Annotated in this window: 44 protein-coding genes, 1 tRNA gene and 4 pseudogenes (1 of these 49 running past the window's edge); 10 read left to right on the top strand and 39 right to left on the bottom strand. The window is 59.6% G+C overall.

The window, feature by feature from the left end; translation table 11 throughout:
* Nucleotides 1-152 precede the first annotated feature (152 nt).
* The 3 genes from ACSFE6_RS13095 to gabD all read right to left on the bottom strand — a co-directional run bounded on the left by ACSFE6_RS13095 (nucleotide 153) and on the right by gabD (nucleotide 4,397).
* Entirely contained in the window at nucleotides 153-1,367 is a 1,215-nt protein-coding gene (locus tag ACSFE6_RS13095; RefSeq protein WP_435428000.1) for an HDOD domain-containing protein, read from the bottom strand.
* Nucleotides 1,368-1,493: 126 nt separating this feature from the next.
* Entirely contained in the window at nucleotides 1,494-2,771 is a 1,278-nt protein-coding gene (gene gabT / locus ACSFE6_RS13100) for a 4-aminobutyrate--2-oxoglutarate transaminase (protein WP_435428001.1), read from the bottom strand.
* A 183-nt stretch (nucleotides 2,772-2,954) separates the two neighbouring features.
* A complete protein-coding gene (gene gabD / locus ACSFE6_RS13105; protein WP_433738105.1) occupies nucleotides 2,955-4,397 on the bottom strand; it encodes an NADP-dependent succinate-semialdehyde dehydrogenase in 1,443 nt (480 codons plus the stop codon).
* 349 nt (nucleotides 4,398-4,746) lie between these two features.
* Here gabD and ACSFE6_RS13110 point away from each other — a divergent pair.
* Nucleotides 4,747-4,823: transfer RNA gene (locus tag ACSFE6_RS13110), tRNA-Arg, on the top strand.
* Nucleotides 4,796-5,098: a hypothetical protein gene (locus tag ACSFE6_RS13115; protein ID WP_435428002.1), complete on the top strand. Its 303-nt coding sequence runs from the start codon at nucleotides 4,796-4,798 to the stop codon at nucleotides 5,096-5,098. Before ACSFE6_RS13110 ends, ACSFE6_RS13115 begins: the two co-directional genes overlap by 28 nt.
* Nucleotides 5,099-5,278: 180 nt before the next feature.
* On the opposite strand, the gene ACSFE6_RS13120 is transcribed toward ACSFE6_RS13115, so the two are convergent.
* The 5 genes from ACSFE6_RS13120 to ACSFE6_RS13140 all read right to left on the bottom strand — a co-directional run bounded on the left by ACSFE6_RS13120 (nucleotide 5,279) and on the right by ACSFE6_RS13140 (nucleotide 18,181).
* The gene (locus ACSFE6_RS13120) at nucleotides 5,279-8,851 is read right to left on the bottom strand and encodes an Ig-like domain-containing protein (protein ID WP_435428003.1); all 3,573 of its coding nucleotides are present in this window, start codon (nucleotides 8,849-8,851) and stop codon (nucleotides 5,279-5,281) included.
* 135 nt (nucleotides 8,852-8,986) lie between these two features.
* Nucleotides 8,987-10,156 (bottom strand): HlyD family efflux transporter periplasmic adaptor subunit, encoded by a 1,170-nt coding sequence (locus ACSFE6_RS13125; RefSeq protein ID WP_435428004.1) that lies wholly within the window; start codon nucleotides 10,154-10,156, stop codon nucleotides 8,987-8,989.
* Nucleotides 10,153-12,408: an ATP-binding cassette domain-containing protein gene (locus ACSFE6_RS13130; RefSeq protein ID WP_435428005.1), complete on the bottom strand. Its 2,256-nt coding sequence runs from the start codon at nucleotides 12,406-12,408 to the stop codon at nucleotides 10,153-10,155. Before ACSFE6_RS13130 ends, ACSFE6_RS13125 begins: the two co-directional genes overlap by 4 nt.
* Nucleotides 12,401-13,753 carry a TolC family protein gene (locus tag ACSFE6_RS13135; protein ID WP_435428006.1) on the bottom strand — a complete coding sequence of 451 codons (1,353 nt, stop codon included), beginning with the start codon at nucleotides 13,751-13,753 and terminating at the stop codon, nucleotides 12,401-12,403. Before ACSFE6_RS13135 ends, ACSFE6_RS13130 begins: the two co-directional genes overlap by 8 nt.
* Nucleotides 13,754-13,981: 228 nt before the next feature.
* A complete protein-coding gene (locus tag ACSFE6_RS13140) occupies nucleotides 13,982-18,181 on the bottom strand; it encodes an autotransporter outer membrane beta-barrel domain-containing protein (protein WP_435428041.1) in 4,200 nt (1,399 codons plus the stop codon).
* A gap of 132 nt (nucleotides 18,182-18,313) precedes the next feature.
* On the opposite strand from ACSFE6_RS13140, the gene ACSFE6_RS13145 reads away from it, so the two are divergent.
* Nucleotides 18,314-18,763: a hypothetical protein gene (locus ACSFE6_RS13145; RefSeq protein ID WP_435428044.1), complete on the top strand. Its 450-nt coding sequence runs from the start codon at nucleotides 18,314-18,316 to the stop codon at nucleotides 18,761-18,763.
* A gap of 132 nt (nucleotides 18,764-18,895) precedes the next feature.
* Here ACSFE6_RS13145 and ACSFE6_RS13150 read toward each other — a convergent pair.
* The 11 genes and pseudogenes from ACSFE6_RS13150 to ACSFE6_RS13200 all read right to left on the bottom strand — a co-directional run.
* Nucleotides 18,896-19,027, bottom strand: a pseudogene (locus ACSFE6_RS13150) (ESPR-type extended signal peptide-containing protein); the annotation flags it as partial.
* 864 nt (nucleotides 19,028-19,891) lie between these two features.
* Nucleotides 19,892-20,095: a hypothetical protein gene (locus ACSFE6_RS13155; RefSeq protein WP_435428007.1), complete on the bottom strand. Its 204-nt coding sequence runs from the start codon at nucleotides 20,093-20,095 to the stop codon at nucleotides 19,892-19,894.
* Between the two features lie 296 nt (nucleotides 20,096-20,391).
* Nucleotides 20,392-20,898, bottom strand: a pseudogene (locus ACSFE6_RS13160) (methyl-accepting chemotaxis protein); the annotation flags it as partial.
* Between the two features lie 585 nt (nucleotides 20,899-21,483).
* A pseudogene (locus ACSFE6_RS13165) lies at nucleotides 21,484-22,011 on the bottom strand (MCP four helix bundle domain-containing protein); the annotation flags it as partial.
* A 695-nt stretch (nucleotides 22,012-22,706) separates the two neighbouring features.
* Nucleotides 22,707-23,471 (bottom strand): methyl-accepting chemotaxis protein, encoded by a 765-nt coding sequence (locus ACSFE6_RS13170; protein WP_435428042.1) that lies wholly within the window; start codon nucleotides 23,469-23,471, stop codon nucleotides 22,707-22,709.
* A gap of 93 nt (nucleotides 23,472-23,564) precedes the next feature.
* Nucleotides 23,565-24,596: pseudogene (locus tag ACSFE6_RS13175) on the bottom strand (HAMP domain-containing protein); the annotation flags it as partial.
* 300 nt (nucleotides 24,597-24,896) lie between these two features.
* Nucleotides 24,897-25,157 (bottom strand): hypothetical protein, encoded by a 261-nt coding sequence (locus ACSFE6_RS13180; protein ID WP_435428008.1) that lies wholly within the window; start codon nucleotides 25,155-25,157, stop codon nucleotides 24,897-24,899.
* A 20-nt stretch (nucleotides 25,158-25,177) separates the two neighbouring features.
* Nucleotides 25,178-25,801: a hypothetical protein gene (locus ACSFE6_RS13185; RefSeq protein WP_435428009.1), complete on the bottom strand. Its 624-nt coding sequence runs from the start codon at nucleotides 25,799-25,801 to the stop codon at nucleotides 25,178-25,180.
* Nucleotides 25,798-26,379, bottom strand: coding sequence for an RNA polymerase sigma factor (locus ACSFE6_RS13190; RefSeq protein WP_435428043.1), 582 nt, complete (start codon nucleotides 26,377-26,379; stop codon nucleotides 25,798-25,800). Before ACSFE6_RS13190 ends, ACSFE6_RS13185 begins: the two co-directional genes overlap by 4 nt.
* A 29-nt stretch (nucleotides 26,380-26,408) precedes the next feature.
* Complete coding sequence (locus ACSFE6_RS13195; RefSeq protein WP_435428010.1) at nucleotides 26,409-28,118, bottom strand: vWA domain-containing protein; 1,710 nt, start codon at nucleotides 28,116-28,118, stop codon at nucleotides 26,409-26,411.
* An 88-nt stretch (nucleotides 28,119-28,206) separates the two neighbouring features.
* On the bottom strand, nucleotides 28,207-28,770 hold the full coding sequence (locus ACSFE6_RS13200) for a YbhB/YbcL family Raf kinase inhibitor-like protein (RefSeq protein WP_435428011.1): 564 nt from the start codon (nucleotides 28,768-28,770) through the stop codon (nucleotides 28,207-28,209).
* A gap of 139 nt (nucleotides 28,771-28,909) precedes the next feature.
* On the opposite strand from ACSFE6_RS13200, the gene ACSFE6_RS13205 reads away from it, so the two are divergent.
* Entirely contained in the window at nucleotides 28,910-30,433 is a 1,524-nt protein-coding gene (locus ACSFE6_RS13205) for an FAD-dependent oxidoreductase (protein WP_435428012.1), read from the top strand.
* A 121-nt stretch (nucleotides 30,434-30,554) separates the two neighbouring features.
* Here ACSFE6_RS13205 and ACSFE6_RS13210 read toward each other — a convergent pair whose 3' ends face one another.
* From ACSFE6_RS13210 to ACSFE6_RS13250, 9 genes are all read right to left on the bottom strand, one after another.
* Complete coding sequence (locus tag ACSFE6_RS13210; RefSeq protein WP_435428013.1) at nucleotides 30,555-32,060, bottom strand: YdgA family protein; 1,506 nt, start codon at nucleotides 32,058-32,060, stop codon at nucleotides 30,555-30,557.
* A gap of 224 nt (nucleotides 32,061-32,284) precedes the next feature.
* Nucleotides 32,285-32,920 (bottom strand): NADH:ubiquinone oxidoreductase subunit N, encoded by a 636-nt coding sequence (locus ACSFE6_RS13215; protein WP_435428014.1) that lies wholly within the window; start codon nucleotides 32,918-32,920, stop codon nucleotides 32,285-32,287.
* Nucleotides 32,921-33,012: 92 nt separating this feature from the next.
* On the bottom strand, nucleotides 33,013-34,461 hold the full coding sequence (locus tag ACSFE6_RS13220; RefSeq protein ID WP_435428015.1) for an efflux transporter outer membrane subunit: 1,449 nt from the start codon (nucleotides 34,459-34,461) through the stop codon (nucleotides 33,013-33,015).
* Complete coding sequence (locus ACSFE6_RS13225; RefSeq protein WP_435428016.1) at nucleotides 34,458-35,345, bottom strand: efflux RND transporter periplasmic adaptor subunit; 888 nt, start codon at nucleotides 35,343-35,345, stop codon at nucleotides 34,458-34,460. Before ACSFE6_RS13225 ends, ACSFE6_RS13220 begins: the two co-directional genes overlap by 4 nt.
* Nucleotides 35,342-35,551, bottom strand: coding sequence for a DUF1656 domain-containing protein (locus ACSFE6_RS13230; RefSeq protein WP_435428017.1), 210 nt, complete (start codon nucleotides 35,549-35,551; stop codon nucleotides 35,342-35,344). The genes ACSFE6_RS13225 and ACSFE6_RS13230 overlap by 4 nt, the downstream gene beginning before the upstream one ends.
* Entirely contained in the window at nucleotides 35,548-37,620 is a 2,073-nt protein-coding gene (locus ACSFE6_RS13235) for an FUSC family protein (protein ID WP_435428018.1), read from the bottom strand. Before ACSFE6_RS13235 ends, ACSFE6_RS13230 begins: the two co-directional genes overlap by 4 nt.
* Nucleotides 37,617-38,045 carry a MarR family winged helix-turn-helix transcriptional regulator gene (locus ACSFE6_RS13240; protein WP_435428019.1) on the bottom strand — a complete coding sequence of 143 codons (429 nt, stop codon included), beginning with the start codon at nucleotides 38,043-38,045 and terminating at the stop codon, nucleotides 37,617-37,619. Before ACSFE6_RS13240 ends, ACSFE6_RS13235 begins: the two co-directional genes overlap by 4 nt.
* 251 nt (nucleotides 38,046-38,296) lie before the next feature.
* Nucleotides 38,297-38,542: a DUF2789 domain-containing protein gene (locus ACSFE6_RS13245; protein WP_435428020.1), complete on the bottom strand. Its 246-nt coding sequence runs from the start codon at nucleotides 38,540-38,542 to the stop codon at nucleotides 38,297-38,299.
* 131 nt (nucleotides 38,543-38,673) lie between these two features.
* Nucleotides 38,674-39,135: an aminoacyl-tRNA deacylase gene (locus ACSFE6_RS13250; RefSeq protein ID WP_435428021.1), complete on the bottom strand. Its 462-nt coding sequence runs from the start codon at nucleotides 39,133-39,135 to the stop codon at nucleotides 38,674-38,676.
* Between the two features lie 197 nt (nucleotides 39,136-39,332).
* On the opposite strand from ACSFE6_RS13250, the gene ACSFE6_RS13255 reads away from it, so the two are divergent.
* Complete coding sequence (locus ACSFE6_RS13255; protein WP_435428022.1) at nucleotides 39,333-39,866, top strand: NfeD family protein; 534 nt, start codon at nucleotides 39,333-39,335, stop codon at nucleotides 39,864-39,866.
* A 2-nt stretch (nucleotides 39,867-39,868) separates the two neighbouring features.
* Entirely contained in the window at nucleotides 39,869-40,627 is a 759-nt protein-coding gene (locus ACSFE6_RS13260) for a slipin family protein (RefSeq protein WP_096513998.1), read from the top strand.
* Between the two features lie 108 nt (nucleotides 40,628-40,735).
* Here ACSFE6_RS13260 and ACSFE6_RS13265 read toward each other — a convergent pair whose 3' ends face one another.
* The 5 genes from ACSFE6_RS13265 to ACSFE6_RS13285 all read right to left on the bottom strand — a co-directional run bounded on the left by ACSFE6_RS13265 (nucleotide 40,736) and on the right by ACSFE6_RS13285 (nucleotide 47,664).
* Nucleotides 40,736-42,229, bottom strand: coding sequence for a glycosyltransferase family 39 protein (locus tag ACSFE6_RS13265; RefSeq protein ID WP_435428023.1), 1,494 nt, complete (start codon nucleotides 42,227-42,229; stop codon nucleotides 40,736-40,738).
* A 94-nt stretch (nucleotides 42,230-42,323) separates the two neighbouring features.
* Nucleotides 42,324-43,901, bottom strand: coding sequence for an efflux transporter outer membrane subunit (locus ACSFE6_RS13270; protein WP_435428024.1), 1,578 nt, complete (start codon nucleotides 43,899-43,901; stop codon nucleotides 42,324-42,326).
* The gene (locus ACSFE6_RS13275) at nucleotides 43,898-44,965 is read right to left on the bottom strand and encodes an HlyD family secretion protein (RefSeq protein ID WP_435428025.1); all 1,068 of its coding nucleotides are present in this window, start codon (nucleotides 44,963-44,965) and stop codon (nucleotides 43,898-43,900) included. The genes ACSFE6_RS13270 and ACSFE6_RS13275 overlap by 4 nt, the downstream gene beginning before the upstream one ends.
* Before the next feature lie 26 nt (nucleotides 44,966-44,991).
* Nucleotides 44,992-46,524, bottom strand: a complete 1,533-nt coding sequence (locus tag ACSFE6_RS13280; protein WP_435428026.1) for an MFS transporter — start codon at nucleotides 46,522-46,524, stop codon at nucleotides 44,992-44,994.
* 222 nt (nucleotides 46,525-46,746) lie between these two features.
* Nucleotides 46,747-47,664: a LysR family transcriptional regulator gene (locus tag ACSFE6_RS13285; RefSeq protein WP_435428027.1), complete on the bottom strand. Its 918-nt coding sequence runs from the start codon at nucleotides 47,662-47,664 to the stop codon at nucleotides 46,747-46,749.
* 300 nt (nucleotides 47,665-47,964) lie between these two features.
* Here ACSFE6_RS13285 and ACSFE6_RS13290 point away from each other — a divergent pair, with 300 nt between their 5' ends.
* The gene (locus ACSFE6_RS13290) at nucleotides 47,965-48,696 is read left to right on the top strand and encodes an RHS repeat-associated core domain-containing protein (protein ID WP_435428028.1); all 732 of its coding nucleotides are present in this window, start codon (nucleotides 47,965-47,967) and stop codon (nucleotides 48,694-48,696) included.
* A gap of 34 nt (nucleotides 48,697-48,730) precedes the next feature.
* Here ACSFE6_RS13290 and ACSFE6_RS13295 read toward each other — a convergent pair whose 3' ends face one another.
* Genes ACSFE6_RS13295 through ACSFE6_RS13310 form a run of 4 tightly spaced genes read right to left on the bottom strand, consistent with a single transcriptional unit; the run spans nucleotide 48,731 to nucleotide 52,425 of the window.
* Complete coding sequence (locus ACSFE6_RS13295; protein ID WP_435428029.1) at nucleotides 48,731-49,597, bottom strand: ABC transporter permease; 867 nt, start codon at nucleotides 49,595-49,597, stop codon at nucleotides 48,731-48,733.
* Between the two features lie 21 nt (nucleotides 49,598-49,618).
* Nucleotides 49,619-50,479, bottom strand: a complete 861-nt coding sequence (locus tag ACSFE6_RS13300; protein ID WP_435428030.1) for an ABC transporter ATP-binding protein — start codon at nucleotides 50,477-50,479, stop codon at nucleotides 49,619-49,621.
* A 5-nt stretch (nucleotides 50,480-50,484) separates the two neighbouring features.
* On the bottom strand, nucleotides 50,485-51,510 hold the full coding sequence (locus tag ACSFE6_RS13305) for an ABC transporter substrate-binding protein (protein WP_435428031.1): 1,026 nt from the start codon (nucleotides 51,508-51,510) through the stop codon (nucleotides 50,485-50,487).
* A gap of 18 nt (nucleotides 51,511-51,528) precedes the next feature.
* Entirely contained in the window at nucleotides 51,529-52,425 is an 897-nt protein-coding gene (locus ACSFE6_RS13310) for a TauD/TfdA dioxygenase family protein (RefSeq protein ID WP_435428032.1), read from the bottom strand.
* A gap of 230 nt (nucleotides 52,426-52,655) precedes the next feature.
* On the opposite strand from ACSFE6_RS13310, the gene ACSFE6_RS13315 reads away from it, so the two are divergent.
* On the top strand, nucleotides 52,656-53,021 hold the full coding sequence (locus ACSFE6_RS13315) for a tryptophan synthase subunit beta (protein WP_435428033.1): 366 nt from the start codon (nucleotides 52,656-52,658) through the stop codon (nucleotides 53,019-53,021).
* Nucleotides 53,022-53,112: 91 nt separating this feature from the next.
* Here the strand turns inward: ACSFE6_RS13315 and lapD are convergent, their stop codons facing one another.
* Together lapD and lapG are read right to left on the bottom strand one after the other, a co-directional pair.
* Nucleotides 53,113-55,059 (bottom strand): cyclic di-GMP receptor LapD, encoded by a 1,947-nt coding sequence (gene lapD, locus ACSFE6_RS13320; RefSeq protein ID WP_435428034.1) that lies wholly within the window; start codon nucleotides 55,057-55,059, stop codon nucleotides 53,113-53,115.
* 14 nt (nucleotides 55,060-55,073) lie between these two features.
* Nucleotides 55,074-55,778 (bottom strand): cysteine protease LapG, encoded by a 705-nt coding sequence (gene lapG, locus ACSFE6_RS13325; protein WP_435428035.1) that lies wholly within the window; start codon nucleotides 55,776-55,778, stop codon nucleotides 55,074-55,076.
* Between the two features lie 197 nt (nucleotides 55,779-55,975).
* Between lapG and ACSFE6_RS13330 the strand changes: the two genes are divergently transcribed.
* Nucleotides 55,976-56,686: a GntR family transcriptional regulator gene (locus tag ACSFE6_RS13330; protein WP_435428036.1), complete on the top strand. Its 711-nt coding sequence runs from the start codon at nucleotides 55,976-55,978 to the stop codon at nucleotides 56,684-56,686.
* Between the two features lie 641 nt (nucleotides 56,687-57,327).
* On the top strand, nucleotides 57,328-57,671 hold the start of the coding sequence (locus ACSFE6_RS13335) for a DUF3050 domain-containing protein (RefSeq protein WP_435428037.1). Its footprint extends 433 nt past the window's final position; only the first 344 of its 777 coding nucleotides appear in the window; it begins with the start codon at nucleotides 57,328-57,330; its stop codon lies off the right edge, out of view.

Genomic DNA, 57,671 nt, shown 5'->3' on the forward strand with positions numbered 1-57,671 from the left:
CCCCCCCCCCCCCCCCCCCCCCCCCCCCCCCCCCCCCCCCCCCCCCCCCCCCCCCCCCCCCCCCCCCCCCCCCCCCCCCCCCCCCCCCCCCCCCCCCCCCCCCCCCCCCCCCCCCCCCCCCCCCCCCGCTCCCACAGGGATAGGTGTGAGACTTACTGTTTGCGCATCCGCATCAACTCCGGCAACCCGATCTTGAGCAGTCGCGCCGTCCGGCTTTTGGCCAACTCCTCGATGCCCTCATGCTCGGTCAGGCGCGCCAGTTGCGCCGCCATGTTCATCACCAGCGCTTCGCGGGAGTAAACGCCGCCGCCGAGCTGATAGGCCGCCGCAATCAGCTGCCGCAGTTCCAGGGGCAGGCGCCAGCGAGTGCGCAACGCCGACCCGTAAGCCGCGCCGAACTCAACCAGTGCCTCACCCACTTCCTCTTGATCGTCCAGCTCGCCACCGGCCTGCTTCCACTCCTGCAAACAACGCAGCAAGGCCAGGTCACCGAGGCGGTGCAGCATGCCGGCGCAATAACAGCGCGCCTGATCCAGGTCCAGCAAGCGCGCCAGCGTCCGCGCATATTCAGCGGTGTGCAGCGACAGGTCCCAATAGCGCTCGGCGTAGTCCGCCAAGTAAGGGTCGCTCAGCTTTGCACTGCGCTTGAGGGCCAGGCCCAGGATCAGGTTCATGCTTTGCCCGGTGCCCAGTCGATGCAAGGCTTGGGACAGGGTTTGCACAGCGGCGCCATGGTGCTGGGCTGCGCTGTTGGCGGCGGCGATCAGCACGGCGGTAACCTGCGGATCGGTGCGGATTTCGTCTTCCAGCCTCGTCAGATCGAGGCCGCCGGGGTTGAGGCTGCGCTTGACCGCCAATTGCACGTCGGTCATCAGCGGTGCACCTTCCGCCAACTCACGACGTCGCTCCAGGTACACCGACAGCGTCATGCCCGGTGCCAGCGAAGGCACCTCACAGGTGACCTGTTCACCGCCATTGAGCAGTAAATCCTGCAAGCGGTGGGTCAGGCTTTCCATGTTCAGGGGTTTGGTCAGGTACGCGGCAGGCGCTAGCGGCAGGGCTTCACGCACGCTGGCGCTGTCATTGCGACTGCTCATCAGAATGAAAGGCAGCGGCGGATTGCGTTTGCGCTGGCGCACGCTGCGCAGCACATTCAGGCCATCGACACCGGGCAACTCCCAGTCGGCAATCACCAGATCGTAAGGATGGGCGGCAAGCCATTCCAGCGCCTGTTGGCCGTCGGCGCACAAGTCCAGTCGCGCATCGCAGCGTACGTTCAACAGCACTTCCTTGAGCAGATCACGGGACCAGGGGTCGGCCTCGGCAATCAGCACTCTGGGAATGGCGGGTAAATTAACCATTGTCATACAGCTCTCCCTGGCAATGCCTGAACCTTAGCGAATGCTGGCCATTCGATACAGCCGATTGCGTTTCACAGGGCAAAAAAAACCCGCCGAAGCGGGTTTTTTTGTCGATCAGGTCACACTGGGTGATCAGATCTCGGCGAAGCACTCTTCGATGATCGCCAGACCTTTGTCCAGTTGCTCGTCCGGCGAGGTCAGCGGAACCAGGACACGCAGAACGTTGCCGTAGGTGCCGCAGGACAACAGGATCAGACCTTTTTCGCGAGCCTTGGCCACCACCGCTGCAACAGCAGTCGGGTTTGGCTTGTGGCTGTCGCCGTTTTCGAACAGCTCGACCGCGATCATCGCGCCCAGGGCACGGACTTCGCCGATTACCGGGTACTTGGCCTGGATAGCCTTCAGACCAGTCACCAAGCGCTCGCCGACAGCCTTGCAGCGGTCCAGCAGGTGCTCTTCTTCGAACACTTCCATCACGGCCAGGGCCGCGGCGCAAGCGATCGGGCTACCGGCGTAAGTACCACCCAAGCCGCCCGGTGCGATGGCGTCCATGTATTCGGCCTTGCCGCACACACCGGCCAGCGGGAAGCCGCCAGCGATGGATTTGGCGAAGGTAGTCAGGTCGGCAGCAACACCCATCTGCTCCATGGCGAAGAAGGTGCCGGTACGGCCAGCGCCGGTTTGTACTTCGTCAGCGATCAGCAGGATGCCGTGCTGGTCGCACAGGGCACGCAGACGCTTCATGAATTCTTTCGGCGCGACGTAGAAACCACCTTCGCCCTGAACCGGCTCGATGATGATCGCAGCGATGTCTTTCGGCTCGGCGTCGTTCTTGAAGATGCGCTCGATGCTGGCGATCGAATCGTCGATGCTCACGCCGTGCAGTTCGTTCGGGTACAGCGCGCGGAAGATGCCGCCTGGCATCAGGCCCATGCCAGCGGAGTAAGGCACGACCTTACCGGTCAGGCCCAGGGTCATCATGGTGCGACCGTGGTAAGCGCCGGTGAACGCGATCACGCCGGCACGGCCAGTGGCGGCACGGGCGATCTTGATGGAGTTTTCCACGGCTTCGGAACCGGTGGTCACCAGCAGGGTTTTCTTGGCGAAATCACCTGGAACGCGAGCGTTGATTTTTTCGCACACTTCTACGTACGGCTCGTAGGCCAGTACCTGGAAGCAGGTGTGGGTCAGCTTGTTCAGCTGCTCGGTCACGGCGGCGATGACTTTTGGGTGCACGTGGCCGGTGTTCAGCACGGCGATACCGCCGGCGAAATCGATGAACTCACGACCTTCAACGTCGGTCACGGTAGCGTTCTTCGCGGAATCGGCGAAGATCGGGTGGATCTGGCCAACACCACGTGGAACAGCAGCGGTACGGCGGGCCATCAAATCAGCGTTAGTCTTGCTCATTACATTCCTCATTCGCCGCTCATCGGTCGGCGTGGTTCAAGGATTAAGCGGCGGGGAACAACAGCGGCAGCATGCGATGATCGACTGCCACAGCGTTCCCGGCCACCGAGAAAATTTCGTTTGAAACACGCAAAGGGTCAGCGCTCTCGTGCCCTTTGCGTTTGTAACAATGCCTTGCCGGGCTTAGATGCCCAGGCAGAGGTATTTGATTTCCAGGTAATCTTCGATGCCGTACTTGGAGCCTTCACGGCCCAGGCCCGAAGCCTTGATGCCGCCGAACGGCGCGACTTCGTTGGAGATCAGACCGGTGTTGACGCCGACCATGCCGTATTCCAGGGCTTCAGCCACACGGAACACACGGCCCAGGTCGCGAGCGTAGAAGTACGAGGCCAGGCCGAACTCGGTGTCGTTGGACATCGCGATCACGTCGGCTTCGTCTTTGAAGCGGAACAGTGGCGCCAATGGACCGAAGGTTTCTTCCTTGGCCACGGCAGCGTTGTTCGGCACGTTGGTCAGGATGGTCGGCTCGAAGAAGTTGCCTTCCATCGGCTTGCCACCGGCCAGTACGGTTGCGCCTTTGCTCAGGGCGTCGGCAATGTGCTCTTGCACCTTGGCCACGGCTTTTTCGTCAATCAGCGGGCCGGTGGTGGTGCCGGCTTCCAGACCGTTACCGATCTTCAGCTTGGCCACAGCGGCTTTCAGTTTTTCGGCGAACGCGTCGTAAACACCGTCCTGAATGTACAGACGGTTGGCGCAGACGCAGGTCTGGCCGTTGTTGCGGTATTTGGAAATGATCGCGCCTTCGACGGCCTTATCCAGGTCCGCGTCGTCGAACACGATGAATGGTGCGTTGCCGCCCAGTTCCAGGGACACTTTCTTGATGTCCTTGGCGCATTCCGACATCAGTTGACGACCGATTTCGGTCGAACCGGTGAAGGACAGCTTGCGCACGATCGGGTTGCTGGTCAGCTCGGTACCGATGTCGCCGGCGCTGCCGGAAACCACGCTGAACACACCGGCAGGGATGCCGGCACGCTGAGCCAGTTCGGCCAGGGCGAAAGCAGAGTATGGGGTTTGCGAAGCAGGCTTGAGCACCATGGTGCAACCGGCGGCCAGGGCCGGGCCGGCTTTACGGGTGATCATCGCGGCCGGGAAGTTCCACGGGGTGATCGCTGCGGTCACGCCGATTGGCTGCTTGATCACGATCAGGCGCTTGTCTGGCTGGTGGCCCGGAATCACGTCACCGTAGATGCGCTTGGCTTCTTCGGCGAACCACTCGATGAAGGAAGCGGCGTAAACGATTTCGCCTTTGGCTTCGGCCAATGGCTTGCCTTGTTCCAGGGTCATCAGGCGAGCCAGGTCGTCCTGGTTCTCGATCATCAGTTCGAACCAGCGACGCAGTTTGCCTGCACGCTCTTTGGCGGTCAGTGCACGCCAGGCCGGCAGCGCTTTGTCAGCAGCTTCGATGGCACGGCGGGTTTCGGCAGCGCCCATTTTCGGCACGGTGCCCAGAATTTCGCCCGTTGCCGGGTTGTTGACCTTGATGGTCTGACCATTGTCCGCATCGACCCACTCGCCATTAATGAAGGCTTGCTGGCGGAACAATTGGGTGTCTTTAAGCTGCATGTCGGCTTTCCTTAACAGCACCGCGCGGGGCGGAGCAATTTTGTGATTGTCGAAAGGCGCCTTCAAAGGCTGCCGTCAGGGAAATCATTCACCGGGCTGAAGCACATAAATAGCGCACGTAATGGACTCGTGCGGTTCAGCACCCAGACAAGAGCGTTTGAAATCTCAAACGAATCCTAGGATCAAAGGGGGTAAAGGACAATAGGGCGTTCGAAAAAAAGAACGAAAACGTCCCATTTGCCTGTTTTTTCTGATCAACGTAACAAACGCAGGTTACGCTTGTGAAAACAGCAAGCGATTCAGCAGCATGGACGCCTGCCATGCATATGAGTATCATGGCGCCCGCATTGCACCAGTAGCTCAGCTGGATAGAGTACTGCCCTCCGAAGGCAGGGGTCGTGGGTTCGAATCCCGCCTGGTGCGCCATCTTCTACCCCTTGTATTACAAGGGGTTGGCTTCACTGCCAGAAGCCTGTCCTAGTCCTGAAAGTCGTTTTTGCCACAAATTTGCCACTCTTGAACGTGGCGGGAATGGTCGAAATGGCAACAATCAGGAATCGCGGCGAGTATCAGTGGGAAGCGCAAATCCGCCGCAAGGGCTATCCAGCCCAAAGAAAACCTTCGAAACCAAAGCCGATGCCCAAGCCTGGGCGTGCATGATCGAAATTGAAATCGACCGAGGCATTATTCTCTCGCGCTGATTTGAATAGATTCACCCTGCCAATTGAGAATTGACCCAGGGCGCGGACGGTCCTCCACTTTCTGTTTCGTCTATACCAGGGGCTGAACAAAGCCGCGGACGGAGACGGCCTCAAGCCATCATTGACTGACGACCACGGCAAGATGCATAGGGATCAGATCCATGGCAGGTTAGTGCTCATCTAAAGCACCTGAATTCCCGGGTTCCAGGTCGGCGTGGCGGTCAATATATCCAGCGAGCCGTCCAGGAAGGATAACCGTTCGATGGCTAGCAGATGATCTGTTCCCTCATTGACGGAGGAGATGCGTTTATCCGAAATGGTCCAATCCCCGGTTCCGTTCTGAGTCAAGGTATAGTCAGAGCAAAGGCCTGAGTAACGGGCAATATCCATACCGAGTCCACCGTCTAGCGTGTCGTTACCCCCTCTGCCTTCGAGAAGATCATTTCCGCCACCGCCCATGAGAATATTCGCCACCTCATTGCCCAGGATCATGTCGTTGCCGCCACCCCCGATCGCATTTTCGATTACGCAGTTGTAGGCAATGGCGATGTTATTGGTCATTTGGTTAGTTGAGGAATAGGTACCGCTAAGCAGCGAGATTTTCGAGGCGCTGTTCCATCCGCTCAAATCCAGTGTGTCATTACCCGCCGAATCAAACAGCGTCAGAACTGGAAAGGCGTTCTTGGTGATATCCGAGCGGTCTGTGGTAAAGAAATAAAGCTGCGCCGCCTGACCCGTGATCGTGCTATTGAATCCGTAGGTTGTGTTATCCGTCCGGGTTGTTGTCGAAACGCCGTAGATACTCTGAATCGCCTGGATATCATCGAGCATCGGTGTTTGGGCCGCGGCTGTATAACCGAAAGGCGAAATGTCTTCTCTGAACCAATCCGCCTGCATAGTGTTCGCGTCCCAAGCGGGTGAACTCACACCCACAAAGTCTTGATGCGGACGGTAATAGGACATGACGGAATAAGCCGTCACGTTCTGATAGTAGTCCACGGGGCCAGATCCCACGCCTGCATGTGCCAAGCCCAGCGTGTGGCCAATTTCATGCTCAACCGCCATGAAGCGGTATGCCGTCATGTTCTGTGGCAGAAACTTGTCGTTGTTGAACCAAACAGAGCCGATGGCCGGATAGGATCCGGTGGCGGTATTCGTATAGGTTGTACTTGACCCGAACTCAATATCCGAATAACCGGATGCCTCTGTTCCTGTACGTGTTATTTCCACAAAGGTCTGGGGAATAAGATCATCCCAGGTCATCAAGGCGAGGCGCATGGTCGCCTGCTGTTCTGGCGTGATCGCCTGAAAGCCGGCCATGTAGGTTGCGTTCTTGTTATCCATTCCGTCAGCTGTCGTCGGGAACGAATAGGTGATGATTCCCGGCGCCCCACCCCGCCAGCGATACCCTGTATCAAGGGTTGCCTTTACTTCGCTATCGCTTTGAAGAACCGAGTCGGTGACCAACGTAAATTGCAGGTGCTGCACCGCAGAAGTTTGACCGGCGCCATCTGTCTGGCGTACGTAAACGGTGTGAAGCCCCTGGCCGATGATGCCAGAAATCGTGTCACCGCTGCCGGTCTGCCAAGCGGAGATACCATCGATGCTGTACTCCCAGGTTGCCCCAGTGGCGAGTCCGCTGACCACAATTGTGCTATTGGCGGTCAGCAAATCATCCGCATGGCCGGTATCGTTCTGCAGAGCCAACGTAACCGGGGCAATCGGAGCGGTGATGGTCAAAGATGAAGCTGGACTGGAAACGCTAGTATTTCCTGCTGCATCCACCAACGATGCAGTGAAGCTATGGGTTCCCGAGGATAGTATGGGCGTCGAAACCTCGACCTGTCCGGCAGCCACCTCAGCGGACGTCAATACGTGGCGCAAAAATTCGGCGGTACCATCCCTCACCAACAGGATATCGCCAGCGACGGCATTGGTACCCAGCAAGTTGTAGCGCAGCAGCGGTGTTGTATCGTCCGTTGACCCGCCGGGTGCAATGTTGCCTGGCGTGGAGCCATCATCCGTTATGGCGGCAAGGGTTGGCATGCCCGGCGCTGTCGTATCCAACGTATAGGTCTGCGGCGCACTCGGCCCCGACACGTTGCCCGCCAAATCTGTCTGGCGCACCGTATAGCTGTGCGAACCCTCGCTCAGTGTAAAGCGGGTGCCAGTACCGGTCACCCACATGCCGTTGTTGTCCACTTGGTACTGCCAACTCGCCCCGGCTTCCAGCCCGCGCACGTTGACCATGTCATTGCTCGTGAGACTGTCGCTGCCCGAGGCCCCTGTGTCGGCAGCCAGCGCCGTGGACGGCGCCGCCACCGTGGTATCGATCACCACCGCCTGGCTGCTCACCGCACCGGATTGGTTCAAGGCATTGACCACCCGCGCCTGGAAGGTGTAGTTGCCCGCAGGCAGCACATTGCTCAGGTTGTCCAAGACGTAGTCGTTGCCGCTCAACAGCGACGCATCGTTCCAGCTGACCCCGTTATCCAGCGAAATCTGCACCTTCTCGCCCGCGCCCAGCGTGCCCGTCACCGTAGCCAGGACCCGTAGCGACTGCTCGTTGGTCACAAAGTCGCCGGTGTAGACACCCGAATCGAGGCTGATTGCCGTGATGTTGACGGTGGCCGTCGCTGCACGGGTTTCCACTATCACGTTGTAGGTCGCGCTGGTCACGCCAGCGTTGCCCGCCCCGTCCACCACTTGGGCGGTGAAACTGTGCGCCGCCGCGGCCAAACCGCTCGTGGCATAAGTCCAGGTCGTGCCGATAACCACGGCGTCGCCCAGATAGGTCGCGCCGTCGTACACTTTCACCACTTCGCCCGCATTCAGCGCCGCCGCCAGCGTGCCCGACAGCACCAACGAAGTGTCATCGCTCACGCCGCCGTTGACCACGTTACCCGTGATCGTGCCTGCGTCGTCGGCCGCCCCGGTGATTGCCACCGCCTGCATCGGCGCGACCTCAATGCCAAGCAGCACAGTGACCGGTGAACTGACATTGCCGGAAGGATCCTTCTCGATCACGGTGACCGGACCGTTGGTGGTCATGGTCGCTGGAACGTTGACCAACCAGGTGCCGTCACCCGCCACCGTGCCCCTGCTGGTGGTGGCATCCGGCCAGGTGACCACAATGGTGTCGCCCGGCGTGCCGGTGCCCGACACGTCCTGCGCGCCGTCGCCATTGCGGTCGCCGATCACCGCGGTTGGTGCATGCGGCGCGTTCGGCGTCGTCGGCGCGGCGTCATTCGCCCCCCCTCCGGCGGAACTGCCTGATCCGCCCCCGCCACTCGCGGCCGCCACAACACCACCCACTGCCAGCGCACCCAGCGCGGCCAAGCCGACAGTCCCCAAACCACTTGCACCACTCGCCCAGGCGAACAGGCCGGACTCGTTGTTGTCCGGGGTTAGGTACATCCGATAGTCGTTGCCCTCGGCCGTACTTATGGGCCCGCTCGCCTGCGTCAGCGAGACGGTCTCTCCATTGGCCTGCAGGGTATCGAAGGAGGCTATGCCGTCCTTGCCGACCTCGGGGAAGTAATCCTTGAGTACAAGACGCTCTTCACCCTCAATCTCTACCACAAGGTGCTTGCCAACGCGCTTGGTCACCATGTGTGCCGGCGCCTTGCCGGTCTTCTCGTCGATCACTTGATAGTGCACCCCCGATTTGGCGGCCACCTGGCTTTTGGCGGCGGTGAGAACGTTGCGCTCGGCAATGGCCTGAGGAGATTGCTGGATTAGAACGAGAGACATAAAAGGCTTTCCGCAAGAATGGAAAAGGCAGAAATCGAAAAAAGGGAAACGCGTCCGCCAGGGCTACACCAGGCTCATCTGCGCGTTAACCATAATTTTCTCGAACGTTTTAAAAAAAACCGGTCAAAGGGCCGCTCAACGTTCATGCAAGGCCTCTTTGAACGTTTTGGAGACGGGTTTGGTGAGGTAGGACAGGACGGAGTGCTTGCCTGTTTCGATGTCCACTGTTGCCGTCATCCCGGGCTGGATTTCGATTTTGCGATCCGGGCGCTGGGCGTTGTGCAGGTCCAGCGCCGTGTGGTCAACGTCCACCTGGACACGGTAGTAGGGGACATCGCCTTGCGGCGTCTGCTCAGACAACGTGTCCGGGCTGATGTAGCGCACCTTGCCGTCCAGCATTCCGTAAATGCTGTAGTCATACGCATCGAGTTTAATGGAGGTGGGCAAGCCCACACGCAACGTCCCCACATCGGCAGGCTTGAGCTTGGCTTCGATCACAAACTCACCCGAGGAGGGCACCAACTCCATCAACTCATCGCCCGGGCGCACCTTGGCCCCCGGCGTGGTGGTCTGAATATTTTTCACCTGCGCGTCCGCCGGCGAGTAAATCTCGGCGCGCTCATACATCGACTTGCGGTCGTTCAACTGCTCTTGCTGCGTTGACAAGTCTTCCTGGGCCTTGGTCATCTCCATTTGCGCATCCTGGAAGAACTTGCTCTGGCGGCTGGCAATCTGGCCTTGCAGTTCCGCCGCTTGGCGTTTGAGCCGGATGATGTCGGCCTTGCCGATGTCACCGGTCTTCAGGAGCGGGAGGTTCAGCGCCAGTTCCTCGTTCACCAGGGCCAGGCTTTTCTGCATGGCCGAGACGTCGGCCTGCAGCAGTGAGCGGCGTCGCTGGAACAACGCCTCTTGGTTGGAAACGAAATGGGGAAACGCTTGCACGTCCGGCGGGAATACCAACGGCAGCCCCAGTACCTCGGCGCGCAACCTGGCCAAGGTCGCCTGCAAAGCCGCTACCTTACCCTCGCTGTCGTTGTAGGCGGCCGCCACCTGACTGCGGTCCATTCGCACGAGCAACTGCCCTTTGGTCACGGTTTGGCCTTCTTGCACCAGCATCTCGCTAATGACGCCATCAATGGCCGCCTGGACCACCTGGGTCCGTGCGACCGAGATGACCTGCCCCTGCGCGCGGGAGGTCTGGGCGATCTCTGAGAAACTCGCCCAAACCAGCAGCACCGCCAACAGCACCGTGATACTGACAATGATCTTCAGATGCGAGCCCAGGGAAATGCATTCGTGCTTCATGACAATTTCTCACTCTGGGCGGCAACGCTGGGTCCTGTTGGGCGCACGGTGCCACTCGAAAGGTGCGCAGGCGCAGTGACGCCCGTCGATGCAAACGGCATCGGCGCGCCCGCAGGCGTAGTCGTGGGCGCGACCGATCGGGCGGGCACCTGAATGGCACGCAGCACGTCCTGTTTTGAACCGTCAGCCACTACGCCCTGCGTACTCAGGACCACGATGCGATCCACTAACGAGAGCAGTGCCAACTTGTGCGTGACCAGGATGAGTGTCTGGTTCACGCCGATTGATTGGCTCAGAGCTTTCAGGCAACGCGCTTCCGTGACGTCGTCCATGGAGGCGGTAGGCTCATCGAGCAGCCACACACTCGGTCTGGCCAGTAACAGGCGGGTCAGGCCCACTAGTTGCTTTTGTCCGCCCGACAAGCCGGTGCCGCCTTCGCCGATCTCCAGGTCCAAGCCTTGGGGGTGGCTCGCGACCACCGCAGCCAAGCCGGTCCAGCGACAGGCATCCAGCACCTGCTGTTCATTCACCCCATGCAGACCGGCCAGTAGGTTGTCGCGCAGTGAACCGGCCACCAGGCGGATATCCTGCGGCGAGTAGCCCAAGTGCTCGCTCAAGCACGCCCGGGAAATCTGCTGGATGTCCAGTCCGTCGAGCAGCACGCGGCCGGCCCTGGGGTGGTAGAGCCCGGCCAGGACCTTGAGCAGGGTACTCTTGCCTGCACCGATCGCGCCGAGAATAGCGACCTTCTCGCCCGCGCGGATGCGCAGGTTCTTGATCTGCAGCGACTGCGGCCGGCCCGGGTAGGCGAAGTGCAGGTCGTTGACCTCGTAGTTGCCCGAGACGTGCTCAGGTGTCAGCGGGTTGACCACTGCATGGTTGTCGAGCTCGAGCGTAAACACTCTCTCCAGCGTCTCCAGCGCGGCGCGCGCGTTGGCCCACTGGACGATCAGACCGGGCAATGCCGCCACCGGTCCGAGCACGCGCCCCGACAGAATGGAGCAGGCGATCAGGACACCGGAGGTCAGGTTGTTGTCCGTGACGGCCAGGTATGCCCCAACGCCCACCAGCCCGACGTAGCTGGCCTGCTGGATGAACGCGGCGATGTAGGAGGCCTGCTCGCTGTAATGGCGCATCTTCACGCCATCTTCCGACGCCGCTCGCTCGACCAGGTCCCATTGGGCCTGCTGGCGCCAGCGCGAGCCGAACGCCTTGATGCTCTCGGCGCCCTCCACGGACTCCACCAGCAGCCCCAGTTTTCGGTTGGCCAGGGCGTTACCCGATTGCGCGTGACCGGCGATCTTGCCACGGTAGTACAGGCCGACAGCCACCGACAGCAGCAGGAAGAGCACCGGCACCGTAGCCACTAATGGCCCTGCGAGTAAGGCGATGACCGCCAAGAACAACAGGGCGAACGGCGCATCCACAGCGAAATACATCGTGGCGGTGGACATAAAGGCGCGGATTTGCTCGTAACTTCGCAGTTGCGCGGACAACGAGCCGACACTGGAGGGGAACTGATCCATACGGATCGTCAGCAAGCGCTTGAAAATCTGGTGTGACAACGACAGGTCCATGCCCTTGATCGAGTGCTCCAACACACCCGAACGGGCCATCTTGATGAGCAATTCCAGCAAGGCCGCCAACACCGCACCGAGGGTGAGCACCAGCAGGGTGGAAACCCCCTGGGTCGGCATGACACGATCATAGACCTGCATGCTGTACAACGAGCCACCGAGCGCCAGCAGGTTGCCCACCAGGGCGGCGCCGGCCGCCCAAGCGAACACTTTTTTGTGGGACAGTAAGGCGGCGCGAAACATCGCACGGGCCGTGGTTTGGCCTTTGACGCCGGCGACGTTCGCCGGGGCGATGGCAGTGAATACTGATTGTGCTGGCACTTCGTCGAGCATCCGGACCTTGTCGATGCCCTCGAAGCGCCAGTGCCCCACCTGGTCGCGTCCCACGACCATCCCCCAGCCTAGTGCCGGCACGAACCCGATCATAGGCAGTTGCAACTCGTTCGGGCTACCGACCCAATGTGCAGCCCGCAATTCCATCAAAGTCAGCAACGCCGCCACAGCGCCGACCTCTTTTTGTACACCCTCCTGCCGGGGCTCTGTGGCGGAGAGGGTGAGCAGTCCCTTGAGACGGCGCATTGATGGCTTGTCACGATCCGGGAACAGCGCATGGCACTTCCCACAGATCCAGTTCAATTGGCTGGCGAACGGGTCGCCCTTTATGTCGCTAGTCATTGGCGTGGGTCATCCAGAGGGGTTCGCCGCAGTAAAGGGCGAGTCGGTAACGGCTGGTCACGCGCTGCGCGGTCAGATCCATGACCGCGATTTCGGCAAAGGAGAGTTCGCGCGCGGCATTCAACATGTCCAGCCAGCTGCGCTTGCCCGTGTTAAAAAGCCGTTCGTAGGACCCCAGCACATTCCCGGCGGCCTTGGCATTGGCCTCGATGTCCGGCTTGCTTTCCATGGCCGAGCGCAGGTTTTCGTATTCGCTGCGCACGCGGCTTTCCAGATCCGTCAGTGCCGCTTCACGGTTGGCCTGCGCCACCTCTACCCGCGCCTGGGCCGAATTCGCTCGCGACAGCGATGACAGGCCTGCACCCGGCGTGAACTGCAGTTGCAGCATCACCGCATTGTCTGAGTTGTGACCCAGGTTCGACTGGGCCTGCTCATTCTGGGCCACCAAGGACAGGGTCGGGTATATCGCCGCCTTGCTCACGGCGGCGTCGCCACGGGTGGCCTCGATGTCCCGCGACAGGCGCCGCAGCGTGGGGCTGAAATCTTCCGCGAGCGCTACAACGTCCTCCAGCCCCGCTGGCATCGAGCCGGAGTGCTCGATCTGGACGTCGGCGCGCGTCAGCCGCCGGCCTACCAGTTGGGACAGTTGGGCGAGAGCGGCATCCTCAGCCGCCTTGGTCGAGATGAGTTCCGCTCGGGCACCCGAGCGGCGAGAGCGCACCAGCTCAAGGTCGCTGGAGGGAGATGCGCCGCCCTCGACACGACGCTGCATGCTTTGCTGGTAGCCGTCCAGTCGAGCGAGTAAGCGCTCCAGCACCTGCTGCCTGCCGCGCGCCTGTACGAAGTTCTGGTAGGCGGCGGCCACGCTGAACGCCAGGTCCTGCCGGGCCTCCCCCACACTGTATCGGGCCGATTGGGCGCGCGCCTTGGCCGCATCCAGTCCGGCCGTCAGACGTCCGCCGGCCCACAAGGGCTGTGACAGGCTCGCCTTGGTGGTTTGTTCGCCGGAGTGGCCCTGTTCAACCTGGAGGGAGGGCGTGGGCAGGAATTGTTGCCACGCGCCATCCTGTTCAGCGTCCGCCGCGTTCACTGCGGCGCGGCTGGCGGTAACGCTCGCGTGCGTGCTTGCCGCTTCCTCTGCCAAAGCATCCAGCGATAGCGCCCCATCCGTGATTCGGGTGCTAGTCAACGGCTGTACACCCAACGCTCCATAGAGGCCCTCGCTGTTCGTCCAGCTCGCCTGCGTCGACGACGTACCATGCACCGACGGCGCCAGAGCGCCGAGAACACAGGTGACGACCACGCGTGAAAGGCCCATGAATGATGTTGTGTGGAGATAATTCATTAAAATAGGTGTTCCGACATTGACGATAACGTCACCGTCTTTGTTTGTTGCCACAAAGGAAAATTGCGATGCCGGAAAGACCGATCATCCGCTCGCGGTATTGTTGCTACAGGACACCAAGGTCTTGCCCGGGGGTTGAGGGTTCAAGCCCGCTTTGACAATCACCACCTCCGTGCTTGTGACTGTCAGAGCGAACTCAGCCGTCTTGCCCAAATTGGCCGCTCGCGCTTACCAGGCGTACTTCACGCCGACTTGGAACTTGCTGGCGGTATAGTCATGCTCGCCACTTTCGATCCCGACCTGACCCCAAACGCTCACGGCGGTGCTCAGGTTGCCCTGCAGGCCAACTTTGGCCTCCAGGCGATCTTCGGGCAGCGCGTCATGCACCTTCATTCCATCGAATTCAATAGCCTGTGAGCTTGGACCGTGCCACCAGTTAACTTCGGCAATCGGCTCGATGCCTGAAACACCTCCCAGGTCACCGTGCAGGCGTACGCCCAAGCGTGTCGTCAGCGTCGTATCCACCTGGCCTGAGACCACCGTTCCAGTGTGCTCTGTGTGTGAATTGGCCCGGTACTTCGAGTTGATCACTTGGGCTTGCGGCTCGATGTACAGCTTTGTGTCCTTGCTCTCATGGATAGCGATCGAGTAACCCGTTTCCAGCGATGCCGACAGATTGCTCGACCTGTAGTCCTCGCTTTCCAGCCCCTGGCCTTTAACCTGGTTGTCGAACTTGCCGTACATCAACCAGCTGTCCACGTAAGGGCCAGACCGGGTGTCTTGATGACCGAACCAGGTGCCGTATACACCGACGCTATAGCCATTCACCGAGCCATGTGAACTCAGGCTGCCGTTATCGGCGCGGTTGTCGCTCGTGCCGTACGCGCCCATCGCGCCGACCCGGACACTGCCGTCGGCCCCGTCACTGAAATGCAGCAGGTCGCCGCCACCATGTATCAGCGAAATCGTGTCGGACAGGTCCTGGCGGCCCGCGCCTGTACGGTCGCTGCTCTTGTTGACCACCCGCAGCCAGCCATTGGTGTCACCCGATGTGCTCTCATCGTCGCTCTGTGCTGAAAATTGGCGATCATGCAGCGTGTGGATCAGCATGGTCGAAGCGGCTTCCTTGTTGTTCAGATAGCTCCCTACCTCAGGCCGAAAACGCTGAGAGGGCATGGGGGTATCAGGCTGCTCGCAAAGCGAGCGGTCATTAACGCAGTCCACCGAACTCAGGTACCAGTCATCAGCCACCCCGTTGTTGCCGCCCCGCACCAGGTAATAGTCGTAGGCGCCAGCGGCGATTGTGCCCGTACCGGCGCGGTAGCCGTCCGAGGTCGGCGCCAGGCTGAATGCGTCAGTCTCGGTCGTTGCACCATTGCGCGTCTCGACCACACGAATGCCCTGGTCCGTTTGCGCGCCATTACCCCCCGCGTGGCGGATGATCAGCCCGGTGGTGCCGGTGGCGCGGCCGCCGTCAATCACGATACGGTCACTCACCGATCGATCGTCACCCAGGACGGTATACAGTTCTACCGTGCCACCTCGACCGACCCAGTTGCTGGCGGTGAGGGTACGGCCTTGGCTCAAAGGTAGCGTGGTCGGCTCGACAAACTGGATGGCGCCGGCCAGATCGACGTTATCGACAAGTGAGCTGTCGGTCATTCTCCAGATGCTGGTTGAGTCGATCTTGACGTCTGTCGGGTCGATCCAGCCGGTCAGGCTCGCGCCATTCTGCAGGGTCAGGCGGGTGCCGCGGGTGCCGATGATATTGCTGGTCAGTTGTGCACCACCATCGATGCCGTCAAGCACCAGCTCGCCGCCTCGCAATTCAGTGATGCCGGTCCAGCCCGTTTGGCCAGTCAGGGTCAGCGTGCCATCACCGGTCTTGATCAGGCTACCCGCTTTCGTACCATCGGTAATATCTCCGCCATACGCAGTGTTGTCGGCTGTCGTGGAGTTATTGGCCGTCAGTGTCGCGCCGTTGAGCCGGATTTCTCCACCGGTGCCGGCCAGACGGTTGGCGGTTTGGTCGTTGCCATTGAGGTCAAGCACGCCGTCATTGACGATCACATCGCTGCTGCTGGCGAAGCTGTCAGCCACATCTGTGCGCAGGGTTCCGCCATTGAGGGTAGTGCTGCCGGTGTAGGTGTTGGCGGCCGACAGTACCAGCAGGCCCCCACCCGATTTGCTCAGGCTCTTCCCGTCCCAGCCGCTGGCAAAGCCACCGGCTGGCAGGCTCTGGTCGGCCAGGATGGTATCAATCTGAAACGCAGTATCGTCCTTGACGGTGAAATCGCCCGTACCCTGGGTCTGTCCGCCATCATTCCAGGCCATCCGGAACCCAATGTTGTAATTCTTGCCGTCGGCCGAGATGTGACCGTCTCTAAGCAGATAATCCAGACCGGTCTGGGCATTCTGGCTATTGGTGAAGTCCCCGGTCACGCCGTTGGTGGCCTGTATGAGGGTATAGAGGCGCTGAGTCACTTCGCTGGCCTTGACCGCTGAGGTGGCGTTCGGACTGAAACCGTCAAATGTGAACAGGCCATCCAGGCTCGCCGAGTCCGCCTTGATCACCGGCCGGGTCGCGTCCAGGGTGACCTTGAGGGTCGCATTGGCGGCTTGGGTAAACACCCCTCCCACCGCCAGGGTCGAGTGATCCCGGCCAAGATCGGTCGTGGCGCCAGCCTGCGTGGTGTAATTGCCCGTCGTGGTAAATGCGTCCGTCTGCTCGAACCGCAGCGTGCCGCCCTGGACCTCCACGCTGGCGACCTGCGAACCGGCACCCGCTACGGTCACGCTGTCGGCGGTGGTTTTTTGCAACGCGCCGCCGTGCAGCACGCCATTCGCGGTCCCCGCCCGGAAGTCGAACAGGCCCGACGCATTCACCGTAGTGTCCGCGGCCAGCGTGCCACCGCTGAGCTGGTAGGTGCCCAGGTTCAGCGTCCCGCTCTGCACGGTTCCGCCGAACTGCTTGAGAGCCGTCTGGGTCTGGGCGGTTCCGCCAAGATCAAGCGTGCCACCCGAGACGGTCGTGGTGCCGGTGCTGGCCCCCAGCGTTCCCGCGCCTGTGAGTGCCAACGTACCGGCATCGACGGTGGTGCCACCGGTGTAGGTGTTGGCGGCCGACAGTTCCAGTAGGCCCCCGCCCGATTTGTTCAGGCTCTTCCCGTCCCAGCCGCTGGCAAAGCCACCGGCTGGTGCGCTTTGGTCGGCCAGGACGGTATCAACCTGAAACGCGGTATCGTCCTTGACGGTGAAATTGCCCGTACCCTGGGCCTGTCCACCATCGGTCCAGGCCATCCGGAACCCGAGGTTGTAATCCTTGCCGTCGGCCGAGATGTGAGCGCCTCTAAGCAGATAATCCAGATCGGTGTTGGCATTCTGGCCGTTGGTGAAGTCCCCGGTCACGCCATTGGTGGTCTGTATGAGGGTATAGACACGCTGAGTCACTTCGCTGGCCTTGACTGGCAAGGTGGCGTTCGGACTGAAACCGTCAAACGTGAACAGGCCATCCAGGCGTGCCGAGTCCGCCCTGATCACCGGCCGGGTCGCATCCAGGGTGACCTTGAGGGTCGCATTGGCGGCTTGGGTGAACACCCCTCCCACTGCCAGGGTCGAGTGATCCCGGCCAAGATCGGTCGTGGCGCCAGCCTGCGTGGTGTAATTGCCCGTCGTGGTAAATGCGCCCGCCTGCTCGAACCGCAGCGTGCCATCCTTGACTTCCACGCTGGCGACCTGCGAACCGGCACCCGCTACGGTCACGCTGTCGGCGGTGGTCTTTTGCACGGCGCCGGCGCCGCGCAGCACGCCGTTCGCGGTCCCCGACCGGAAGTCGAACAGGTTCGACGCATTCACCGTACTGTCCGCGGCCAGCGTGCCATCGTTGAGCTGGTAGGTGCCCAGGTTCAGCGTGCCGCCCTGCACGGTTCCGCCGAACTGGTTCAGGGTTGCCTGGGTCTGCGTGGTTCCGCCCAGATCAAGCGTGCCACCCGTGACGGTCGTGATGCCGGTACTGGCCCCCAACGTTCCCGCGCCACTCAGTGCCAACGTGCCGGCGTCGACGTTGGTGCCGCCGGTGTGGGTGTTTTTGCCGGTCAGTTCGAGTCTGCCGGAGCCAGACTTGGTCACCATCCCCGTACCGGAAATCACACCACCATAGGCAGCGTCCGTTACCTGTTCAAATTGAACTCGGCCGTTGTTATTGATGTTTTTCGGAAAATCATCTCCTGCACCTTTCAGTGTTCCGCCATTGTCGACCAGGGTGGTTCCGGTGAAATAGCCATAGTAGTTTCCCAAGACGAGGGTGCCGGCTTGTACATCGAATGTGGCCGGTCCGGTTCGGTCATTCGGCCCCAGCACGCCACTTAAAGTCCAGGTGCCCAGACCTGTTTTGTTGATGTACGTAAAGTTCTTAATCCTTCCGGACATAACATCCGAATGTCCGGCCTCCGCGTCCAGGCGCAATGTATTAGTACCGCCACCACCATTGAGGTTTCCAGAGAAAGTTGAATTATTTCCAAGGGCAACGTTGTCATTGCCACCCTGGAAATTCAAGTTGCCTTGTACGATTGCTCCAGGTCGATTGATAAAATCAATCCCTACATTTCCGTAACTGCCAAGTGCCTCACCATTCGCACCGGCAATGATGGTCCCAAAGTTGTCGATTCGATTCCGGCCATGGCCAATCATCCCCCCGCTGTTTTCAAAGAAAATGGCAGAGCTTGCGCCTCCACGAATCGTGCCCTTGTTTATGACCGTGTTCCCATCTCCCAAGGCGTTTATCGCTTCACTGTTACCAGCAGGGCCGACTGCGGTTACACTGGCGCCGACACCGATAGTGAGCGTGTTTCCGTAGCCGAATTCGATCGTATTCGCGCCTACCCCGTACTGACCGTAGGAGTTACGTCCGGCGTTTCTGAGAGAGGCACCCTCTTCCAAGGTAATAGAACCATTATTGCCAAGTGCAATTCCTGTGGCATCACCAATATTGAGTTGGCTACCGGCACCTAGTACAACGCTGAACCCATCGACAGTCGACGCGCTGCCAATCGGCGAGGTATAAGGATTCGGATTGCTAGCGTCGCAAACTACGGAAGTCGTTGTTGCAACACAGTTAGCATTAACGGGAGAGACGGCTAACAGACTGCTGCTGGCTATCGCTGCAACGACAGAACTTCTACCGAGTGTTCTCTTCTTGCCGCGTGCGAACTCTGACGTTACCACCCAGACCTGGAGGGCCTCACTCCAAATCAAACAATAGTTTTTTTTGTTCATTTGCCTTCAATTCCAATATCGACATGATGCGTACTTTGGCTGCGCAACATGCCAGCTCGGCCAGCAGCAGTCAGTGCTCTGCACTTAAATCCGTTAGTAATAATAAAGAACTATCCATGTACTTTTTTATTGATCATCGAGTGCGCAAACGCTCCCCGACAACCCCAAGGAAGAGTGACGATCAACGCCTTACGAAATAACTTTAGCCGCGACAGGGTGGGGAAGTTTGCCTTTATATAATCGTCAATTAGGTATCGCGTCACATACATCAAGAACAATCACACTCCTGGCGATCATAGGAGTTCAATTGTTCTGCAACTGCCGTGGATAACCACTGCCATCCCCACTCACGATGAGCTCCGGAACGAGTTCCGCAGATTGCAGGCTTCCATAGGCTAGGTTTTCGGGCGCGAATTAAGCCTGATGCCCCAACCGCTCATCAGACAATAAAACTTTTAAGTCGCCGCCTGGCCAGCAAGGAAGCTAGCCATGTTAAACGTTCATCACAGGACTTATTAGATGGACGCCCTTGCCTGTAAGTATCAGGCGGAACGAGCTTAGAAGGATATAGGGAAATCCTGAATTTCAGAACGGGTCAATATGCAACGAACATCATTGCTTTTTGAGGGGCAGCTCGGAGCAACAGGCCCGGCTCCGCGTAATTCCAGTCATCACTACCTGCAATACTCGCCGGAGCGCTGCGCCGGTGCCGCCATGACAAACAATCGACACTGACGGCTTCCACATGCTGGCCTCCATCATCAAGGGAAAGGTCTCAAGTTGAACCTGGCACGCTGCGTCGCGACCTGACCAGCTTCAACCATACCGGAGAGCAGCTGATATCAGCCGACTCCCGTTTAAAAATCATACCGTTTTGTTGCAAAAATTCAGCGCAAAGACTTGGGCGTCGTCGGCCGCTTTCTGCAGCATTTGCACGGCCCTTGCCTGCATAAATTCTGGGTTATCCAGTTTTTCGGACTGCTGCAGCAAAGACTTTGCCAACTCCAGCTGCGAGTAAATATCAGCGAGCTTTGCCCGTGCATCATCTAAGGCTTCATGTAGTTTCACTAGAAACTCCCTTACGATTCATTACAGATACGCCTAAAAATACAAACTCAAACCTGCTTCACTTGATAGCAATCATTTGCGCCTGACATTAACCAGCTCATCGCACTATTGAAAAGCCCCACAAACCGCCACAATATTATTCGACGCCACCGCCTATCTATAACGTTACCATTTGATATTTCAGCGCGAGAACATCCTAGGTCGAATATCTCACCAGAGCCAACCAATAGCGGCCGTCTCTGATGGATACTCTTGAAGCTTCCCTAAGGAAAGCCCGCAATTAATTCGCGGGGCGCTTAAACTGTAAACTGAGTCACTATCTTGTTTAAACTTATGGCCAACTTCGATAGCTCATTACTGGCAACGGACGTCTGGTCCGCAGCCGCTGCACTCTGAATCGATAGATCCCTAATACTCATCAGGTTCTGGTCCACGGAGCGGGCGACCGCTGCCTGTTGCTCAGACGCTGTAGCGATCAGCAGGTTTCTTTCGTTGATATCAGTCACCGCCCTGGATATTTCCCGGATCGCCTCCCCGGCTTCGCGCGCGATCTCCAGAGCTTTGATCGCCTCATCCCTGCTTAGGTGCATCGAAAGAACAGACTTGTCCGAGCCCGACATAATGCCACTCATCATTTGTTCGATTTCCTGCGTCGACTCCTGGGTTCGATGAGCCAGGGCCCGGACTTCGTCAGCCACCACGGCAAATCCACGGCCTTGTTCACCGGCGCGAGCAGCTTCAATGGCGGCGTTCAAGGCTAATAGATTGGTCTGCTCGGCAATGGCCCGAATCACGTCCAGCACCTTTCTGATGCCTTGAGTCTGCTGCGCCAACACTTCGAGGTCGTTGCTGGTCTGGCCTACAGAGCCGGCCAGGTTTTCGATCGAGGAAATCGTCCGCGTGACCCGATCCAGGCCCGTATGGGCGGCTGTATTGGACTGCTGTGTAGATTGAGAAGCGGAAACCGCATTGCGGGCAACATCTTCGACCGCCGCCGTCATCTCGTTGACGGCCGTCGCGGCCTGTTCGGTTTCGAGATTCTGTTGTTGTACACCCGCTTTCGACTCATGGGTGATGGCACTCATTTCTTCAGATGCCGATGCCAGCAAGGAAGAAGATTCGGAAATGTTATTGATCGTGCCTCTGAGATTAGTCAGCATCGTCGCCGCGGACCTTTGCAGCTCGGTCAACTCATCGGCACCCGACACTTCCACATTGCTCCGTAAATCGCATTCGGCAATTTTCTGATTGACCAACAGCAATGATTGCAACGGTAACACGATGCTTCGTGTGAAGATTATCGCGATGAATACAGTCGCCACCAAGCCGGCAACAATGATTGTAATCGCTGAAATAAGACCACTGTCGAAGGCTTCGCGCGCATTCACTCCCGACTTTTCTGCACCCTCTGTATTCAAGGCGATCAACTGATCAATATTGCTCATCAGTTCTTCCGCCGCCGGTGCAGTCACCTCCTGAATATAGGTAAAGGATTCGGCCTGGGATTTGTCAGCTTGCGCCAAAAAAACCTGTAATTTATCGCGGTAATGCTTCATTGACTCCAGCACTTTCTCATATTTAACCCGCTCAGCCTGAGAGGAAACTCTAGGCGCATAGTTTTGAGAGAGCTCAACGAACTTTTTGTCCAAATCGACTACTTTGGTGCGTGCCGCCTCCTTGCCCGTCGTCCCTTGCATAACGTAGTAAAGCAGCGAAAGGCGAAGCTTATAGGTGGTCGTCCTTAACTCGGATAAGTTCTGTATGCTCGGAAGCCAATCGACCTCCAGCTTTTTCGCTTCAGAACCAATTTGTGACATTTTCCATACAGACAATCCGCCCATAGATATAAGCAAAAGGCAAATAATGCCAAAACAAAGTGTTGCACGCGCGCCTAACCTGATATTTCTTATAATCATTTTTTAGTCTCAGTATCTATGTATCGTTTTTAGACTCCCGGCGCCAACAGCCAAAGCGGGATAAAGCGTTAAACGCCTCACAATAACCAGCCAGGCGCGACGGGAATATCAGGCAAAACCTAAACGCAAAACTTGAGATTGCCGGCGGGCTAATACAAATTGGCAAGGAGAGGATGGAGGATACAGAACGGGGGTGTTACAAGACCTAAAGAACCCAGAGAGCCCGTAAACGCGATGCTGATCGATTTCCCGGAATATTGGACAGTCCGATAGAGCGTGAACGGTGATGATGACTCTGGAGTGACAACAATCGGTCGATTCTGCCTGTCGCCACCTGCAACGGGTCGATCACTGTCGATCACTGTCGATCACTGTCGATCAACTACAGACAGCTAGTCAGCTTGAATGCACACGACTGGTCATTTGGAGCATGCGGCTGGACTGAAATCGATCGGGCTTGCCACAAATTCACCACGCTCACCCCGCTAACCGGGGCGAAAAACCGCTACCTCCAGCGACCACAACCCTTTGACTCCCCCCAGCTAATCTGCGCCAACGTATTGATTCTAAGCGTCGGCTTTTAGGACTCCGAAGGCAGGGGTCGTGGGTTCGAATCCCGCCTGGTGCGCCATACGCAAAAACGAGAAAGCCCCGGACCGCACGGTTCGGGGCTTTCTCGTTGTCGCCGGAACCGGTCAGATCCGGAAACTGCCCACCAATTGCTTCAAGCGGCTGGCCTGCTGTTCCAGGTCCGAGCAGGCGCTCAAGGTGAACTGCAGGTTCTGCATGCCTTCCTGGTTCAGCATGTTGATCTCGTTAATGTCCATGTTGATCGAGTCAACCACGGCGGTCTGCTCTTCCGTGGCGGTGGCCACCGACTGGTTCATCCCGTCGATTTCACCGATGCGCTGGGTCACGCTGCCCAGGCGCTCGCCCGCCTGGTTGGCAATCGATACGCTGTCCTGGCTATGACGCTGGCTTTCACCCATGGTATTGACCGATTCACGGGCGCCGACTTGCAGCTCCTCGATCATGTTCTGCACTTGTTGCGCCGATTCCTGAGTGCGGTGAGCCAGATTGCGAACTTCGTCAGCGACCACGGCAAAGCCACGCCCCGCCTCGCCAGCACGCGCCGCTTCGATGGCCGCGTTGAGCGCCAGCAGGTTGGTTTGCTGGGAGATGCTGGTAATCACTTCGAGGATCTGACCGATGTTCACGGTCTTGCTGTTCAGCGTTTCGATGTGCGAACTGGAGGTGACGATCAGGTCCGACAGACGGTTCATGGCCTGAATGCTGCGATCGACCACTTGCTGGCCTTCTTCGGCCAAGTGGCGGGCGGAGCTGGCGTGTTGCGAAGCTTGCGCGGCGTTATGTGCGATTTCCTGGGCGGCAGCCCCCAGTTGATTGATCGCGGCGGCGACGCTGTTGGTTCGGTTGACCTGCTCGTCGGAATTGACCATCGAAGAGTTCGATGCGCTCACGACCCGCAGGGCCACTTCGTTGACCTGCTCGGTGGCCGACGACACTTCGCGGATCGAGGTGTGAATACGCTCCACGAAACGGTTGAAGGCGTTCCCGAGAATGCCGAACTCGTCCTGGGTATGAATGACCAGGCGCTTGGTCAGGTCGCCCTCACCTTCGGCGATATCTTCCATCGCCTTGGTCATGGCCTGCAGAGGTTGCAGCAGCAGACGAATCAGCATACCCAGCAGGGCAATAATGAAGACCACGGCGAACAAGGTGGCAACAACCGCCGACGCACGGAATTCACTAAGCCTGGAAAAAGCCTTGTCCTTGTCGATGGACAGGCCGATGTACCAGTTCACCGAAGGCAAGCCCTTGACCTGGGCGAACGTGACGAGACGGGTTTGGCCATTGGCCTGGACTTCGGTCAACTCGCCGTTGATCCGTGGCGTACCCTGCGGGAAGAGGTCGCTCAGGCTCTTCATTTGCATGTTTTTGTCGGGGTGGACCAGCACCTTGCCATCGGAACTGACCATGAACGCGTAACCCACTCCGCCCAGATCCAGCTTGTTGATGATGTCGACCAGCGCACCGAAGCTCACATCGCCGCCAACCACGCCGACGGTCTGCCCCGACTTGCGGATGGCCGCCACCATGGAGACCACCAGCGTGTTAGTGGCCATTTCAACGTACGGCTCGGTCATGGCGACACTATTGCTAGCTTCGGCCAGCTTGTACCAAGGGCGTGTACGCGCATCGTAGCCGTCGGGCATCTTCGCATCAGGCAGGATGGCGAACTCGCCTTTGGTGGTACCGACGTAGGTGCTGGGGAAACTCGACACCAGCGTTTTCTGCGCCATCAACGTAGTGATGCTGGCCATCTCCGGGTTCAAGGCCGCGTTTTGCGCCAGGTTTTCAACCAGCAAGGTGCGACCGTCAAACCAGTTCTTGATGTTGGCTGCTGTCACTTCGCCCATTTCATGGAGGTTGTTTTCCAGATCCTTGCGAATGGCGTTGCGCTGGAGGTAGTCGTTATACAGCGTGAATAGCGTGAAGGCGGCTACCACGATCAACGACGCCGCAAGAAGGATCTTGTGGCTGAATCGGAGGTTTTTATTCATAACGGGTCGTGTCCACGAAGGCGTTATTGGTGATTGGCACGAGCATTGGAGACCAAGCGGTCGTCATGCTACGGCTCTATATCGACCACCCGCATGAAATACTGAACATCATTGTTCGTTTTTCTATACGCGGAAGAATCCCCGGTAATTTCGAAACTGGATGCGGAACGTTGCTATGAAGGCAGGAGGGCGCGGACTCGAATCGCGTCTGACACGCGATGAAATAGATGTGAGAAAGCTTCAGGTGCGATGGGGTTGGTTTTTCTGTGTGCCACAAAAAAACCGCCGAAGCGGTTTTTGTTATTCCGTCGTCCAATCAAACTCGTCGTACTCATCATCCTCGTCGTCCTCGAAAAATTCCTCTTCAAGGTCGTCATCCTCAGCCGCTTCTGGCTGATTCAGCAGAAAATCCTTACGACTCTCGGTAATCGCACGCCGCAGTTCCTCACCCTTTTCCGGGCAGTTGAGCATTTGGGCGATGCGGTCGATTTTCTTTGTCACGGCATGCTCCAACGCATCGGCTATGGCCCGATAGTGCGCGCTTTCGGGCCTTTTTGCCAAATGGTGGTGCGGTTTGCCGATCAGTTTTTCTGCATTTCCTTGAGTCGATTGCCGAGATTTTCTTTGGGGAACCGTTTTTGCAGGTCGGCCAGGAGCTTGTCGGCGGCTTGGGTTTTTCCGGTTTTTTGCAGGTGGATGACTTCGCGCAGTTGTTCGTCCAGGGATTTTGCCGGGGCTGCTGCGCGCTTGCTGGCTTTGGCTTCATCGGCCAAGTTGGCGCCGAATGATTCCTGTTGTGCCGGCGCTGCCGATTCCACCATGGGCGCTGCGGGTGCAGGCATGGCTGCGGCGGGAGCGGTGAGTGAGCGGGCAGTGGCTGGCGAGGCGAGTTCGGCTTCCTGTTTGGCCTGAGGTGCGGCGGCTTTGGGCGCGGGCGCAAAGTCGTAGCTCGGCACCGATTCGGGCGCTCGTTGCACCAGCGCCAGCATCAACCCGACGCCGACGAGACTGGCGAATGCCACTTGCCAGCGCGGTTGCTGGCAGGCGTGAATCCAGCGTTGCCACAGACCTGGCTTCGACGTCGGCACTTCGCGCTGCGCAGCGGCCAGGATAAACGCATCGAGATGGGCCGGTGGCTCGCCGCTCCCGTGCTCGCGGTAATGCTTGAGTACCTGCTCTTCAGGTGTCGGACGGGCGTCAGTCATGTCAGTACCTCCTCGGCCAGCAGCCGACGCAGTTTTTGCTGGGCGTAACGCAGGCGGCTCTTGACCGTTTCCAGCGGTGTTTCGGTGAGGGTGGCAATCTGCGGCAGGTCCAGATCGCTGTAGGCGCGCAGCAGGAACACTTCACGCTGGTCGGCGGGCAGGGTTTGCAGGGCGTTGTCTAGACGTTGACTGTCGCGGCTCAGGCTTAGCAGTTGTGCTGGATCGGAGGCTTCGTCGGGCAATGCGTGGACTTGTTCGTCATAGGTATCGTGCAGCGGTTGATGAACACCGTGCTTGCGCCAGTGATCGATCAGACGGTTGCGGGCAATCTGGTACAACCAGGTACGAAAAGTCGCCCTGCCCTGTGGCTGACTAACGCTGCGGATCAGACTCAGCCAGGTTTCCTGATACACCTCTTCGGCCCGCTCCGCGCTGCCGCTGAGCCCCAGCAGAAACCGGTACAACCCCTGACGGTGGCGCGTGTACAGAATCTCGAACGCCGCTCCGTCGCCCTCGCGATAACGGGCCAGCAGCGATTCGTCGCTGCTGGCCTCCTGATTGTTCGCTGGCGCGAACAGTTGGCTGATGAACCCCTTGAGTCGGCTCACTATTCAACTCGTCGTTCAGTGACTGTGGAATTCGACGCCCTGGTGGTGCACAGGCTCTGCGCCAGCTCCACCAACTGCACGAACTCGCTGCGCAGGCCAAAGCGATCATCGCCCCGCGCACCACGGGCCAGTGCTTCGGTGTCTTTCAGGCTGAATTCGCCGGTATAGCGGCCCTCCTTGAGCTGCTGGGAGAACGCGGCTACGGCAGCGGCAAATCGCAGGTCGTCACTGGCTGGTTTCACGCTATCCGTGATAGCTCGTTCGATGAGACGACTATTCCCACCACCCGGCAGCTGATAACGCACACGCAGCATCGCCAATTCCCCATTCTTGTCGGAACCAGCAGCGCCCGGCTGACGATAGCGCAGCGGCTCCAACCAACCCTTCTCGCCCACCGGAACAATTTCGTACAACGCCGTCACCGTATGCCCTGCCCCGATTTCACCCGCATCGACCTTATCGTTGCTGAAATCCTCACGCTTCAGCGCGCGGTTTTCATAGCCCAGCAGTCGATATTCGCTGACCTGCGCCGGGTTGAACTCAACTTGCAGCTTCACATTCTTCGCCATCACCGCCAGGGTCGAGCCGAGTTGATCCACCAGCACCTTGCGCGCCTCACGCAGGTTATCGATGTAGGCATAGTTACCGTCGCCGGCATCGGCCAGTTGCTCCATCAGGTGTTCATTGTAGTTATCCACACCGAAACCCAGGGTGGTCAGGGACACGCCCGTCTTGCGTTTATCCACAGCCATTTGCTTGAGGCTGTCGAAGTCGCTGATGCCGACATTGAAGTCACCGTCGGTGGCCAGCAGGACGCGGTTGATGCCCTTGGGGATAAACGCCTGTTGCGCTTGTTGATAAGCCAGTTCGATGCCCGAGGCGCCGGCGGTGGAGCCACCTGCGGTCAATTGGTCGATGGCGGTACGAATCTTCGCTTTTTCTCGTCCGGAAGTAGGCTCCAGCACCACGCGGGATTCGCCGGCATAGACCACCAGCGACACCCGGTCCTCTTCGCGCAGTTGATCGACCAGCAACTTCAGCGTGCTTTTGACCAGCGGCAAGCCCTCGCGACGGTCCATCGAGCCGGATACGTCCACCAGAAACACCAGGTTCGCCGGGGCCAGTTCCGCCACTGCGCGGTCCGAGGCCTTGATGCCAATGCGCAGCAGGCGGGTATGCGGGTTCCACGGCGAGGCCGCCAGTTCGGTGGTCACGCCGAACGGCGAGCCATCGTTGGGCAAGGCGTAGTCATAAGGAAAGTAATTGACCATTTCCTCCAGACGCACCGCTCCTTCGGGTGGCAGGCGTCCCTGATTGAGCAAACGGCGGACGTTTGCATAGGCGCCGGTATCGACATCGGCACTGAAGGTCGAGACCGGCGCTTCGGCGACGCTGTGGATAGGGTTGTCGGCCAGGGCCTGGTATTGCTCGCGCTGTTCGTCGCGATAGTACTGTGGATAAGTTTCACCGGCAGGCATCGGTGCGAGGCTTGCCAAAGGTGCAGCGCGCACACTGCGTTTGGTCATCACCGCGTCAGCCATGACAGATTCGTGTTGTACCGAGGTTTCGGTTTTCAGCTCGGTATGGGCCGGTGGTGGCACCGCCGCGGACTCGGGTTTCGATGAAACGCCGCAACCGGCCACGGCCAGTAACAGCCCGACGGCAAAACCCTGGGCGGCCGGACGGAGGAAATGCAGGGGGAGAGACATGGGGGCTGACCTCAGGAGGATGTTGATCCATTCATCCTCTGAGACGGACAGCCCCAATGGTTCGGGTTAACCCGCGCGAAAAAATTCTTCAGCGGTGATAACGCCGCACCACGCTGCTGTTTTTCAGCACATGGCCTTTGATTTTTTCCAGGAACTGCGCACGGGTCAAACCGGCCGGCAAGGCGTCCGGGGCCAGGTCCAGGGCGTAGAGCTGGATGACGTAGTGGTGCGCACTGTCGCCAACCGGCGGGCACGGGCCGACATAACCCGTGGTGCCTTTACTGTTGGTGCCGCCCACGCCTTCCAGCGCGGATTTTGCACCAACGCCGGCCGGGATCTGATGGGTGGTGGCCTTGATGCCGTAATGAATCCAGTTATCGACGCCCTGGCCTTTCTGGCCATCCGGGTCGTGCATGACGATGGCGTAGCTGAGCGTGCCTGCCGGGCCGGCGTTCCAGTTCAGCGCCGGCGACACATTGTGCCCACCGCACCCCGGGGCATCGCTGGCGGCGGCCGAAGTGAACAAGCGGTCATCCGATACACCCGGGATGTTCAGGGTGAAACGTTCCTGGGCCGCCTGCACCGGCAATTGCACGCAAAGGGCGACTGCTACGGCTGCCAGCCAAGGGTTCAGTGAGGTCAATCGGGTCATTGCGGAGCACCTTAAGCGGGTAGGGCCGTCGTCGGCGTGCAAACTATAGCCGGACCATTCGCGCCGTGGCAGTAGGATTTGGCTGAACCTCAAGATTGGGGCCAGACTCTTAAATGAAACGCCTGTCTGGAGAGCGATCATGACCCTGCATCGCGTCGCCCGTTTCGCCGACATTCCCGAAAACTGCGGCCTGGAAGTCCGGATCGCGGACAGCAAAATCCTGCTGTTGAAGGTCGGTGATCAATTGCGTGCCTATCAAGGCGAATGCCCACACGCCGGAGCACCACTGGTTGATGGCGCGCTGTGCAACGGGCGCCTGACCTGCCCGTGGCACAAAGCTCAATTTCGCATTGAAGATGGCGGATTGTGCGAACCACCGGCCCTCGACAGCCTCAAGCGCTACCCGCTCGAAGTGCGTGACGGCGAGGTCTGGGTTGGCGAACAACCGCTGGCGGATGCGCATACGCCGCCGGCCGACGATGAGCGCACCTTCGTGATTGTTGGGGCCGGGGCTGCGGGCACGGCGGCGGCAGCGGCACTGCGGGAAAAGGGCTTCGGCGGCCGTGTGCTGCTGATCGACCGCGAAACCGCTGCCGGTTACGACCGTACGGTATTGAGCAAATTCGTGATTTCCGGAGAGACGCCGCCGGACGATGTCCCGCCGCTGCGCGATGAAAACTTTTACAAGGAACAGCGCATTGAGCGAATCAACGCCGAAGTGACGAGCCTGGATTGCGCAAGCCAAACACTTGAACTGAGCGACGGCCAATCGCTCGACTATGACGCCGCGTTGCTGGCAACCGGCGGCACGCCCAAGCAGCTGGAGATACCCGGCGCCGACCTGCCGCAAGTGTTTGTTTTACGCTCAAGGGATCACGCGAAGCAGATTCTGCAAAGCGCCAAACCCGGTCAGCGGGCAGTGATCATCGGCGACAGCCTTATCGCCATGGAGTCCGCGTCGTCCTTGCGCCAGCACGGCCTCGACGTCACGGTTTTGGCTCGTCAGCCAGTGCCATTGGCCAAACAGTTCGGCGAAACCGTTGCCAAGGCGGTCCTCGCGCTGCATGAAGCCAATGGCGTGGTATTTCAGTCCGAGGGGGAAGCCACGCAGATCGAAGGCACGGACAAGGTCGAAGCGGTGCGCCTGGACAATGGCAACCGGTTACCGGCGGACCTGGTACTGGCGGGAATAGGCGTCAGCCCGACAACCGAAGCCTTTGCCGACCTACCGAAGGAAAAGGACCTCTCGCTGCGGGTCGACGGCGGTATGCGCGTAACGGACGGGCTCTGGGCGGCGGGCGACATTGCGACGTTTCCGCTCAACGGTCAGCCCCTGCGCATCGAACACTGGCGCCTGGCGCAACAACAGGCACGGATCGCCGCGGCGAACATGCTCGGTGGCGATGAGCATTACCTCGACGTGCCGTACTTCTGGACCTGGCACTTCGGCAAAAACTACGACTACCTCGGCCACGCCGAGGCCGGGGACGAAGTCGAATTCAAGGGTGATCCGTTCAATCCGCCCTTTATCGGCCTGTTTGGCAAGAACGGCGTGGTGACCGCCGTCGTGGCCTGCGATGAAGAACGAACCGTGGCGATGCTGGCCGAACGGATGAAGCAGCCGTTGTCGGTGGATGAGGCGTGGCGGTTGATCCGCAGCTGAAACATAGACTGTGGCGAGGGGATTTATCCCCGTTGGACTGCGCAGCAGTCCCATTTTTTGGGGCCGCTTCGCAGCCCAACGGGGATAAATCCCCTCGCCACAGGTAAGTTTTTCAGCGCAATTACTGAACCTCGCCAGCCCCACCAAATTTGCTCATCAGGAAACCGACAAACTCTTCGACGGTCATTTTCTGGCCGTTGAAATCCACCTGATTGTTGGCGTAGTGCAGCTTACTGACGACGTTGTTGCCATCCAGTTTTGCCAATTGGCTACCAACAGCCATGCTGCTGAACATGTCGGCCGTGGCCGTGGCCTGATCGGCGATCAGTTTGGCATCGGTCTGCCCGTCGATTTGCGACTGCACCGTGAGCACGTCAACGATCATTGGCTTGGACACTTGCAGGTTGATGTCCAGCAGTGCGATCAACTGGCGGACCAGCTGGTCGGCCGGCTGGTCGATCGATTGCGGCTTGGTCAGGTCGAGCACCAGGTTGGCGCGACTTTCGCCATTGGCGGTATTGAACGACAGGTTCTCCATGGCCAACTTCGGACCGGCTGCGAGCAACTGCTCCAGATTGCTCTTGAGCTGCGTCTCTTCAGCCTCGGTCAGTTGAAGCTCAGGAACCGGTTGGCCCGCTTCGGCAGCCTCGGCGGCGGCCTGCTCGTAGGGTTGCAGTTTGGTCTGGTAGATCTGCATCAACGCCATGGTGGAAGGAATGTCGAGGTTCTTCAGGCTCATGGCCATTTGCGCAGAACCGACAGCCTTGCCGTTCAAGGAGACTTCGCCAATCTTGTAATCGGCACGCCCGGATGCGCTGGTACCCGATTCCTGGGTTTGGTTCTTCATTTCAAAATTCTTGAAGCCCAGCACCGATTGTTTCGGGCCGAAGGTGGTTTTGCTGTTGCTCAACACGACGGTGTTCTCGCCGGTGTAGTAACCGTATGTACTTTTGTTCAGGTTGCTGGCCAGGGTCAGGCCATTCAATTCCACCTGCACCGGGGCCTGGTCTTCAGCAACAGTGGTCAGTTTCAGGCTGTCCATGTAGCCGTCGGCCTTGACCTTCTGCGCCTGGGCACTGGCCGATACGTCGACCTTCAGACCGGAGAACTTCAGGCTGGATTTTTCATCCAGCGCCGTTTCCAGCGGCAGCAGTTCCAGCGTGCCGTTGGTGGAGTTGTCGTAGCCGATGTTGATCACGCCTTTAAGCGGCGAAGCGTCCTTGGTGGCGGCGAACCATTTTTCCGTGAGCGGTGTTTTTGCAAGCGTGTAGTGACTGGTGGCCATGACCGGCAACCATTTCAACGACACCAGGCGCGAGAACGGCAGCGGACCGTGTTCGAGGTGATCGACGAACAGCAACTCGACCGGCGCTTCGCCGAACATTTCCCCTTCGGCCCTGAGGCGATAGTGCGCCGTACTGCTGAACAGGTGGCGTTCCAGCGACACCAGTTCCACGCTCGCCGTGCCCTTGTGTCCGACCATCGCAGCCTGCAATTGCTGGTTGGCGTCCGCCAGGGTGGTGTTCAGCACACTTTCGATTTTGGTGCCGGTGTACCAGGCACCGCCGACGCTGATTGCACCGATGGCGACAACAATCCCCAGAAGTATGCCTGCTGATTTATTCATGAATGACCCGTTCAATGTCCGTTGTTGAAGGTGTGGTCGTCTTCCCTGAACCCATGTCGGGTTGCGGTCGCGACAGTGTTTGAAGTGGGGGGCAGATTAGCATCAGGCGTGGGAGATTTGGGGCTCGTTAAATCGCCATCGCGGGCAAGCCCGCTCCCACAGTGATCACCTCAACCTGTGGGAGCGGGCTTGCCCGCGATGGCGTCAGAACAGCCAACTTCAATTCAGGAATACTGCACTTCGATCTCATCGAGCTGATGATCAAAAGTTTTGAGCCGTGCGGTCCAGGTGTACACCAGCACTTCGAAGTCCCGGTTGATCACCGCCCCGCCCGTGACTTCCCCGCGGGGGTCGCAGAAGTCCAGTTGATAGCGCTCGCGGGCCATGGCCGTGGCGACGTCGGCCAGTTCCCGGGCGTTGTTGAGCCAGTGCCGACCGTCGTCGGCCACTTGTTTGTCCAGCTCCAGGCATTGCTTCTTCAGGGTTTCGAGGCTTTTTTCCAGCGGCGTGCCGGTGAGTTCGCCCATGACTTCCTGGAACGTGCGCCCCGGTTGCCAGTAACTGCCCCAGAAATAGCGGTCGAACACCGTTTCGACACGGCGTAGCGCCACTTTGGTATCCCAGATCAGCACCAGGGTCTTGCCTTGTTCGAGTTGTCTTTTTTTGATCCGCTGAGTCTGGACGGACGCCCAGGCCACCACCGCGATGGACATCACGGCAATCAACGCTACGGCACTGTCGAGAAACACCAGCGCCTGGTCGATCTGATGGGCCAGCATGATGCCGTAGAAATAGGTTGCCGTAAGCAGCACTAACGCCACGACGGCGCACCAGAAGCCGAGAGCATAAGGGTTTTTCATTGTTGGTTTCCCCATGACCTGCGCAAGCCTTGTGCGAAGCAAGGGCGTTTTTTACGAACGCCCCTTCAACACTTCAAAGCATAGCAACGGCCTCAGGGTTTGCTGGCGTTCGACGCTTGCGTTCGTCCGCTTTCCCAACCGCCACCCAAGGCCAGGAACAGATTGATCTGCCCAGCGGCAACCTGAGTGTTGGCTGCAGCCAGTTGCGCGCGGACATCGGTGTAGGTGCGGGTCGCTTGCAGGTCGGCGAGGAACGACGCGCGACCGGCCTGGAAGAAACGGTGAGTCTGCTCGGCCGCCACTTTTGCCGATTGCTCGGCGTCCGCCAGGGCGTCACGGCGTTGCAGCAGTGCGGAATACTGGGCCAGGGAAGTCTGTGTTTCGCGGATCGCGTTGAGCACCACGCCGTCGAACTGCGCCAGAGCGCCTTGTGTGATGGCTTCCGCCTCGCGGATGCGTGCACGGGCGCCATTGGTCGGCACCGTCCAGGTCAACGACGGACCGAAGCCCCAGCGGTTGGTGGACGGTTCGCCGAGGTTTTCCAGGATACCCACGGTGCCGACCGTCGCACCAAAGCTGACGTCCGGGTACAACTGAGCCGTGGCGATGCCGATGGTGGCGGTGGCAGCCGCCAGTCGACGCTCTGCTTGCCGCACGTCAGGACGGCGCTTGAGCAACGATGCGCCATCGCCGACCGGTACCAATTGAGCGATTTTCGGCAGCTCGTCACAGGTGGCGGTGCCGGCCGGCAATTGATCCACAGGCTTGGCCAGTAGCATCGACAGACGGTACAGCCCGGCCTGACGCTCCGCCTCATACCTTGGCATGTCGGCGCGCAGGGATTTGAATTGGGTTTGCGAACGGGTGACCTGGGTTTCGTCGCCACGCCCGGCATCACGCAAACGCTGGATCAACGTCGTGCTCTGGGCTTGCAGGTCGAGGGAATGTTGGGCGATTTCCCGCTCTTCGTTGGCTGCGCACACTTGGGTGTAGGCGCGCACCACATCGGCCACCAGCGTGATGCGTGCGGTGTCGGCGGCAGCTTGCGTCGCATCGGCATTGGCCTTGGCCGCTTCGATGCCGCGCTGCAATTTGCCGAACAGGTCGAACTGATACGACGCGCTGATGGCGATATCACCGATGTTGGCCACCGGTACTTTCTCCGGCAGCAAGAAAGCCTCGCCGGATTCCTGCAAGCGTTGGGCGCCCATTTTCACGCCGCCGCTCCAGCCGCCCGCTGCCTCCGCCTCGTCGACCTGAGCGCGAGACCGTTGCAGGTTCGCGGCGGCTACGCGCAAGTCGGTATTGGAGGCCATGGCCTGCTGGACCAGTTGATCGAGTCGCGGATCGTGGTACAGGCGCCACCAATCGGCAGGCACCGGGTCCGAGACCACGGGTTTGCCATTCACCTCAAGTTCACCCTGCAAATCTTCGCGGTGGATGGCCGCTTCATCCGGCAAGTGATAATCCGGCCCGACCGCCTGGCACGCCGACAACAGCAAGCCTAATCCGGCGACCGCCAAACCCGAGGCCTTGCTCATTGCGCCAGCTCCGGTTTTTTGTCGTCGATAATCGACACCGTGGCCGTACGCCCGGCGATCATGCGGAAATCCGCCGGTACATCGTCGAAGGCGATACGCACCGGAATCCGCTGGGCCAGGCGCACCCAACTGAAGGCCGGGTTGACGTTGGGCAACAGGTTGTTGCCACTGGTGCGATCACGGTCTTCGATACCGGCGACGATACTTTCCACATGCCCGCGCAGGCGTGCACTGTCGCCGATCACCCGGATGTCGACGCTCTGACCGACATGAATGCCATTGAGCTTGGTTTCTTCGAAATAGCCGTCGATGTGGAAGGAATTGCTGTCGACCACCGACAACACCGGTTTCCCGGCGCTGACGAATTCCTGGGTGCGCGGCGCCCGGTCGTTGACGTAACCGTCCACGGGGCTGCGGATCACCGAGCGATCGAGGTTGAGCTGAGCGCTGTCCACCGCCACCTGGGCTTCCATCAATGCCACCTGGGCACGGGCCACCTTCGACTGGCTTTCTTCCAGTTGCTCGCCCGGCACCAGGTTGCCCAGGCCCTTGTTGCGCTTGGCCTCGCGCTGGGCCTGAGCCAGGGTTTCTTCGCGATCGGCCACCGCCGCTTTCGCCTGGCGCAGCGCCAGCTTGAAACGGTCAGGATCAATACTGAACAGCACCTGGCCACGCTTGACCAACTGGTTGTCGCGTACTTCAACCTTTTGGATCAGGCCCGACACATCCGGGGCGATTTGCACGATGTCGGCACGGATGTGCCCGTCGCGGGTCCAGGGGGCGAACATGTAGTACATCACCATGCGCCAGACAACGACGACCGCGAAGGACACGATCAACAGGGTCAGCACTACACGGCCGATGGTCAAAAAAGGTTTTTTCATGTCATCAGGTATCGACTGAGTGAGTCCACGGCGCCCAGCAGCAAGGCGTAGAGAGCTACGTTAAACAATGCCCGGTGCCAGACCAGACGGTAAAAGTGCAGGCGCGTGAGCACCCCGTGCACCAACAGGTACACCACATAGGTAAGGCCCATCAGCACCAGCAGCGTGGGCAGGAACACCCCGCTGATATCCAGATCACCGATCATAAAGGCGCTCCATCGATGCCATGGGGAAGCGGTTCTTCAAGCTCTGTGGAACCGACGAATTCAACGCCGGGCAACAGCGCCAGGCGCAAGCCACTCAGGGCGTGCAACAGATGCCGCCGGGTTTCATCGTCACCGGCGCCTGCCAGGGCTCGGCGGGTGCGATCCATGGTCATCTGCAACGGGCTCGGCGCCGGCAGGCGTTCGCCAGCCTTGAGGCACGCCTTGAAGTACTCGCCGACTTCGGCCACCACCTGGCGCAGCAATGCTTGCGGTGTGCCCTGTACCCGTGGCGTATAGGCAAGCAAGTCGAGCATGTTCAACGCCACGCGTACTTCTCGAAGGGCGATGCCGGTGTCCTGGCCGGTCATGGCCAGGCGCGGCAAATGCTGCATCAGGCGATCCAGTATCTGTACGCCCAGATGCCGGTGTTCGGCCAACGTGGCGGGTTCGGTCAGGCTGACAATGTCGCGCCAGCTGAAACGGGTCAGGCGCTTGGCCGCCAGTTCGGCACCGAAGGGTCGGGCGATCAGGGTCCAGACGAACGCAAACAGCAAGCCGATGGGACCGGCGAGATTGGAATTGGCAAAGCTGAGGAAGTCGGCGTCGTAGGCGCCCTGGATGCTGATGAAGGACGAGGTGTTGACCAGCGTCAGCAACATGCCCAGGTAGAACTGCGGCTTGACCGTCAGCGTGCCGATCACGATGAACGGCACGGAAAACGCCAGCACCAGCATCGGGAAATCATGCAGGTTGGGCAGCACCAGAAACAGGTAAAGGCTGGCGAACAGCACCGACATCGCCGTCCAGAAAAAGAACCGGTAGATCTGCGGTGCCGGGTCGTCCATCGACGCGAAGAAGCTGCACGACACGGCCGCCAGAATCACCGCGGCGCCACCGTCGGTCCAGCCGAGCAGAATCCACAGGACCGAGGCGACAATGATCGCGGTGACGGTGGACGCCGCCGAATACAGCATCAGGCCGCGGTCCAGAAACGGCGTCAGCCGACCCAGGCGCCAGTGCCGATAGACCGCGCGCCAGCTGTCCTGGTTTTCGCACTGGATGGCGATTTGCAGGCTGCGGCAGTCCTGCCACAGATCAATCCACTCGCCGAGGCGATAAATGGCATTGGAGAACAGCAGTTGCTTGCGATCGTCCAGCGCTTCGGGGTTCGGTTGCAGGGCTTCGAGCTGGTCTTTCAGTGCTTGCCAACGCTCAATGTCGGCGTCTTTGTGCTGGAGCCATTCGGTGGTGGCGCCCAGCAGAGGCGCGAACTTGTCCACCAGCTCAGGCGTGCGACGCTCCAGTGCGTAAAGCGCATCGTCGAGGGCATCGATCACCGGCAGCAGGTGGATCATCCGCCCACGCAGCTCCTTGGTATTGCGCACGGTTTGCGGCCGTGAACCCTCGTGGGGCAACTGGCCGATCATCAGTTCCAGGCTGTTGAAGGTCGTCACCATCGAAGCGCGCAAGGCGCTGACTTCCTCGGGCTGCACGTTGCGATCGAGAAACCGCAAGCTGTAGGTCGACGCGTCGGCAAACCATTTGCTCACCGAATCGTTAAACACCGGCGTCAGTCGCCGGGGCCAGAACATCGCACCGACCACCGCAGCGACAGCGATGCCGAGGAAAATCTCTTCGGTGCGCGCCTCGGCCACGTCCCACACCGCCAGCGGGTTATCCACCACGGGCAGGGCAATCAGCGGCAAGGTGTAGCCGGCGAGCATCAGCGCATAATTGTTGGCGGTGCGCAGGTGCAGGGACAGGAACAGCAGCGTGCCGGTCCACAAGGCAATGACCAGCACCAGCACATAGGGACTCTGGACAAACATCGGCACGAAAAGTACCGCCGCAGCGGCGCCGATAAAAGTGCCGATCGCGCGGTAAAGTGCCTTGGAAGTGGTCGGGCCAAGAAACGGGTTGGAAACGATGTAGACCGTGGCCATCGCCCAATACGGACGCGGCATTTGCATCAGCAAGGCGATGTACAGCGCGATCATCGAGGCGGCGAAAGTGCGCACGCCATAGAACCAGTCGCGGGCCGGGGGCATGCCGGCAAAGAAACCGTTCAAGAATTGACCACTGGCATGTGTACCGCCGATTCGAAGGCCCTCAGTACACGCAGCGTAGCTTCCAGATCACGCTGGTCGATGCCTTCGAGCACTTGATTGCGCAAGCGCACCAGTTCCATTTCGACCGTTTGCACCAGCGTCCGGCCGGTATCGGTCAGGCTCAGGCATTTGGCGCGACGATCCTGGGGATCTTCGGTACGGCAGACATGGCCGGCATGACACAGCTGATCCAGCAAGCGCACCAGCGATGGGCTCTCCATCCCCGATGCCTGCGCCACCGCTACCTGTCGCACACCATCACCCAAGCGCCCGATCATCAATAACGGCATGGCACAGGCTTCGGAGATTCCATAGTTGGCCAGCGTGGTCTGGCAGATTCTGCGCCAATGCCGAGAGGCCACCACCATGGAGGTGCTGATGTTCATATGGAGAGCGTCGAGGTTATTCAGCACGAGGGCATGCACACACTGTTAGTTTGCTAACTATCAATATCGCATTGGAGGGGATTTTCCGTCAAGTTTTGAAACAGATCTTCTACCTGTAGGAGCGAGCCTGCTCGCGATGGTCGTTAACGATTGCGCGGGGTAACTGGTTAAACGCGGTGCATCTGCATCCATCGTGAGCAAGCTCGCCCCTACAGTAGATCGCATTTGTCTAATTTAACGGCATTGCGCGACTACACTCCCCGCCCCTTCCTCAACATCACATCCAATTGATCCACCACCTCCGCCCAATCGGCGTCATCCAGCACCTCGTCACGCAGAAAGTCCGCCTGGGCCTTGGTCCAGAAAAACGCGTCCGCCAAGTGCAGTTCCGGCTTGAGCGGTGAATGGGTGGCGATGAATTTGTCGATGCTTTCGGCGTCATCGGGCAGGCCGAGTTGTTTGAACAAGGATGGAAGGCTGTGGGTTGGGTTTTCCATGTTTGGCTCCTTTTCGTGGCATGGTTGACTGCTTCGCAGTCATTCGCGAGCAGGCTCGCTCCCACAGGAGAAACACAATCCCTTGTGGGAGCGAGCCTGCTCGCGAAGACGGCGGTGTCGACGTCGCAAGTCTAAGTGCTCAACTCCCGCACCTCCGCATGCGGCACCATTTTCAGGAAGTCGGGCACGTTCATGTGCAGCAGGTTTGTGTGGTTGCCGGCTTCCAGATAGATGTCTTTCTGCCGGGTCAGCAGCGGGTCGATGACCACGTCCAGCCCATAGGCCTCGCCCAAGGCAGGCACGGCGCCGCGTTCACAGTCTTCGAACAGGTGCGGCAGATTGCTTTCCCGGGAGACCTGCCATTCGCCGCTGCTGCGGACTTTACTCAGGTCCAGGTGACGGCTGGCAGGCAGCACGGCCATCAGGTAGTGCCCGTGTTTGTCGTCGAGTATGACCGACTTGGCCACCCGTTCGGCGGGAATGCCCGCGACCCGCGCCGTTTCAAGGCTGCTGGCCGAATGAGGATGGCTGACGATGTCGTAGTCGCATTGAGCCCGGTCCAGGCTTCTCTGCACGGTTTTTGCCATACGCATGATGCACCTCGGTGTCCGCAATCACTTCCGGCGGACGATGTGGTTGACGCTTTTATCCGTAGTAAAAGTCTAGGCCGGCCGGGGCAGTACAGCGCGAATTCCGCCCACCGGCCAGTCGACAACTGAGCAAAATTCATACAGGTGGGGCGTCAACTAGACTGTATACAGAACCACCAGCGACTCTCCCGGAGGGTCACGTGAATACGCGTTGTTGTGCCATTGCAGGGTTGTTGGCGCTGAGCGGCTCGGTCCTCGCCGCCGACACTGCCGGAATGCCGGCTCCCGATCCCATCGGGATCTGGTTGATTACGTTCGGCATCGCGTTTTTGATCGCCGAGGCTGCCCTGCCCAACTACGGCGTGATCGGCCTGGGCGGGATCGTCATGTTCGTGATCGGCGCGGTGATCCTGACCAACGCCCAATTGCCCGTCCCCTTGATGATCGGCCTGGGACTGCTCAGCGCACTGTTGCTGATCTTCCTGCTGATCCGTGCCTTGAAAACCCGACCGCGCCATACCGTCAGCGGCGACGCCGGGCTGCTGGGCAGCGTGACGCCGGTGTTGTCCTTGCAGCCCGGCGATGCCTGCCATGGCTGGGTGCATTTGCAGGGTGAACGCTGGCAAGTGTCGAGCGCCAAGCCGTTGCAGATCGGGCAACGGGTCCAGGTGGTGGCGCGCAAGGGATTACTGCTGGAAGTGGCCGCGACTGACGCGGTATCGATGGGAGAATAGCCATGGGTTTGCAGCTGGGTTTTGTCGCGCTCCTTTTGTTGCTGATCGCATTGGCAGGCGCGACCTTTCGCATCCTGCGCGAGTACGAGCGCGGGGTGGTTTTCCAGCTTGGCCGCTTCTGGCAGGTCAAAGGCCCGGGCCTGATCCTGTTGATTCCGGTGATCCAGCAAATGGTTCGCGTCGACCTGCGCACGGTGGTCCTCGACGTGCCGGCGCAGGATGTGATCACCCGCGACAACGTCTCGGTCAAGGTCAACGCAGTGCTGTACTTCCGCGTGCTCGATCCGCAGAAGGCAATCATCCAGGTCGAAGATTTTCTCATGGCCACCAGCCAATTGGCGCAGACCACCTTGCGTGCGGTGCTCGGGAAACACGAACTCGATGAATTGCTGGCCGAACGCGAACGACTGAACATCGACATCCAGCAAGTGCTCGACGCCCAGACCGACGCCTGGGGCATCAAAGTGGCCAACGTTGAAATCAAGCACGTGGACCTTAATGAATCGATGATCCGCGCCATCGCCAAACAGGCCGAAGCGGAACGTGAACGCCGGGCCAAGGTGATCCACGCCGAAGGCGAATTGCAGGCCTCGGAAAAACTCATGCAGGCCGCCGAAATGCTCGGTCGTCAGCCTGGCGCCATGCAGTTGCGTTACATGCAGACCCTGAGCTCGATTGCCGGCGACAAGAGTTCGACCATTGTCTTTCCGTTGCCGATCGAATTGCTCAAGGGCATGGCGGATCTATCACCGAAAACTTGAACACCACCCTGTGGGAGCGGGCCTGCTCGCGATGGCGGCCTGACAGTCAACATTGATGTTGAATGTGAAGGCCTCATCGCGAGCAGGCTCGCTCCCACAGTTTTTCGATCAATGCAGCTCTGATCCCATAACGAACAACCGCGCCCGATTATTACCCGCCTCGGTCTCGCTGACTTTTTGCCAGCCACTGGGCAGTGGGGCGAATTCGTCCGGTTGGTCGGCGGTGCTGATCAACCACACGCGTCCGGTTCCTCGGGGCAATTGGCTCAGTTGATCGAGGTAGATCCTGTCCGCTTCGCCATTGACCAACGTGCCGAAGCCATAATCGTTGGGGCGGCTGGAGCGGCCATCGGCCAAAGGCGGGGTGTAAAGCAACGGCTCCGTATCGGTACGGTTGTAATAGACATACGGCATGTACCAGAGCATGTCGCTGATGACGATCCGGTCTCCGGCCACGTAATGCCGGTTGATGAACTCGACCATCATGCTGGCCTGGTCATTCACATCGACCGTGGCATTGGTTTTCAAGCCGACCAGCTCGGTGCAGACAAACAGCGCCAGCAACCCAAACGCCAGCACGCGAAAGCCCAGGAGCAAGCGGTCGATGGCCAGCGCCATGATCAGTGGCAGGCCCAGGGCATAGGCGCTCAGGTATCGCTCGATGAACACCGGTGAAATGAATGAAACGCCGTAGACCAACGACAGTGGCAACAAGGTGTACAGCGCCAGCAAGACACTCCAGCGATAACGACTGCGATCACGCACAACCGTCATCACGATTACGATCAGCAGCAACATCGGCAGCGCGCCGAACAGCAGCCAAGGCAGGTCATCCCCATCGCCCTGGATCAGGAAATCCCACACCATCGATGGCAGGGAGCTCAGCGTGACCGGCAACTCCCACCCCACATCGCCATTTGCCTTGAGCTGGTCCATGTGCTGGATCAGGTCAATCAGGCCGGGAATCCACGGCGCAAACAGCACCACGATAGCGACATTGGCCAACCACCAGGCAGGGCGATTGATGAGCTTCAGGGGTTGGGTCGGCTGCAAGCGCAGCACCAGCAAATACGCCCAATGGACCAGCACGCACAACGCAGTGAAATAGTGGGTGTAAAAACCGGCGGTCATCAGCAGTGCATAAATCACCAGCGCCCGTGTGTGGCGAGGTTGTTTGACCCAATACACCAGCGCAATCGTGGCGCCGAGCAACCACACGCCCAGCCACGCGTACATCCGCACTTCCTGGCTGTAGCGCACCGCCGTAGGCAACAGCGCCAGCATCAGCCCGGCCAGTAACACCGCACGAGCATTGGCCATCAAGCGGACCAGCCACATGCCCAGCATGACGGCAACGATACCCGGCAGCGCACTCAACATGCGGATCGCAAAAATGCCGTCGCCGAACCACTCGATCCAGCCGTGCAGCAGCATGAAATACAGCGGCGGATGCACGTCATGGGCGGCATGAACCCAGATGTCGACCAGGGAGTAACGGCTCATCAACAAGCTGGAGCCTTCGTCGCCCCAGATGGCCGCAGCGGTCAAGTCGTAAAACCGCACCAGCGCCGCCAGTGCAAAGATCAGCAACCCGCCTGTCACGATCGGGCTCGTGCCAGATGTGCGGGATTTGACTAACTGCTCTTGTCTTTGCGCCACCAAGACCACCCTCTTCACCGTGGCCGGAACATGCTCCTCACTTTAGGCCAATGCCTGACGCAACGGCCAATGGATACACCGACTCCCATCCACCACCCAACGCCTTGTACAACCCGACCGCTGCCAGCGACACGCCGGTCGCGCTCTCGACCCATTGCTCCTGGGTCGCCAGCAGCGCGCCTTGCACGGTGAGCACGTTAACGAAATCCACCACGCCTTCGACGTACTGCTGTTGTGCGGTTTGCAGGGCGATGCGGTTCTGGCGCACCGCTTCGGCCAAGCTATCGCGGCGCAGTTGGCTGGCGTTGTAGGCGCTCAGTTGGTCGTCGATTTCATGCCAGGCGCGCAGCACGGTTTGCTGGTAGGCAATGGCCGCTTCCTGTTGCTGGGCTTCGCGCAGGTTCAGCACGCCGCGCAAGCGCCCGCCATCGAACAGCGGCAGGGTGAATTGCGGACCGATGCCAAAGGTGCGCGAGCCCCAGGAACCGAAATCGCTCAACTGCATGGCTTGCGAACCGACATTGCCCGACAGGGTAATGCGCGGATAGAAATCCCCCTTGGCCACGCCGATGCTCGCGGTGGCGGCATGCAGGCGGGCTTCGGCCTGGCGAATGTCCGGGCGCCGCTCGGCCAGTTGCGACGGTAGGCCGATGGCGACCTGAGGTGGCGTCTGCGGCATCGGTGCGTTGCTGGACAATTCGCTCGCCAGCGCCTGGGGCGGTTCGCCCATCAACAGACTCAAGGCGTTGATCAGTTGGGCCTGGCGCTGCTCCAGCGCGGGCAGGCGCGACTCGATGGCGGCGACTTGCGCGGCGGCTTCGGCGACATCCAGATCAGTCGCTACACCGTCCGCCAGGCGTAGCTGCGACAGTTTCAGACTGTGGCGAGCGACCTCAAGGTTCTGCTCGGTGACAGCCCGGGTGTTCTGCACGCCGCGCAGCTGAATGTAGTCCTGGGCGGTCTCGGCGAGTACCGACAGCAACACGCCTCGGCGATCGTTTTCCGCGACTTCCAGGGTGGCGTCGGCGGCTTCCGTTTCACGACGCACACGCCCCCAAAAATCCAGCTCCCAGGAGGCAGAGAAACCGGCATCCCACAGGTTGAACGCGGAATTGCCGTTGTGCCCGGAGGGGTCCATCAAGCCTTCGCCGCTGTTGCGTTTACGCACGTAACTGCCGGTGGCAGCAGTCGTCGGATAGCGGTCGGCGGTGACGACCTGGCGCACGGCGCGGCTCTGCTCCAGGCGACTGCTGGCGAGCTTCAGGTCGAGGTTATCGGTCAGGGCGCGTTGGCTCAGGGCCGAGAGTTTTGGATCGTTGAAAACTTCCCACCAGCGTTCGTTGAGGGTCTCGTCGATGGCCTGGCTGGCGGCTGCTTTTGAGGGCTTGGACCATTGAGCAGGTTGTTGAGTCTCGGGTTTCTGGAAGTCCGGGCCGACGGTGCAGGCTGAAAGGCTTAGCACTAGCGCAACGCAAAAAGTCAGTCGCGGCTGATGGCCTCTTCGCGAGCAGGCTCGCTCCCACAGGGGGGCGTCTTTTGTGGGGAAATTGCGCCGATCCATTGTGGGAGCGAGCCTGCTCGCGAAGGCGTCAGTCCATCCACCAAACATCTTCATCGCTGCGCCACCTCATGCTCGACACCGACGCTCGAGGTATCAATCCTCGCCTCCACCGACATCCCCACCCGCAACCGCTCGGCCAATGGTTGCCCCGACTCCAGCACAATCTTCACCGGAATCCGCTGCACGACCTTGGTGAAATTACCGGTCGCGTTGTCTGGCTTGACCGAGGCGAAGGTCACGCCGGTGGCTGGCGCGATGCTCTCGACCCGCCCCTTGAGCGCTTCGCCACCAAAGGTGTCGACGCTGACCTGCACCGCCTGCCCTGGCTGCACATGGGTCAGCTGGGTTTCCTGAAAGTTGGCCACCACATAAGCCTGCGCCAACGGCACCACCGCCAGCAGCTTGCTGCCCGGCGTGACATAGGCGCCGACCCGCACGGCACGCTCGCCGACCATGCCATCCTGCGGCGCGACGATGCGTGTGTAGGACAGCTCGTAGCTGGCGATTTCCAGCTTCGCCTGCGCCCGTTTCAAGCCACCTTCCGCGCCGTCGCGCTGAGCCGTGAGGATGTCCACCTGCTTGCGCTCCGCCGCCAGCACTGCCGCGGCGTTGGTCAACCGGGCGCTGGCCTGATCGATGCGCGTGCGCGCCTGCTGCGCGTTCTGCACTGTACCGGCACCGACCCCGGCAAGATGGTTGTAGCGATTGAGTTCATGTTCGGCGAACGCCATTTCAGCCTTGGCCGAGACCACCGAGGCCTGTGCCTGGGCAATGACCGAAGCCTGACGCTCAAGCGTCGCCTTGGCATTTTGCAGTTGCGCCTGGGCCACCTGTGCTTCGGCAGCAGCCGCTTCGGCGGCGGCGCGCAGGTCACGGTCATCGATCAGCGCCAGCAACTGCCCGGCCTTGACCTGCTGGTTGTCTTCCACCAGCACTTGCTTGATGAACCCGGCCACCCGTGGCACCACCAGCGTGTAGTCTGCAGAGACATAGGCGTCATTGGTGCTCTGTTGCGTGCGCTGGCCGAACAGGCCGGGCGCCAGCAGGTAAATCAACAGGCCCACCGCGATCACGACGGCAGCGCCCACGGCCACTTTTTGCTTGGATTGAGTCGTCATAAAAACCTTCAGTATCAGTGGAGCATTCAGGTCGGTGCGCGGGGCGGATAGATCCGTGTCGGCAGCCAGAAAATCAGCAGGATCAGCGCCACGCAGACACCGGCCATGCACAGGTAAAGGTCCGCGGCGGTCAGCACCACGGCTTGCTCATGCAGCCGATGGGCAAGGCCGGCGTTGTCGGACTCGGCCAAGGGCGAATTGCCAAGACGATCCACCAGCATCGTCGAGTGAAAGTGCAGTCGCGCGGTGGTCAAGGTCTCCAACACACCGGTGGCAATCACCGCCGCCAGGCCTTTCACGGTGTTGAACCACGACGACGCGAACGGTCCGTCCATCGGTTGGATGCTGCCGGTGGATAGCATCAACAGCGGCAGCACCGCCATGGGCTGGCCGAAAATCTGCAGCAGTTGCAACACATAAAAGTCATCGCGAATCCACGCTGAGGTCAGTTGCGCCCCACCCAGGCAAGACACTGTCAGCATGCTCAAACCGATCCCCAGCACCCAGCGGCAATCGACCCAACGCAGGTTGCACAGCGCTGCTACCAACGGCAGCGCGATCAACTGCGGCAGCGCCGCCAGCAGCGTGATCGGTGCGGTCTGCGCCGGGCGATATCCCTGAACCTGCGCCAGGTAGCTGGACGGAATAATGATCACTGCCAGCAGCACCACCAACACCCCGGCCAGGGTCAACAAGGCAAACGACAGGTTGCGGATACCGAGCATCTGCATCTTGAAAAACGGGATCGGCTGCGACCACTCGTTGATCAGAAACAGCACCAGCAACAGCGAACCGCCAACCAGCAAACAACTGATCAAGCTCGACTCAAACCAATCCAGGCGATTGCCCTGCAGAATGCCGATCACCAGCATGCAGATCGCCGGAAAACCCAGCAGCAAACCGCGCCAGTTGAACTGCTTGAAACGCTCCAGTTTCAACGGGTCCTGGGGGATGCCGTAGGCCACCGCGAGCATGGCGATCAGGCAAGGCGCGACGACTTGCCAGAACGTCCATTGCCAACCGACGTACTCGGTCCACAACCCGGCCAGGGGCGTACCTAACCCTGGACCAAAGGTGGCAGTCAGGGCGTAACCGGCCAGGCCGAAGACCTTCACATTGGCTGGCAGAAAACGCAGGGCAACGGTCATCAGCATGGGGGGCAGCGCGCCACCGGCCAGGCCTTGCAACGTGCGCAACACCAGCAGGCTTTCGTAATTCGGCGCCAGCGGGCACAACACACCCAGCAGGGTGAAGGCAGTGATGGCGCAGAGGGTGAAACGCCGCAGCGAAAACGTCACCGCACACCACGGCGCGAAGGCCGCTGCCGCGACCGAGGTCGCGGCGTAGCTGGCGACCAGCCAGGTGCCTTCGTCGTAACCGATGGCCAACGCGCCACGAATATCGGCGAGGGCAACCTTGGTCACCATCTCGTTCAAACCCGAAACCAGCACCGCCAGCAGCACCCCCACCAGGCCAATGATGATCCGCAGACCAAATACGGTTGGTGTGGCGGCCGGGATGGGCGCGGCCAAAGGCACCGAGGCCGTCAGGGAGGTCATCGGTTCACAACTCCGAAATGATTGAGGTGGCAGTCTACGAAGGCCAATCGCTGACGAAAACTGACTTATTGGCAATTTATAAGTGCGTCTGACGCAGCAATTGGATGATGAAAATGCGCAAGATCAGAACGCTGACTCGCGAAGAAACGATGGGAAAAAACTAACACCGCCGCGTCCAGCGGACCACCATCCATAGGTGTTAACGCCCCGGCTCCTACAGGTCTAGGGCTGGGCAGCCAGCCACGTCTCATCACAACAGCGCTTGAGCGTTTCGCGCAGCCAGCGGTGGGCCGGGTCATTGTCGAATCGAGGATGCCAGGCCTGAGTCAACATGATGGTCGGCAACGGCACCGGCAGGGTGAACGAGCGCAGCTTCAACCCCAGACGACGCACACTCAACAGCGTTTCCCGTGGCACCGGCAGAATCAGATCCGAATCGGGCAAGGCGAACATCGCTGCATGGAAACTCGGCGCAATCACCGCCACCCGCCGCTCCAGTCCCAACGCATTGAGCGCCGTATCGATCGGCCCACGCGCGATCCCGCGTCGGGACATGCTGATATGGGAAAACCCGGCGAAGCGCTCGGCGGTGATCTCTTCGTCGAGCAACGGATGGTCTTCGCGCACCAGGCCGACAAACTGAGTGGAAAACAGGTTCTGCACCTTCACTTCCGGCATCAGCGGTCGGTTGTTGCTGACACTCAGATCGATACGGCCCTCGCGCAGGGCCTCATCATCGCCATCGCCCTCTGGCACAAAACGCAACTCGCAATGCGGCGCCTGACGCTCCATGGTGTCGAACAGTTTGCCGCCGTAGATGCCGATGAAGAAATCGTTGGCGCGAATGCTGAAGCGCCGACGCAAACTGGCCAGATCCACCACACGGGCCGAATGGAAAAGCTGCGCAGCCTGCTCCACCACATCCCGCACCTGCTCGCGCAACTCCAGCGCCTTGGGCGTCGGCACCAGTCCCCGGCCGGCGCGCACCAGGATCGGATCGCCGATGGCCTCGCGAATGCGCGTCAGCGTCCGGCTCATCGCCGCCGGGCTGAGGTTCATCCGCCGCGCGGCGCCCACCACGCTGCCCTCGTCGAGCAGGGCGTCTAGGGCGATGAGGAGGTTCATGTCGGGGATTTGCATGCTGAGCACTCTTGTCTGATCAGAGCTGATTCAAACGCAATGCTAGCAAACATCCTCCAGATGATGGGTTGGCCGTTCCGGTCCCTTCGCGAGCAGGCTCGCTCCCACAATGGATCTTCAGCGTACGCAGATTTTATGCACGACAAATAACCTCTGTGGGAGCGAGCCTGCTCGCGAAAGCGCCCGCACAGCCACCATCGCCATCCACCCCAACCACTATCAGTTCTGCTAGTTCTCAACCTTGGCCGTTGCGCGTAAAACTGCCTGAAATCCACCCCAGCCCTATCGCGAAGGTCTTTTATGTCTGCTGGTAAACAGAACCCGAAATGGCAACGTGCGGTGCTGCTGGCAATCGACAACAGTCAGTCCGTCATTGGCGAGATTGCCGATGGCAAGACACACCTCATCGGTTACTCCGCTTACGGCGACCAATCTTCGAAGCAGGAGATTTCGACGAATCTGGGCTTCACCGGTCAATTGCGTGAGTCGGATATTGGCTGGTACTTACTGGGCAACGGCTACCGTGCTTACAACCCTCGGATGATGCGTTTTCACATCCCGGACAGTTTGAGTCCGTTTGATAAAGGCGGGATGAATGCGTATGCGTACTGCAATGCGGACCCAATGAATCAATCGGATCCCACGGGGCGTTCACCATGGGCGTTTTCGCGCTTCGTGCAGGCATTGACGGACGCAGTGCAAACCGTTGCTACTCCTGTACTCAGAAAGACCGCAAGCCTAGCCAATAGTGGTGTATCGCAGGTTTTAGGCGCCGCAAAAAGTGCAAAAAAAGCCTTTGCCGACAATTTTTTGTTTGATCCGAAAGTTCTTGAAAAACTGGGCCCGCCGCCTCCCAAATTTAATCAAAAACCACCATCGAATCGCGTCGTTACCCGGCCAAATCCATATAGTGGACCCGATACAGTCAGAGGTCAGCAGACTCCGTTTGTGTCCAGCACTGGAAGTGGTCTTCGGATTACAGGTACGACGGGGCCCACAACACGAGCCACAGCGCTTCGAAAGGGAAATTAATCACCTTCCAAAAAACAGCGCGGTGAGGCCACCCTCACCGCTGCATCCCCCACCGCTTCACCGTCACCCGCTCCAGCGAATCGAACACCAGGTTCTCCACCAGCAACCCAATCAAAATCACCACCGCCAACCCGGCAAACACCTTGTCGGTGTACAGCTCATTGCGATTCTGAAAGATGTACCACCCCAACCCGCCCTTCCCGCTGGTCGCACCGAACACCAACTCGGCCGCAATCAATGTACGCCAGGCAAACGCCCAACCGATTTTCAACCCAGCCAGAATCGACGGCAGCGCTGCCGGGATGAGGATGAACAACACGAAGCGCATGCCCTTGAGGCCGTAGTTGCGCCCGGCCATGCGCAGGGTTTCGGAGACGCCGAGGAAACCGGCATAGGTGTTCAGCGCCAGCGCCCAGAGCACCGAATGCACCAGCACGAAAATCAGGCTGTTCTGCCCCAGGCCAAACCACAGCAGCGCCAGTGGCAGCAAGGCAATCGCCGGCAACGGGTTGAACATCGAGGTCAGGGTGCTCAGCAGGTCGCGACCGAACTGGGTCGAGACCGCCAGTGTGGTCAGGCCGAACGCCAGCACGATGCCGATCAGGTAGCCCTTGACGAGCACTACCAGGGAAATCCACACCTTGCCCAGCAGTTCGCCGCTGAGTAGTCCGTCGTACAACGCATGGGCGGTTTGCAGGAAGCTTGGCAGCAGCAGGTCGTTATTCTGATAACGCGCGACGGCTTCCCACAGCACGGCGAGCAAAATCAGGATCAGGCTTTTGCGCAGCCAGCCCTGTTGCCACAGGCGTTGTCCAAGGGGCAACTCACGTTCCAGCGGTACGCTGGTCAGTGGCTGCAATACGGTTTCGAACTCTTCACGCGGGGATGATAAATGGCTCATCGGGCCCTCCTCTCAAACGGCTCAATAAGCGATGCGGATATCGGTGAAATCCAGCTCGCGCTCGGTTTCCGGCGACTGGCCTTCATCGAACAGCAACCGGTGAATGCGCCGCGCTGATTCCTGAAACGCCACGCCGCCGAGACTGTGCAAATCGTACTGATGACTGTGGACTTCCGCCCGCACCCGTCCCGGATGCGGCGACAGCAGCAGGATACGGTTACCCACCACCAGTGCCTCTTCGATGGAGTGAGTGACGAACAGCAGGGTGAAGCGCACCTCCTCCCAGAGCAGCAACAATTCCTCCTGCATCTTGCGCCGGGTCAGGGCATCGAGGGCGGCGAAGGGTTCGTCCATCAGGAGGATTTTCGGCTGCATGGCCAAAGCCCGGGCAATCGCGACCCGCGCCTTCATGCCACCGGACAGGGTATGCGGATAGGCGTCGGCAAACGCCGCCAGCCCCACCTTCTCCAGGTAGTGCAGCGCCCGCTCTTCGGCTTCTTTTTTCTTCAGGGTTCGGGAGGCCAGCAGCGGGAACATCACGTTCTGTTTGACGGTTTTCCATGGCGGCAGTTGATCGAACTCCTGGAACACCACGATCCGGTCCGGCCCCGGCGCATCGACACGCCGCCCTTGCAGGCGGATCTCACCCTCGACGGGCTGGATGAATCCGGCGGCGGCCTTGAGCAAGGTCGACTTGCCACAACCGGACGGCCCGAGCAGGACGAAGCGGTCCGCCGGGTCGATCTCGAAACTCACTTGATGGGTCGCCCGCACGACGCGCTGCGGCGTGCGGTATTCCAGGCTGACGTTATCGACCGACAGCAGCGCTTGGGCTGCCGTGGCCGGTTTGCTGACCGTGTGGCCTTGCAAAGGGGCGTTCATGTGAGTCAGCTCCCTTGCAGCGGCTTGGCGTCCTGGAAGAAGTAATCCTTCCACGAATCCGGTTTGTTTTTGATCGCGCCTACGCGGTAAAGAAACTCGGCCAGCGGATAGGTATTTTTCGGCGTGACGCTGAATTCGAACTGTGGGTTGTCGATGATTTTCAGCAACGCGGCACGGTCGATTTTCGCCTTGGTGACACGGATGTAAGTGTCCGCGGCTGCGCCTTTATCGTTCTGCGCGAATTGCGCAGCTTCGGTCAGAGCGTCGATGAACGCTTTGTAGGTTTTCGGGTTTTCGTTGCGGAATTTCTCGGTGGCGAACAGCACCGTTGGCGAGTTCGGGCCGAGCAAATCATAGGTGTTGAGCACCACGTGCACGTTCTTGTTTTCCAGGGCCTGATCCTGGAACGGCGGGTTGGAGAAGTGCCCGGTCAATTCGGTGCCGCCGGCGATCAGGGCCGCCGTGGCGTCGGGGTGCGGAACGGCGATGGTGTACTTGTCGAGGCGATTGAAATCCTTGTCGCCCCACTGCTTGGCAGCCGCGTATTGCAGGAAACGCGACTGCACCGACACGCCCACGGCCGGCACCGCGATGCGGTCCTTCTCGGTGAAATCGGCGATGGTTTTGACCTTCGGATTATTGCTCACCAGGTAGTACGGGAAGTTACCCAGGGAGGCCACGGCCTTAACGTTTTGTTTGCCGTGGGTGCGGTCCCATATGGTCAGCAACGGGCCAACACCGGCACCGGCAATGTCGATGGAGCCGGACAGCAACGCATCGTTGACCGCCGCGCCACCAGAGAGCTGGGTCCAGTCGACCTTGATGTCGATGCCTGCCTGCTTGCCGTACTTCTCGATCAGGTTCTGATCGCGCACGACGTTGAGCAGCAGATAGACGATGCCGAACTGTTCGGCGATGCGGATTTCACCTTCGGCGTGGGCCACGGTCGGCGCCACCAGGCTGCCGGCGATCAGGCTGAAACCCAGGCCGATGGCCGCAGCCAGCGGTGCAAAAGGAAGACGTTTGGACATGATCGAATCTCCGGCAAATCAGAAAGGCGCGTCGCCCTGGATGGTGGTGCGATACAGCTTGCGGCGCAGATAGCTCGGGCAACCGGCGGCAAGGTGGATCAGCGAACGGTTGTCCCAGAACACCAGGTCATGGGGCTGCCACTGATGGCGGTAGATGTTTTCCGGCAAGACGCTGTGGGCGTAGAGTTCGGCCAGCAATTGCTGGCTCTCGTCCTCCGGCAGGCCAACGATGCGAGTGGTGAACCCTTCACTGACGAACAACGCCTTGCGGCCGTTTTCCGGATGGGTACGCACCACCGGATGGATCACCTCGGCGACCTGGGCGAGCTGCTCCGCAGTCAGGGTCGGGCGCCAGTTGCCTTCGAATTTGGTCTCGCTGTAACGCGCTGTGTAGGAATGCGCCGCCGAGCGACCTTCGACCGCTTTGCGCAGCGCCTCGGGCAAGCTGTCCCAGGCTTTGTGCATGTCAGCAAACAGGGTGTCGCCACCCTCGGACGGCAGCTCCTGGGCATGCAGCATCGAGCCCAGGCTCGGCAGTTCCTTGTAGGAGAGGTCGGAATGCCAGAACTTGCCGGCATCGCCGAGGCCGATGTTCTGGCCATTCTCGACAATGTTGGAAACGATGAGAATTTCCGGGTGCCCCGCCAGCAGAAACTGTTTAAGCACATGGATCTGCAACACGCCGAAACGGCGGCTGAAGTCGATCTGTTGCTCGGGGGTAATGCGCTGCTCGCGGAACACCACCACGTGATGATCCAGGTGCGCACGGTGAATGAGGGCGAAGTCCTGATCGTTGATCGGACGGGATAAATCGAGGCCGATGATCTCGGCGCCCACCGCACCGCTGAACGGACGGATTTCGAAGGCTTGCGGCGCGATGGTCGCGGCGCTTGGGGTAGCAGTAGCTGCAGACATTGAATCACTCCCACGTACGGCACGCTCAAGGGCGCGCGCGTCGATCAGAAACTCACGGAGGTCCCGTGTTGGTTCGTGTCGTGCGGCGCGCCGATTGGTCGGCAGGTACGCAGGGGTGTGACTTTATAGATATAAGAACAGTATTTTAAATACCGTTAGTGAATAACCATATGGCGTATTTGGCCTATGCTGCTGACAGCATGACGCGATTCAATTCCGAGGGATGCTCCATGTTCTACGTGCAACGCAATGCAGAAGGGCAACTGATGCGCGTCGAAGCCGAAGCCTACGCCGAATCCACGGAAACGCTGCCGGCCGACCACCCTGACCTCCAGGCCTGGTTTGCCAACGAGGTCATGGCCACCAGCCTTAAACAACTCAAGCAGATTAAACAGCTCAAGCAACTCAAGCAGAGCGACCTGGAAATGATCCGGGTACTCGACGACTTGATCGAGGTGTTGATCAGCAAAGGCGTGATCCTGGTCACCGACTTGCCAGCCGCCGCACAGGCCAAACTCATGGACCGGACCCAGGCCCGGGAGGCTTTGGGGGGGTTGAGTCATTTGGTTGATGATGAGGAGGAGGGGTTTATCTGATCACCGCAAAAGATCGCAGCCTTCGGCAGCTCCTACCTTGGAATGCGCACCCCTGTAGGAGCTGCCGAAGGCTGCGATCTTTTCAACAGCCTCACTGCCAAGGCTTTGGCTCACCCACCAACCGCCCTTGAACCCCATACACCCCCATCTCCCGAATCACCGCCAGCTCGCCCTCGGTCTCAACCTGCTCGGCAATCAACGGCAAGTCGATGCTATGGGCCGCCCGCTGAATGGCTTCGATAAACAGGCGCTTGTCGCTCTCCCGATCGATCGCACGGATATAGCTGCCATCGATCTTCAAATAAGCCAACCCGAGCCGCGCCAGGTTGCCGATCATGCTGAAACGCCCGCCAAAATGTTGCAGGCTCAACGAGAACCCGAGCCCGCGCAAACGCCGTGTCAGGTCCTCGAGCATGATTTGCTCCGATAGTTGTTCTTCACCGATTTCCAGGGTCAGCCGCGGCCCCAGATCGGCATGCGAACGCAAGCGTTCGAAGAGCGCATCCAACGCCTGCGGATCTTCCAGGGTGGCCGAAGACAGGTTAAGCGCCAGCGATGCTTCGTGATCGGCCATCTGCTCCAACACCAACTCCAACATCAGGCGATCCAGCCTCGCGGTCCAGCCAAACCGCTGCAACCAAGGCAGGAAACGCCCGGCCGGAATGCTCTGGCCTTGATCGTCAATCAGCCGTGACAGCACTTTGTGGTGCAGTATCAATTGGGTGTCCTGACTGGCCACCACCGGCTGGAAATACAGTTTGAATCGCCGCTGATTCAGTGCCTGATCCAGCAGGTCGTGCCAGGCATGGTGATCCTCGCCGATACCCGCCAAGGCGCTGTGATCCAGGCAGACCCAGTGCGAATCGACCTGGCTTTCGGCCTGCGCCAGAGCCTGATCCGCGAGCCCGAGTACCGCTTGCGGCGCGTCGCCATGAACATACGGCGCCAACCCGATCGCGGCGACCGAGGCCACGTCGGTAGCACCAGTCGCGTACAGGCTGGCCAGGGCAGTGTCGAGATGTTGTGCCAGTTGCTGTGCTTCTTCGCGCATCAGCCCCGGCGCCAGCACGGCAAACTCGCCGCCCCGAATGCGCGTGACGAGGTTTTGCGTTGCCGGATATCGAGCGCATTCGCGTGATAATTGCTCACCGACCGCCTGCAGCAACGCATCGGTGCGTTGACCGCCCAGACGCTGGTTGAGACCGGCCAAATCCTGAACCCGCAACAACAGCAAGTAACCGGAGCTGGCCTGCTCAAGGTTGCTCACCCTCGCGTTCAATTGCATCTCGAAATAACGACGGTTGGCCAGCCCGGTCAGGTTGTCCTGATAGGACTCGACCCGCAGCTTTTCACTGCGCTCGGCCTGTTCCTGAAACAGCGCCTTGAGCTTCTCGACCATCTGGTTCATGGCCTGCACCACACGCCGCAATTCGGGCGTACGCGGCAGCTGCGGCAAACTGAGGAACTCACGGCGAGCGATGGCCTGGGACTGCTGGACCATGTAATCGAGCGGCTTCAATTGTTGACGCAGCAACACTGCCCCCAACACCGCACTGACCACGCCGCAGATGAGCAACCACACCAGGCTGCCCAGCGCGCTTTGCCACAGCTTGGCCAGCGCGAACATCGGATGGCTGACCACTTCGACCCGCGCGGCCTGCTCCCATCCGCGACTGACGATCGCATCGCCACCGGCAGGTTCCAGGCCAATGAGCCGGACGAACCAGCCCGGCACCTGGGTGTCCGCCGGGATGCCGCTGCGCTCGACCAGCGTCTTGTCGTTGGACAGGTCAATCACCCGGATGCTGGCATAGTAACCGCTGTCGAAAATCGAACTGACCAGCAATTCGGTCATCGCCGGATCGTCGATGTTCGGCGTCAGGGACAGCGCCAGCGCCGTAGCGGCGTCCTGGGCATGGGAGCGCAATTGATTGACATACTGGGTGCGCGAGCTCTCCAGACTGACCATGAAGCTGCCGGTGAAGGCGACGACCAGGAACAGACAGATAGCGATCAACAGCTGTTTGAACAAGGACATCTGTGGGTGTGCTCCTAGTGAGTCGTCTCGACCGGAAATCCTTCAGCCTGCATTTTCTTCAGCAGATCCTGCCAGCGGGACAGGCGCTTGGTGTCACCAACCTTCTGGTTGCCCTTGGCACCCGGTAGCCACACCCCTTCCGCATTGAAAGCGTAGACCGGCAACAGATCCGTACGCTGGCTGGCCGGCTGGATAAGGTCTGTCAGGCTGTCGAGCACCAGCGGCATGGCGTTCGGACTGGCGTAATAGGTCAGCACCATGTGCGCACGATTCAGACGCAACGCCTTGACGTAGGTAATGCGCAACTTGTCGCTGGCCACGCCGAGATGGCGCAGGCTGAAATACTTGGCAATAGCGTAGTCTTCGCAATCGCCAGCGCCTTTCCACAAGGCTTGGATCGGGGTTTCCCAGTAATCGACCTGGTGCCACAGGTCGATGTCTTCGACGTAGCGCATCCGCTGGTTGAAGAACCGGTTAATCCGGTTGAGCTGTTCCAGTTCGCTGACCTGCTTCTGGGTAGTCAGCAACTGTTGCCAATCATCAATACGCTGCTGACCTTCGCCCAAAGGTCCGTACAATGCCTGCGCCCGGCGGCTGATCAGGGAAAAGTCCCAATCGGCCTGTCCATCGCCCAACACATCGCCCAGCATCACGCCGGCCAGCAGCAACGCACCGCACAACCAGCACAACAACCGGGGGATCGGAAAACGTACCGCCAATGCGAGGCATCCAGGGTGGGCAAGTGGAAGTCGGTTGATGGTGTAGGTTAGCCCGTTAAAAAACAATGGCACGGTGAGATCACCGATGGCGCGCTAAACTGAAGAAAGGGCGCTCTGTCAGGCGTTTGACAAGCCAAGAGGCCGTTACTAGTGTCAGTTGGATCCAAAAACAACTTAGTCAATCAGGGTGCTTAGTAGTGACACAAAAGCCCAACCCTCTCAGCAGTATCAAGGTTGACGGACCGATTCCCGCGCACCTGGCGCGCTCGGTGATCGAGGAAACGTTACGTTCGGCCATTCTCGATGGCCGCTTGCCTTGCGGTATTGCACTGCGCCAGCAAGACCTGGCCGACCTGTTTGGTGTCAGCCGCATGCCGGTGCGCGAAGCCTTGCGCCAGCTCGAAGCCCAGTCCTTGCTCAACGTGATTGCCCATAAAGGCGCCGTGGTCGCGCCCCTTGTTCAAGGCGATGCCACGGAAACCTACGCACTGCGTATCCTGCTGGAATCCGAAGCGCTACGCTTGTCGATCCCGTTGCTTGAAGACGCGGACCTGGAACAGGCAGCCCGCTACATCGACGAGCTGGAAACGGAACACGACTACACGGAGATCGGTCGGCTCAATCGCCTGTTTCATATGTCGCTTTACTGCAAGGCGCCCAATAAACGTCTGCTCAGACTGGTCGAAGACGGGCTGAACGAGGAGGAGCGCTTCCTGCGCTTCAACCTCGAAGCGATGGGCCTGGGCAAACTGTCCCAGGAAGATCACCGGGCGCTGTTGCATGCTGCCGAAAACCGGGACGTCGAAGCCACGGTGAAGCTGCTCGAAAATCACCTCAATCGGGGGGTAGAGGTGATTACCCGCTACCTCAACAGTCCTGAGGCCCAGAGCAGAAACACTTCGAATTAACTCATCATCCTGTGGCGAGGGAGCTTGCTCCCTCGCCACATATTTACCGAACAATCCGCTTACAAAACTCCCTCCTCTAAATCCCTCCCCGACTCCCGGTCCTCGGTGATGGCGGCAGCCTTGAATTACGCTCACTCTTGGGGTGCCAATTACCGATGAACGGGTGACGCATCACGAGAATGACGCAGTCCCCGCACCAAGAACCTACGGAAGGAGCCTTGTCACGGGAACGGATGAATTGGCGCAACTGCGGCCAACTTCCAACCCTTAGATCACCTCAACGATATTCAACTAGAACGTTGCTTCGAGTGAGGCATTCACTCTTCATAAAAATTCTGACTTATATAAGCCGGAAGGAGCAACTACATCCAAATAAAACCCATGCGAAAAGTTTTATTGAAACTTATCGCACCCAAGAAAGTTGAATACTTAAATACCAATAAAATAACTTGCCCAACACTTTATTTGTGTAATAGTTTTTCCAGCGTCGCCAATAAACACGGCTGCACAGCCCATTAACACTGTTCTGAAAGCAACGACTACAGATCAATTCGTTTGAGGGATCCGCTCGCCAGCAGAAAACTTCAAACAGCAGTCAGCCATTGATCAACTCTGACATTCGATGACTTAAGGGCCTGCACATGAAACCCACTAAAGAACGACTCGAACAAAAAAAATCTGAACTGAGTGCACATCCGATTTTCTCCGAAATCCACTCACTGCCGATATTGCAACGCTTCATGGAAACCCATGTATTTGCCGTGTGGGATTTCATGTCGCTGACCAAGCGTTTGCAACAGGAGCTGACCTGCACCCAACTGCCCTGGCTGCCACCGCGTGATCCGCAGGCAGCGCGGCTGATCAATGAAATCGTGTTGGGTGAAGAATCCGATGATCGCCCGGCCCAGGGTCACTACAGCCATTTCGAGCTGTACTTGGATGCGATGCGTGAAGTGGGCGCCAGTACCGCCGCCGTCGAACGTTT

It is taken from the genome of Pseudomonas baetica (assembly GCF_051216495.1).
Taxonomy (GTDB): Bacteria; Pseudomonadota; Gammaproteobacteria; order Pseudomonadales; family Pseudomonadaceae; genus Aquipseudomonas; species Aquipseudomonas baetica_B.

What these genes read in the sequence shown, in the direction of transcription:
- ACSFE6_RS13290 (WP_435428028.1), top strand. Translation starts at nt 47,965, where the DNA reads ATGTCTGCTGGTAAACAGAACCCGAAATGGCAACGTGCGGTGCTGCTG.
- ACSFE6_RS13095 (WP_435428000.1), bottom strand. Translation starts at nt 1,367, where the DNA reads ATGACAATGGTTAATTTACCCGCCATTCCCAGAGTGCTGATTGCCGAG.
- ACSFE6_RS13130 (WP_435428005.1), bottom strand. Translation starts at nt 12,408, where the DNA reads ATGACTAGCGACATAAAGGGCGACCCGTTCGCCAGCCAATTGAACTGG.
- ACSFE6_RS13230 (WP_435428017.1), bottom strand. Translation starts at nt 35,551, where the DNA reads ATGATCGGTGATCTGGATATCAGCGGGGTGTTCCTGCCCACGCTGCTG.
- ACSFE6_RS13310 (WP_435428032.1), bottom strand. Translation starts at nt 52,425, where the DNA reads ATGTCTGCAGCTACTGCTACCCCAAGCGCCGCGACCATCGCGCCGCAA.
- gabT (WP_435428001.1), bottom strand. Translation starts at nt 2,771, where the DNA reads ATGAGCAAGACTAACGCTGATTTGATGGCCCGCCGTACCGCTGCTGTT.
- ACSFE6_RS13285 (WP_435428027.1), bottom strand. Translation starts at nt 47,664, where the DNA reads ATGCAAATCCCCGACATGAACCTCCTCATCGCCCTAGACGCCCTGCTC.
- ACSFE6_RS13215 (WP_435428014.1), bottom strand. Translation starts at nt 32,920, where the DNA reads ATGAAAAACCCTTATGCTCTCGGCTTCTGGTGCGCCGTCGTGGCGTTA.
- ACSFE6_RS13170 (WP_435428042.1), bottom strand. Translation starts at nt 23,471, where the DNA reads ATGGTCAATTCCGACGAGCAGGTCAACCGAACCAACAGCGTCGCCGCC.
- ACSFE6_RS13210 (WP_435428013.1), bottom strand. Translation starts at nt 32,060, where the DNA reads ATGAATAAATCAGCAGGCATACTTCTGGGGATTGTTGTCGCCATCGGT.
- lapD (WP_435428034.1), bottom strand. Translation starts at nt 55,059, where the DNA reads ATGTCCTTGTTCAAACAGCTGTTGATCGCTATCTGTCTGTTCCTGGTC.
- ACSFE6_RS13295 (WP_435428029.1), bottom strand. Translation starts at nt 49,597, where the DNA reads ATGAGCCATTTATCATCCCCGCGTGAAGAGTTCGAAACCGTATTGCAG.
- ACSFE6_RS13275 (WP_435428025.1), bottom strand. Translation starts at nt 44,965, where the DNA reads ATGACGACTCAATCCAAGCAAAAAGTGGCCGTGGGCGCTGCCGTCGTG.
- ACSFE6_RS13240 (WP_435428019.1), bottom strand. Translation starts at nt 38,045, where the DNA reads ATGAACATCAGCACCTCCATGGTGGTGGCCTCTCGGCATTGGCGCAGA.
- ACSFE6_RS13300 (WP_435428030.1), bottom strand. Translation starts at nt 50,479, where the DNA reads ATGAACGCCCCTTTGCAAGGCCACACGGTCAGCAAACCGGCCACGGCA.
- ACSFE6_RS13225 (WP_435428016.1), bottom strand. Translation starts at nt 35,345, where the DNA reads ATGAAAAAACCTTTTTTGACCATCGGCCGTGTAGTGCTGACCCTGTTG.
- ACSFE6_RS13315 (WP_435428033.1), top strand. Translation starts at nt 52,656, where the DNA reads ATGTTCTACGTGCAACGCAATGCAGAAGGGCAACTGATGCGCGTCGAA.
- ACSFE6_RS13260 (WP_096513998.1), top strand. Translation starts at nt 39,869, where the DNA reads ATGGGTTTGCAGCTGGGTTTTGTCGCGCTCCTTTTGTTGCTGATCGCA.
- ACSFE6_RS13185 (WP_435428009.1), bottom strand. Translation starts at nt 25,801, where the DNA reads ATGACTGACGCCCGTCCGACACCTGAAGAGCAGGTACTCAAGCATTAC.
- ACSFE6_RS13305 (WP_435428031.1), bottom strand. Translation starts at nt 51,510, where the DNA reads ATGTCCAAACGTCTTCCTTTTGCACCGCTGGCTGCGGCCATCGGCCTG.
- ACSFE6_RS13205 (WP_435428012.1), top strand. Translation starts at nt 28,910, where the DNA reads ATGACCCTGCATCGCGTCGCCCGTTTCGCCGACATTCCCGAAAACTGC.
- ACSFE6_RS13135 (WP_435428006.1), bottom strand. Translation starts at nt 13,753, where the DNA reads ATGAATTATCTCCACACAACATCATTCATGGGCCTTTCACGCGTGGTC.
- ACSFE6_RS13220 (WP_435428015.1), bottom strand. Translation starts at nt 34,461, where the DNA reads ATGAGCAAGGCCTCGGGTTTGGCGGTCGCCGGATTAGGCTTGCTGTTG.
- ACSFE6_RS13195 (WP_435428010.1), bottom strand. Translation starts at nt 28,118, where the DNA reads ATGTCTCTCCCCCTGCATTTCCTCCGTCCGGCCGCCCAGGGTTTTGCC.
- ACSFE6_RS13125 (WP_435428004.1), bottom strand. Translation starts at nt 10,156, where the DNA reads ATGAAGCACGAATGCATTTCCCTGGGCTCGCATCTGAAGATCATTGTC.
- ACSFE6_RS13140 (WP_435428041.1), bottom strand. Translation starts at nt 18,181, where the DNA reads ATGTCCGGAAGGATTAAGAACTTTACGTACATCAACAAAACAGGTCTG.
- gabD (WP_433738105.1), bottom strand. Translation starts at nt 4,397, where the DNA reads ATGCAGCTTAAAGACACCCAATTGTTCCGCCAGCAAGCCTTCATTAAT.
- ACSFE6_RS13120 (WP_435428003.1), bottom strand. Translation starts at nt 8,851, where the DNA reads ATGTCTCTCGTTCTAATCCAGCAATCTCCTCAGGCCATTGCCGAGCGC.
- ACSFE6_RS13270 (WP_435428024.1), bottom strand. Translation starts at nt 43,901, where the DNA reads ATGAAGATGTTTGGTGGATGGACTGACGCCTTCGCGAGCAGGCTCGCT.
- ACSFE6_RS13250 (WP_435428021.1), bottom strand. Translation starts at nt 39,135, where the DNA reads ATGCGTATGGCAAAAACCGTGCAGAGAAGCCTGGACCGGGCTCAATGC.
- ACSFE6_RS13200 (WP_435428011.1), bottom strand. Translation starts at nt 28,770, where the DNA reads ATGACCCGATTGACCTCACTGAACCCTTGGCTGGCAGCCGTAGCAGTC.
- ACSFE6_RS13280 (WP_435428026.1), bottom strand. Translation starts at nt 46,524, where the DNA reads ATGACCTCCCTGACGGCCTCGGTGCCTTTGGCCGCGCCCATCCCGGCC.
- ACSFE6_RS13245 (WP_435428020.1), bottom strand. Translation starts at nt 38,542, where the DNA reads ATGGAAAACCCAACCCACAGCCTTCCATCCTTGTTCAAACAACTCGGC.